The following is a 56495-nucleotide window of genomic DNA, read 5'->3' as shown; positions in this document are numbered from 1 at the left end:
TCGCTGGGTTTCCGACCAACGCCCCTGCTCCGACGCAAACAGCGCTGCGGCATAACGCTGATCTAGCGAGGCATCACTTGCAAGAAAGGGCCTCATCAACACCTGCGCTTCATCTGGGCGCGATTGCCCCGCCAGCAAACGAGCTAGATCAAGGCGCGCCCATGGGTTGTTAGGCGCCAACTCGAGAGCTTCTCGAAGTGCCGTTTCCGCGCCAAAATCATCTTGCTGGCGCGCTTGAAGGCGCAGCGCTTCTACTTGGGCCGTGGCTAACCCACTCATCTGAGCGCGCCTGCTGTCCGGCAACGCCTGAGCTATTTGTTGTGCAGCCGCCCAGTCACCTTTGTCAGAAAGCACTTGAACGAGTCCTACTCGCGCGTCAACATCGCTTTGACGCGTTTCCAGCATGGCGCGATAAGCCTGTTCTGCGGCATCTAAACGCTTTTGACGACGCAAAATATCGGCTTCCAGCAAGCGTGCGGCGCGTCCAGCATCGCCGCTCTGCTGAGTAAGTGGCCGCACTTGCCCAAGTGCTTGGTCAAGATTGTTGGCTGCCGCTAAACGACGCGCCTCACCTAAGCGAGCATAAAAGGCCGCACTTTGATACGCGGCGGCCCACTGCTCTCGCCGCTCTGGCGCCTGATCCATAGCTTGTGACAGTAGGCCTCTGGCTTCAGCAAACTGCTGCCTACGCAGCAATATGAGCCCTAATCCACCTTTCGCCTCAGCATCTTGTGGATTTTCTTCCAACGCCTGCCGAAATGACTCTTCGGCACTTCCCAGTTGCCCCGCCTGTAAGGCTGTGAAACCTACGGCGCGTGTATTCTGAGCAGTTGAATCTTCAAAATGCTGGGGCACGTCGTTATCGTCTGGATTAACCTGCGCATAAACCTGATAAAGCGTTTCATCAGCCGGCGTGGCTTCTAACCACAGCAGCGCTTGCCGCCAGCCGCTTCTTGCAGCAACGGCTTCAGAGCCGCCTTGTCGCGCTAACTGAGCCAGTTGGCTAATACCCTCACGGCGAGTACCTTCGCGATAGGTTAATACTTCGCTCAATGCACGCTTTAAAGGAGCATCAGTAGGATAGTCGTCACTAAACTGGCGCAGGCCATCACGCGCTTCTCGCCATTGGGCATCAGTGCCACCAGCCAGTGTTTGATAGTACTCAACGGCGAGACCGCGGGGAGGCGTATCGCCACCAAATAAAGAGCGATATGCCGATGCCGACTCTTCATAGCGATTCGCGCGTGCTAGCTGACGGGCGCGATTCAACTGCGTTGTGTCTAATTGATTGCCCTGCTGCAATTGGTCTAACTCAATCAAATACTGGCTATTAGGTGACGCCTGCTCCAATCGCTGCGTCCACTGCGCTACTTGATCGGGCTGGTCATCTATCACCGCTTGGCGCGCTAGCCTGTAAAGCACTTCGGGGTCATCAGGCCGCCCGGCAAGATAGCGCTCAAGCGCTTGGCGCACTAAGTCAGGACGCTGATTTTCCTGCCAAAAATCAGCTTGGCGCAATAAAGCTTCTAAGGCCGACTGCGAGTTTTCCTGTCCCCATGCTGCCGTCATCGGCGCACAGCTAACTAAGGCACTCAGCAAAAGCCGATTTTTTAATTTCATCAACGTTGGTACGGGCGTACGCATGGTTATTCTCCGCCTGAGTGCGTTTTGCTACCAGCATTTGCTCGACGCAGTGCTCGGCGTTTGAGAGTGCTATAAAGAAGTCCGGACAGTAAAAGCAGAACAATGCCCATAGCTAATAACATGGGAATAATGTATTGGCCGGTGTACCAGCGGATAAGACGATGCCAGACCATTTCACCTCGAGGCGTCCGCGGCCCAACCTGATAAGCACTGACCTCTTGGCTCGGCGACACCATGACTAAATCCCCCACGGCTTGACGACTAACTTGGGGCTGATCAATCACGGCCGGTAGCGTGCGCATGCCTTCATCATGAAAAGCAGTGGCTACGATAATGCTGCGCGTGGGGTTCAGCGGTGACCGAACGCCCAGTAAGATCTGTTCAGGGGACTGACTGCCAATCCTATTGCGAGCGCGCTCGGTATCTCGCCCCCACTGGGCTTGTGCCCAAAGATTTAATCTATTCATTAAGTTCAAAGGCGTAACGCGTAAAGCCCCCTGCTCGATACTGAAAGGCCCAAGATAACGATTAAGCTCACTGCGTTCCAATTGATCAGCACGCGCAACGACCAGCATATCTCGGTCTGACAAGTTGTCGTTAAGCGTTAGCCCCTTGCGCACATTCAGCGCAATACTGGGGTATCCGGTAGAGGCCCCCATGCGCCCAATCAGCCCAAGCGCGGTGCCAATTTCGATAGCATCGGGTTCCGCGGCAAGCAGCAGCGTCGTGTGCGATAAATCGGCCCACTGCGTAAAGGGAAAGCCTGCACTCAGCCAGTACGAGAGCTCTGGTAACGCTGCAAAATACTGTGCATCGCTCATATCCAAATAAGAATCAGGGTACAGGCGCGTTTCAATGCGATCAGGAAGACCCAGCTCACATCCATTTTCCGGCATATTCACTGCCATATTAAAATAAAAGCTGAGCTGGTTATTACCGTATAACTTTTCCTGGGGAATGCGTAACGTAGCGCGCTCTTTACGAATATCATTTCCCAGAAAGCGCCAAGCTTCCCAGGCTAAAGAACGCTTCTCAACGGGTAAGGAGGCTAGATAAGTGCCGTTAAGAGCAATCTCCAGTCGTGACTCATCTTCGTTTAGCCACTCGCCACGAGGGAACTCATAGCCCACTTCTAAGGTTACATGATCACCCGGCCATAAATGCATGTTTGGGGGCAGGCGAAAACTATAATTTTGCGGCGACGGGCGAATACCCTCACCGACCATTTCATTCTCACCAGCCATTTTGTCAAGATAGATCGGCTCATTAAGCGCCTGCCAGTTAGGTGCATCATAGGCCTCTCTAAGGGCTAGCTGGGGCGCACTTACCGTTTCACTGTCGCCGCTTAAACGCTCTTGATAATGGGCTAGATATGCAGCGGCGCTTTTTACGTCTTGCTCTGTTGCTCCCGTGACGATCAATAAGCGATACATAGCATTATTAGGATTAGCCAGTTGCAGTAAGGTAGGGCCATCAATTCTCGGCAGCTCTACTCCTAAAGGCATCTGCTCGGGAGTCCCTACGACGACCGCATGCTGATCAGGTATTTGAGTATGATGAACGGGGAAGTCAGCGCCTCTAAAATCCGCTTTAATCGCAAAATACGAGGCTAATATTGCGCTTGCACTCAGCAGCGTTTCTGAAGGCATAGAGGGCATAATGAAAGGCAATACTAGCCTTTCCATGTCGGCCGCATCAGCGAAGGGGGCAGGTAAATTAGCGAGCCCATTAAGCGGCGGCAACGACTGAACATTCACATTGAGCGTCGAGCTTGGTAAAACCTCGACCCAAATATCTTCGCTGAGCAAGTTATTACACTGCTCTAGCGTTTGTCCGGCCACACTTAGCAGTAGTGTGTTATAGGTAATGATTAGCTCTGGCGGAATAGCCACCTCTGCAACAAGATGCTCTGCGGTAAATCGGTCAAGCTCTAGCGTCTCAATAACAATGCCATTGAGAGTAACGTCCAGCCGACTAAGCCCCTCAAGAAGAGCATCTGAATAGCGTATATCTAAGTGCAGCACAGCGCCGGTAGACACTTCATCACTACGCAAAGAAAACTCGATACCCGCCTGAGCTCCGTTGCCCTGAATACGAAGAGGCTCAGGCTCGACCTCGTCTATACGCTGCAAAAGTGGATAAATTCGTTCCCGAGTCTCCAAGGGCATATTGAAAGCTAAACCGCCCCGTGCATTCACTTCAACATCAGGCAACGTCGCGGCCTCTTTAGGCAATGCCTCTAGCATTAACGGCCTAGCGTTGCTTGGCAAAGCCTGAACATCTAATGACTGGCTCCATGCTCGCTGGGTAGACATGATGCCTACCATAATCAACGCGACGAGAACCATTCGCCATACCCAGGTGGATACAGGAGTGGATACCGCTGTAGCAGCTGTTGCCATAGGTGGTGAGCTACCAGAACGCGCGTCTGCCTGGCGTGCTTTGCCAGCACTGTCGCCCCCACCGGCAAATAAACGCCGCTCCTTCCAGTTTCGGAAAAACAGACCTGTGACGGCACGAATAACAGTCCACATAGAACGCAACGGCTGATCGTGTGGGAGCTTGCGTTTCTGTAGCCAGGCATCAGCACGACCCATGACAAGCTGCACTAACTGGCGGCGCTGAACCACATTCAACGTGCCAAACCGCAGGCGTATATGCTGTGCATCACGGCTTACTATGTGCACAGGAAACAGTATCGGATTGCCATCGAATTCCATTTCGATAAAATCAATGCGCGCATCTTTTGAAAAGCCAGCTACTGCAGCTAGCTGCATGCCACCCATAGACAAATTTTGCGTCGTAGACGACAACGTATAGCCGCCAGAGAGATGTAAGACCACAGGCCGACTTAGCTTGATTCGTACGTATTCACGCACCTGCTTTTGTTCGCTGCCAACAGCGATAGCCGCCATCAGGAAAATTGCGCTAAATGAGGCCCATGCTACGTTAAACAGCAATACGCTTGCTTGCTCACCTTCAGGATTCCACCAAACTAAGCGTACGACACCCCATACTAGGCCCGCAGCCAGTAATGCCAGTAAAAACAGATGAGGTCGCGTCACATTAAAATCAAAAAAGCTTTGCTCGAGTCGCCCTCCTTTTTCCGTGACATCAAACTTGCCTCGATTGGGATTAAACAGTGTCACAAGGGAAGGCTTGAGCAAATGAAAGGTTAAAACCGTTTCATATATTTCATTCCAGAACGTGTAGCGATACTGCCCTACCAGCTTCGCATTGGTATAAACGGCTGCAAATAAGTGAGGAAGTACATAGACAGCAACGGCCTGAGGCGATGCTTGAATAATATTGAGCCCAAACAGCATGTAAGCCAACGGGGCTGTTAAAAAAATAAAGCGCACTAACGGAAACTGAAAGTGCAACATCGCGCTTAAATAGCAGAGCCGCTGGGGAATGCTCAACCCTCGGCCTAATAGGGGGTTATCACGCCGTAATATTTGCGTCATACCCCGTGCCCAACGCGCACGCTGAACAATATGCAACGCTAGTCGTTCCGTCGCTAACCCAGCGGCAAGGGGTATGCCTAAGTAAGCGGTAGACCATCCTTTTCTTTGTAGTTTTAATGCGGTATGCGCATCCTCTGTGACTGTTTCAACCGCAAACCCACCTATTTCCTCTAGTGCACTGCGCCGAATAACTGCACACGAGCCACAAAAAAAGGCTGCATTCCAATAATCATTGCCCTTTTGAATAGGACCATAAAAAAGCTCACCTTCGTGTGGCACTTCCCGGCCACTGACTAAATTCCGTTCAAAGGGATCAGGCGAATAAAAATGATGGGGCGTCTGTATAAGTGCTTGCTTCTGATCAACAAGAAAAGAGCCCACCGTCGCCTGTAAAAAAGCCCGCGTGGCAATATGGTCACAGTCAAAAATACAAATAAGCTCGCCGGACGTTTTCTGGAGCGCATTATTTAAATTACCCGCTTTCGCGTGTTTATTATCTGTGCGAGTAATATATCCAACGCCCGCCTGAGATGCGAAAGCGCCAAACTCAGCTCGCTTACCATCATCTAAAAGATAAACATTTACTTTATCAGCTGGATAGTCAATATTTTGCGCTGCCAAAACAGTATCACGAACTACGTCTAAGCTTTCGTTATACGTCGGAATATATACGTCTACCGTTGGCCACTTAGTGATGTCTTTAGGCAGTGGGACAACTTTACGATCAAGCAACCACGCCGACTGAAAGAAGCTCAGCACCAAGACAACCCAGCAGTAACCTTCTGCCGCCAATAGCCCAAAGCTCAAGATCGGCTCTATAAAACCATCCGTAATGAGCGTTTCCGTTACCCGCCAATAGAGATAGCGAGTTGCCGTCATGACGGTTACTAATGCCATTGCTAAACGTATGCGCGGAGAATCGACCTGCCCCATGATTAATAAAAAAACAGCGGTAACGCCCCCAAAGGCCAGTTGGTTATTCAACGTCATCGGCGTTGTAACAACAATTAACATGACAGGGGTACAAAGAAGTAGTAATAGAGCGATCCAGGCTTTATACATAAGGGTTTTCATTATTCACCCTCTTTGCGTACTTGAGATAGCTCGGCATCTTGCATTAAACGAATGAGATTATGGGCGATAGCCTCAATATCATTAACAACCGCAGAGGTATACGCATGTTGCAGCACAGAAACCTGCAGTGCGTGTGCTTCGGACACTGCTGCGTCACGGTGAACCGCCCCTAGCAGTGACGCCTTCAAACGCTCTTTTAAAAGCGCGTATACGTCGCGACTTAGGTCATTACGAAGGTCTAGCTGATTGGCGACATAGTACAAATGCCTGCCAATGGTATCAGGATAAAAGCCACCACTTTCAATAGAGGGTAGAACGGCCAAAGAGGCGCTATCGGCCATCAGCATAGTGATGCACAGTGGCTTTAACTGGCAAACAGCCTCTAGTGCTACGGAGTGCCCTGGCGGCAAGTCAACTAACAGCACATCGTTTGGGGAGTTATAAAAGCCGCTAAGCGCTTGATATAGGGCTCTTGGATCATTGGCAAGAAACGTTTCGAAGTGATGGCGCTGCTCTCTAGTTGTACAGCCATAGGCAAGCACGTCAATGCCGCTTGCCGTTGTTCGGGCCATTTCACCCCAATAGGGAGTAGACGCGGCTTCAACGACATAGCCTTGAGCATCATTAAAAGCAATACCGAAGTGAAGCTTCAATGCATCTTGGCTATCAAAGTCAATGACAGTGACATTTAAACCTTGGCGTTGCAAAGTGTAAGCAAGATTAGCAGTCAACGTTGTTTTACCAACTCCCCCTTTAGGAGAGGCAATACAAATAAGCGTCATTTATTGATTTGCCTTATCAACGCTTTTAGCGATGTTCCCTGACGGTGATTACTTTGAGCATCATCATTACTATCTGTATAAGACTGAAATAAATGGCCAAAAGAACGCTGCGTTGCTGGCTTGTCAACCGGGTGCTGGTGAGAAGCATCAACACCTGATGTCGGTTGTTTATTTTCTAGGCGATACGGCACCGCCTGCTGCACCAGCGGCTGTTCACGCTCCTGGGCATAAACCGGAGGCACAGCAATAGGCCTAGACCTCTCAACGCTTTTTGGCGAGGCGCCCGGCGCTTGCTTGGCAATCCCATCAAGCAATTTCCAACGCTGCTGATCGTGTGAATAAGCCTCGTCAGACCTAAATTGCTGGTACTCAAAATCCGCCCCGAACTGCTCGCTCAACACACCAATGTCTATGCTCTTCTCCATGCCTTTGTTATAACCTCTCTCTAGCCGTAGCTATCGGCTCAGCTGAAGATTAATGTATCGTTATGGTCACATTCCATTATTTAAGAAAATGTACTCATACTTCAGAACTAGTATTTTGTTTGACTTGTATACTAGTTCACATTTCACTTCAAGAATTAAAATAATAAAAAAAGACAAAAAGAAATATTTTACTACCCAGACTACCCCCCCTCTGGCTGCTTCTGCTGGGTTTGCATCCCTAACCCTAAAAGTATTAACACCAGTCCCATTAGGGTTGATGGCAAAATAGGCTCTCCAACCACCAAAAAAAGCAGCATCAGTGATACCGGGGGCGAGAGAAAAATAAGATTAGAAACCTTTGCAGTGCGCGACACCTTGTGGACAGCCATCTGCCATAAAATGAATGCTATGCCCATTTCAAACAGCCCGACGTAAACGCCTGCCCCTAACGCCCCCCAGCCATGCCACTGAAAGCCAGGGCCTAGTAATAACAGGATGGTTAGCACCGGCAAACCCACCGTAAAATTTTGCCATTGGCCCACTAATGCCGGGCGTGAGTCGCGCGCATTAAGCAGCCAATAAAGCGCCCACAGCAATGTTGAAGCGAGAGCCAGAACAACCCCTAACGGGTCAGCAAAAGAGACATTGAACACCGCGCCACGCGTTGCAATCACCCACACCCCGGCATACGCAATCAATCCAGCGATGATATCCATGCGCGTTAAGCGTTGTCCCAGCAAGGGCACGGCTAAGAATGCCATCGCCAACGCCCAGGTGTAATTGAGCGCCATCGCCTCCTGCCCTGGAAGTCGGTCATACGCAGCAAAGAGCACCAAATAGTAGGCAACGGGGTTCATTAACCCCGCCCACGCGGCAGTCTTCCAACCGGTGCGCAGCGCCGTAGCAAGATTGCCCTGCTTTATAACGAGCGCCCCCATTAATGCCCAGGACACAAGCACTGCGAGCCACATCAATTCTAATGGACTCATCCAAGCAAGCGCCACTTTAAAGGCCGTCGCTACGGTCGACCACAGCGCAACGGCTCCTAGCCCATACAGGATGGCTTGGCGATCCTGATTCATCGGTCGATATGCCCTAAATCACGCCCAGGCTCTAGCTGGTCACGCACACTTTGTTTGAGGCGCTTGATATCCGGAAAACCACCGTCGCGTTTGCGCTCCCATAGCAGCACATCCTCATACCAAATCTCAAAAGTGCCGCCATGAGATGGCATCAGTGCCACTTCATCTAAACCTTCACCGAAGGTCGAAAGCAGCTCCTGAGCATACCAAGCACTGCGCAGCAGCCATTGGCACTGCGTGCAATAGCGAATTTGAACACGTGACATTGTAAATTTTCCCGTCAGGTTAATAGGGCCTCTTTAAACACCATTCTGTCATGTCGAGTTAGCTTGAAACAGGAAACAACCACCCGCTCGTCTTAATGGCGTTACTTTCTACACATCGCTACCCTTTCGTTTGATGCATGTCGTTTAGTGGCCAGCGGCTAAGGTCGGCGTAAAAAACACCTCGCGTCCGATCCTAAGAGTGCGTTGACGATTGCAATGCATCGCAACGCTCGCCATGATGGAGCTCGATAGCCGTTACGGACTGACACCTTGGCTATCGAGCCTCTAAAAGTGAGTAAAAATCCCGCTCGGACCACGCATAGAGCGAACGGCATGTTCTCCGGAAAGGACAGGAGCTGCAACAGGAACCCTTTGATGAAACGATCTCCCTTGATCAGCCCAGAGCTGCTCGAACGCATTATTGATGCATCTGAAGATGGCATTGTGGTTGCCGAACAGGAAGGGGATGAAAACATCCTCATCTACGTCAATAAGGGCTTTGAGCGTTTGACGGGCTACAGCGCTGACGAAATTTTATATCGCGACTGTCGTTTTTTACAAAACGAAGACCGCGACCAAGATGCGCTTGTCGCCATTAGAAAAGCGCTAAAAGCAGGCCGGCCGTCTCGTGAAGTGCTACGCAACTATCGAAAAGACGGCACCATGTTTTGGAATGAACTTTCCATTACACCCGTCTACGACGAAGCGGATAAGTTGATGTATTACATTGGTGTACAGAAGGATGTCACGGAACGTACCGAGGCACAGCTTGCCCTGGCAGAATTACAAAAACAGTAAGAAACCTGCTAAAAATTCACTTTTTAACGCAAAAAAAACCAACAAGGCTTGAACTTCAGCCCAACTGGCGTTATATAGCGACAAGGCGCTTAAACGGCGCTAGGCGCTTCACTTCGTAGACTAACCGAGTTTACCAATGAAGCCGTTGTGATGCCGGTACGCCGGCTGGGTTGGAGGGCATATCATGAGCCGTGACCCCTTAAGTCGTGAAACCTTTACTATCGATAGCGTCGACTCAGATGAGTTCGAAAGCTTAGATGCTGTTAATGATGACCATTACAGCAAAAGCAAACCAAGTAAGGCCGACAGTTTGCGCTCTCGACGCCAAGTTGAAGCGTGGTTAGAAGAGCGCCGATTGCAGCGCGTTATTGAAGATGACTGGGATGAAGAAGAGTAGCCATTCGTTCCTCCCCGCTTGCCAGCACTGCCATCAACCAGCTTAGCCTTCTCGCTCTATGGGTAGGCTTAGCTAGCAGAACACTTCTCGTAGCCTAGCCTTTCCCGGCGCAGACCTCTATCATCAGTGCATAGCTAGCCGCATGCGGCTATTGCTTTTTCTTTCATCAACCTAACGGATCTCCATGGCGCAATACGTTTTCACCATGAATAGGGTTGGCAAAGTAGTGCCGCCCAAAAAGCAAATTCTTAAGAATATTTCGTTATCGTTTTTCCCAGGTGCCAAAATTGGTGTGCTGGGCCTCAACGGTTCGGGTAAATCCACACTGCTGCGTATCATGGCCGGTGTCGATAAAGAGTTTGAAGGTGAAGCTCGTCCGATGCCCGGTATCAATGTTGGCTACCTCCCTCAGGAGCCACAGTTAGATGACGAGAAAAACGTTCGTGACACCGTTGAGGAAGCGCTCGGTGCCATCAAAGAAGCGCAGGAAAAGCTCGATGCGGTTTACTCTGCCTACGCAGAGCCAGACGCAGACTTTGATGCGCTCGCTAGCGAACAGGCACGTCTTGAGAATATTATTGAAGCGGCCGATGCGCACAACTTAGAACGTAAGCTTGAAGTTGCCGCTGAAGCCCTTCGTCTGCCCCCTTGGGATGCCAAGGTAGGCAATCTATCAGGCGGTGAACGTCGCCGCGTAGCGCTATGCCGCCTACTGCTTTCCAGTCCCGACATGCTGCTGCTCGACGAGCCCACCAACCACCTTGACGCTGAATCCGTGGCTTGGCTTGAACGCTTCCTGCATGACTATAACGGCACCGTGGTCGCGATTACTCACGACCGCTACTTCCTGGATAACGTTGCAGGCTGGATACTCGAACTTGACCGTGGGCAAGGTATCCCGTTCGAGGGCAACTACTCGCAGTGGTTAGAGCAGAAAGATGAGCGCCTGGGCCAAGAAGCTAAACAAGAGGCTTCGCGCCAGAAAGCCATCAAGCAAGAGCTTGAATGGGTGCGCAGCAACGCCAAAGGCCGACAAGCTAAAAGCAAAGCACGCCTTAACCGCTTCGAAGAAATGCAGTCCGGCGACTTTCAAAAGCGTAATGAAACTAACGAAATTTATATTCCGCCGGGGCCGCGCCTGGGCGATAACGTTATTGAGTTTCGCAATGTCGCCAAACGCTTTGAGGACAAGTTACTTTATCAAGACCTCTCCTTCACCATTCCACATGGTGCGATTGTAGGTATTGTTGGTGGTAACGGTGCGGGTAAATCGACCTTATTTAAACTGATAACGGGTAAAGAACAGCCTGATGTCGGTGACGTAGTCATTGGTGAGACGGTCGATATTGCTTACGTTGAGCAGCTACGTGATGCTCTTGATGACAAACAGACCGTGTGGGAAGCTGTTTCTGGTGGACAGGACATCCTCAACATCAACGGCTATGAAGTGTCATCACGCGCGTACGTTGGTCGCTTTAACTTTAAAGGCAACGACCAGCAGAAGCGCTTAGCAGAACTGTCTGGCGGTGAGCGTGGCCGCCTGCAGCTCGCGCAAACGTTGCAGCAAGGGGCAAACGTTCTGCTGCTTGATGAGCCCTCTAACGACCTGGATATCGAAACGCTGCGGGCATTGGAAGAAGCACTGTTAGCATTCCCAGGCTGTGCCATGGTGATTTCACACGATCGCTGGTTCCTTGATCGTATCGCCACCCACGTGATGGCATTTGAAGGTGATTCTGAGGTGGTCTTATTCGAAGGCAACTATGCAGAATACGAAGCAGACCATAGAAAGCGTGTTGGCAATGACACACCTAAACGCATGAAATATAAGCGCATTGATGCCTGACGCAAAATAAGATGATGGCTATAAAAAGGCTCCGCTCTGCGGCGCCTTTTTATTTTCAGCGAATGTGAACCGCAGATATCAGCAGCCGATCAATCCCGTATATTAAAAGTGATAGACACCCCTAGTCACCATTTTAGCGCCTAAATGCATTAGCCACTTAATTGGCGCTGGAAAGCGCAACCCTCCGGCCTCTAAGGCGATATGCGCATGATGCGCTTCATCAATCGCCATTTGACGCAGTATAGTGCGCGAACAGGCATCGCCTGCGGGCAACGATTGCTGATGCAGGTCAAGAGACTTACCCGCCTGCTCTTCAGCCGCGGCCAAAAAGCCCAGGCTTACGCGGTCACTTACCGCACCGGTCGCTGCACCTATTCCAAACCCGGCGATATAAAAAAGTGGATTTAAATAGCTGGTTCGGCTGTGTAACTGCTCAAGGCGCTCGTCACACCAAGCGAGATGATCGATTTTCTCGAGCGCCGACTGCTCCATTTGCTTGCGTGCATGGGGCAGCTGCGCGGTGATGCCCTGCCCTTGATACAGTCCTTGAAAACACACCCCACCGGTGTGATGAATACGCATTAAGCCAGCGGCATGACGGCGCTCGTGATCGTCCAGCCTTTCTCCGGTGACATCCTTGGCGGGACTGACACGCTGCGGAGATGCCGCATGAGGGGCAAGAGTACGCAAAACGATATCAAACTGGTGAATCAGTCTATCGGCTCGACTCTGTTGACAATCCATGGGAACACTCCGTTGCCTTACTAAGCTTAAAGACTAAAGCGTACTTAATTACCAAATCGTACTTATCTTGCTCAAGCGTAATTACTAGCCGGGGGGCCAAGTGAAGATACGCCCGCCCATTAGATGCATGTGAATATGATAGACCGTCTGCCCGCCCATTTCGTTGCAGTTCATCACCACACGGTACCCATCTTCATCAAAACCCTGCTCACGGGCGAGCTTAGCGGCGGTGAGCTGAAGGCGGCCAACGGTTGCTAGATCGGCTTCTTCAATATCATTCAGCGTCGAGATATGCTTTTTAGGAATAATTAGCTGATGGGTGGGTGCCTGAGGACCAATGTCGTTAAAAGCCAGAACGTGCTCATCTTCGTAAACAATATCGGCCGGAATTTCACGATTGATGATTTTACAAAAGAGGCATTCCATAGATTACTCCATTACTTTTATCAGCAAGGATTAGCGAAAACGCCGCTGTGCCAGCAAATGGCGAACCAAAGGAGCGAGGATTAGCTCCATCGCCAATGACATCAGTGCCCCGGGTACTACCAGCGTATGGGGGCGCGTCATAAAGGAGTCTTTAATCATGGCCAGCAGCCAGGGAAAGTCAACGGTGGAAGGGTCCCTAAAGCGGATGACCACTAACGACTCGGCGTCAGTAGGAATGTCCTGGACCTCAAAGGGGTTAGAGGTATCAACCGTAGGCACGCGCTGAAAATTGATGTGGGTGCGCGAGAATTGCGGCTGAATGTAGCGCACATAGTCATCCATTCTGCCTAAAATCGTATCGATCACCGCCTCTTGTGAATAACCGCGCAGTTTAGTGTCACGATCAATCTTTTGGATCCATTCAAGGTTCATGGTCGGCGCAACGCCGACTAAAAGATCAACATGACGCGCAATATCAAAGTCTTCAGTTACCAGCCCGCCGTGCAAACCTTCATAGAAAAGCAGGTCAGTACCACAAGGCAGCGACTGCCACTCGGTGAAAGTGCCTACGCGGCAGCCGGCTTCAATTTTCTGCTTATCTTCGGCGTGAATATAGTGTCGAAACGTACCGGAGCCATGCTCGCCGTACTCACCGAACAGCCCTTCTAGCCTATCCAGCAAGTTAGCCTCAACGGCAAAATGGGAGAGCTCGTTCTTGCGCTCAGGCTCTTCGCGGAAAATACGGTGCAAGTCATCGCGCGTATAGCGATGAAAAGCATCGCCATCGACGATCGCTGCATGCACATCTTCACGCAAAAACATACGCTCGAAGCTGCGCCTTACGGTCGTTGTGCCTGCCCCAGAGGAGCCGGTCACGGCAATTACCGGGTACTCTCGTGACATTAGCCACTCCTCGCAAGAGAAAGCGCATGTTTCACGTCAGCGGGCACATCCACAGGGGCTCCTGTGTTTAGATCAATCAGCAGCTGGTTGACGCGCGCCGTTGCTACGATTTTCTGAGATTCACTCTGGCGAATGCGCTGATAAATCGTCAACGCTTTGCCTTGAGGCGCCGGCACGGCGGTTTCAATGATCAACGCATCAGGCCAGCGCGCTTCACTGAGATACTGTATCGCCAAGTCAGCCACCAGGCTGGGGTACCCACACATGTCCCATTCGGGCAAATTCAGTGCCGCAAAAGCCTGCACACGAGCCTCGTGAAGCAGCGACACTATCGCATCATGCCCTAAGTGCCGGCCGTAATTCATATCGGTTACACGCACCGTCAAGGGATGGCGGTGAATAACCGCTTCAGCGGGAAAGTCCAGCTTGACACGCTCCATGCCTGCATCCTCGACGGTGTTGGATAGGAATGACGCTGTATAGGCGCAAATGTTTTTAGGCCTCGCGGGAGATTGCTCTAAAGGCAATATCACGACGGTATTCAGCACCGTCCCAGCGAATCGCTTTAACACCTTGATACGCTAACTGCTGTGCCTTTGAAACTGTCGCACCCAACGCCGTTACACACAGCACACGCCCACCGTGAGTAGTAATCTCGCCTTGAGCGTTTTGCGCGGTGCCGGCATGAAATACTTTACAGCCGTCTTGCTCCGCCGCTGCCAAGCCATGAATCACATCGCCCTTACGGTAGTCACCAGGATAACCACCCGCAGCAATTACCACACCGACCGCCGCACGCGGATCCCATTCGCAGCGATGTCCTGCTAATGCTCCCTGTGCGCCGGCTAAGCAGAGCTCAGCGAAATCAGACACTAGCCGCATCATAATCGGCTGGGTTTCAGGATCACCAAAACGACAGTTATATTCAATCACTTTGGGATTGCCTGCGGCGTCAATCATCAGGCCTGCGTACAAGAACCCGGTGTAAGCATTTCCCTCTGCGGCCATGCCGCGCACGGTAGGCCAAATAACCTGCTCCATAATACGCGCGTCAATCTCGTCAGTAACCACGGGTGCCGGAGAGTAAGCCCCCATGCCGCCGGTATTAGGACCGGTGTCGCCGTCATAAGCGCGCTTATGGTCTTGGCTAGTCGCCATGGTAACAACGTTCTCACCGTCCACCATGACAATAAAGCTGGCTTCTTCACCTTCTAAAAACTCTTCAATGACTACGCGTGCGCCAGCATCACCAAACGCATTAGCTTCCAACATGTCACGAATGGCATCGGCTGCTTCTACTTCGCTCATCGCGACAATAACGCCTTTGCCAGCTGCAAGGCCGTCCGCTTTGATGACGATGGGTGCACCCATTTTGCTCAGATAGGCAAGTGCAGGCTCGACTTCAGTAAACGTTTGGTAGTCTGCTGACGGAATATCATGGCGTGCTAAAAAGTCTTTGGTGAAGGACTTCGACCCCTCAAGCTGAGCAGCGGCTTGATTAGGGCCAAAAATCGTCAAGCCAGCCGTTTGAAAGCGATCAACGATCCCTTCTACCAGCGGCGCTTCCGGGCCGACCACCGTCAAGCCAATCTGCTCATCACGGGCAAATGCTACCAGGCTATCAATATCCGTTGCGGCAATCGCGACGTTAGTAACCTTCACTTCCGTCGCCGTACCGGCATTGCCCGGTGCAACGAAGACGTGTTCAACGCGGGTCGACTGAGCCAATTTCCAAGCTAAAGCGTGCTCACGACCACCGCCGCCAATCATCAAAACCTTCATGTTCATCCTTCTCAAACGGGAGAGCGTTATTGGCGGCATTATGCCACAGCGCGGCCCCAAGTGGGGTCAGGAGGTTTTGTCCTGTTTCTTTTTATTGCTTCCGCCAGTATCGTCACCAGGCTTAACGCTGCTCTCTGACGCTTGGTGATCGCCAGCGTTAGCTTCATCGCTTTGCGCAGATTGATTCAGGGTCTTTTGCCAAAAACGCATATTCTCTTCGCCTAACTCGCGCATGAAGTCCAGCGGCGTGTTACGCATGGCCTGCTTCCATTGGCTTTGCAGACGCTTTTGCTGTTCCAGCATCAACTGCGTACCCTGCTCAAGATAACGTGACAGTGGCAGTGGCGACGTCATGTCATAAACGCGGATCAGTTGCGCCAACAAATCGTTGGAGAACACTTGTGACTCTCCGTCTGCCTGCTCTTGCTCAATGATGATCGATAGCAAAATAGTGCGGGTCAGGTCTTCACCGCTTTTAGCATCTTCAACGCGAAAAGGCGCTTCGTCGATGATTAAGCGACGCAGGTCTTCTAACGTTACGTAGCGGCTTTGCTGTGTATCATACAGCCTGCGGTTAGCATACTTGCGAATCACGCGCACGGCGCATCTCCTTAAAAGCGATAGGGACTTTAAAAGCGATAGGGGCTTTTTCCCGTTGCTGGTATTGTGCCTGCACCACGCGCCCATGCAAGCGGCTTTGATCGATTTGGTAGACGCAACACGCCTATTCTGTGACCAATAGACTCTCATTATGAATTTGATTTTACTCAGCCCCGATGACCTTACCGGCGATAACCGCGCCTGCATCAGCGACCCGCGTAGACTGGGCCATCTGCATAACGTTCATCGCTCCACGCCAGGAGACCTGCTTACCGTCGGAATCCAAGGGGGAGCGATGGGTAAAGCGCGGCTCACTGAACTCACCGCTGAACGTGCTTATTTCACGCTGGAAACGATGGATGAGCCACCGCCAGCGCCACTACCGGTGCATTTGGTATTAGCACTGCCAAGGCCACGTATGCTAGCACGCACTCTGGAGCACGTGACTGCGCTAGGTGTGAAAGACATCACCCTGCTGCATACCAAGCGGGTAGAAAAAAGCTACTGGCAGTCTCCCGAGTTACGCACGGAAAAAATACACCAGCATCTAGTACTAGGTTTAGAGCAAGCCCGTGACACGCAGCTACCTAACGTTACGCTTAGCAAGGGGTTTAGGCCTTTCTTAGAAGAACAGCTTCCCAGCCTACTCAAGCAATACCGAGGACTGCTGGCACACCCTGGTATGCCACACGCTTGCCCGAGAGATGTTAAATACCCAACACTCTTACTGGTAGGCCCAGAAGGCGGTTTTATTGCTTGGGAAGTAGAGCAACTGCTAGCGGCAGGCTGTGAGGGAATGCACCTTGGACCGCGAATTTTACGCGTAGAAACAGCCGTGACGGCGCTGCTGTCACGGCTATTCTAAGCGTTTATACGTTAAGACTGATCATCTTCCGGGTCGTGAGGCACGACCTGGGAATTCTCATCGCACCCAGGTTCTTGCAAGAAGCTATTACGCACATCAAGCAACCCAAGGTGGCTGATCGTGCTGCGGCCAAGCAGCATCGGATAAATCATCTCTTCACGGTCGCGTAAACTGAACTGCTCTTCGTAGATGGTATCGCCCATGCACACTTCCATCAGAATAACGGGGCGGTCATCGCTGCCACCCGCGCCGCGCACGGTTTGTTCACGATACAGCGGGCGCTCAATTTCATCACTGAATACTTCACCACTGTCCTGATCTTCCAGCTTGAGACGAAAACGCACCCACTCCTCATCCTCTTGCTCGAACAACTCAATGTCACGAGCGTCAAGCGATGATGTTAATGCACCGCTGTCGAGCTTTGCCTTAACCGTAATATCCCAGGGCTGAAGCGTCGCATTTTCTACCCAGCCAAACACTTGATCGTCGTCTGCCATCGCGGTGGAAGTAGATAGCAAGGCACCAATAACAGCACTGCCTAATAACGTTTTTCCTAGCACTCGCATAGCATCATCCTTGGTAAGTTAAAACCTTCAATAAAACGTTGCCTACTCAGCACGGCTTCGCAATTGCTCTAAGAGGGTCTGAGTTGCAAAGCCGTCTGGTATTAACCCTTGATCACGCTGGAAGTTCCGTAATCCTTGCCGCGTATTGGGACCCATGACACCGTCAGCGCCTCCCGCTGAGTAGCCGGTACGGTTTAACTCGCGCTGGAGTTCCTTCACATCATCGCGGGTCAGCGGCGTTTCCCCTCGCGGCCATTCATGCTGGGTGCCCTCTCGCCCGGCAATAGCATCACCCAGTGTGGCCACGGCGAGAGCATAACTGGTGGCATTGTTATAACGTAAAATGGCGCGAAAATTAGCCCCTACTAGAAAAGCGGGGCCTTGAGCACCGGCAGGTACCACTACAGACGCGCTATCGAAATTTGGCAGCTCGCCCTGCTGCGCTCGAACGCCTTGATCACGCCACTCGGCACTACTGCGTCGGTCGGTCTGAGTATAATCAAATCCTTCGGGTAGGCGTATCTCCACGCCCCAAGGCTGACCCGTTTGCCAGCCAGCTCGCGCTAAGTAATTTGCCGTCGATGCCATTACATCGGGAATACTTCCCCAGATATCACGCCGACCATCACCATCGCCATCGACGGCATAAGCTTCAAAGCTGCTGGGAATAAATTGGGTATGGCCCATCGCGCCGGCCCATGATCCCTTCATTTGATCTGCGGCTATATCACCCTCGTCAATGATACGCAGCGCAGCGAGCAATTCACCTCTAGCAAAATCACGGCGGCGGCCATCGAAAGCGAGCGTAGCAAGAGACTCTAACGTTGAGAAATCACCGAAATTGCTGCCGTAGTTACTCTCGATTCCCCAAATAGCGACAATAATTTCGGCAGGTACGCCAAAGCGCTGCTGCATTTCCAGCGCGGTATCGCGGTGGGCCGCTAACTTTTCTCGCCCGGTATTAACACGCGTAGATGAAACCGCGGTATCAAGGTATTCCCAAATAGGCCTGACAAATTCGGGTTGGTAGCCATCGAGCTCAATGACGCGATCAAGGTGACGTATGCCATCGAATGCTTCGCTCAATGTCGCTTCGCTAATGCCTTCGCCGGCGGCATAGCGACGAAACTCATCCAACCATTGCTGAAAATTAGCGTAGTTAACCTGTGTAGCAGCACGCGCATCGACTTCAGTCATCAGCTGCTGATTTGCGAGTGCTGCGCCTCCAACGAAGGGGGTGCTCAACGCTATCGCCAGCGAAGCACACAGTAAGGGGCGGTAACGCCGCCCTGCAGGCAAATTAATAGACATCGTTTATATCCTTAGGCAGTCCTTGGCATGTCTAGAATGATGGCCTAGAAAAGTAGTAGATACTAGACGCTGAGGCTGATTAGAGGGCGCAATTATCTTTCAAGCGATGTCATCCAGTGGGCGACATAGCGCCCATGCGGGTCATAATGATTGACCTGCTGCTGCACATCAAAGTAGCGACGATGACACGCGCCTCTTCCCACGCCGGCGATATAACGCCAGTTTCCCCAATTGCTGGCAACGTCATAATCAATCAAGCAATGCTCGAACCATAAAGCGCCTAAACGCCAGTCTACCTGCAGGTCGTTGACCAAGAAGCTGGCGACATTTTGCCTGGCGCGATTGGATATCCAGCCAGTGCGATGAAGTTCCAGCATGGCCGCATCCACAAACGGCACGCCAGTCACAGCATTACGCCAAGCATCAAACGCCGCACTCGGCTTGGCCGCTAGAACCTTACCAAACATTTGCACACCTTCAGCCTGGGCGACACGTATAAAATACTCACGCCAAAGCAGTTCAAACGTGATCCAGTAGCTCGATTCATTGCTGCCGTGTTCGGCTTCCCACGCTTTCACTGCATCATTAACTTGGCATACCGTGACACAGCCGCGCGCAAGCCACGGCGAAATGCGTGTTGAAAAATTCGCGCCTAAAAGACCGTTGCGGGTTTGCTTATAGACTTCTGCGCCCTTTTGATGCCACAGATAGTCATGAAGACGCGCATGCGCCGCCGACTCCCCTCCCACGTAGGTATAGCCTTGACGTGTATCCGGCTGCCACACAGCGCTATGCTCAGAGACAGCCTTTAACGGCGGAAAGCCACGCGGCGCCTCAGGCCAAGGCGGCAGTGTTACCGGTGCAGGTCGGCTCGCGGAAAGTGAGCAGTTTTTTTCTACGCAGCGCCTAAAGGCCGAAAAACTTTGCGGTAGCCTATCCGCGTCGAAAGGCAGCGCCTGCCGATTAATCAGCTGCCCGCTCTCAATACAGCTCAGCGTTGTTTGGTCGGAAAGCCCACTGGCCACCGCTTTAATCTGCTGTATTTCTTCAACCCCTGGGTGGTCAGAAACGCGGACATGGCGCGCACTAAGCGACCAGGCCAGCTCAATCACCACATCGCTTGGATTACCGATGCGGACAAGCAAATCACTGCCGCGCTTTAAAAGCTCGCCGCGCAACGCCATTAAGCATTGCCATAGGAAGCGTAAACGCGCTGGGCCTATCCGCGGCACAGAATCGTCTTTTATGAGAGGAGCACACCACCGCTGGTCCAACACATAAAGGCACAGTAAATGACTGGGGGGAGCATTAAAGTGCAACAGAGGGTTGTCGGCCACGCGCAGGTCGTCTTGCAGCCAGACAATATCAACGGTGGGGTTCATGCCCTTGCCTCCCAGCAGCGCATTGCTGTTTTGCAGTACGTCGACACCGCTCGCTGCAATAGCGCACCTCATCCCAACAACGTGTCCATTTCTTTCGCCAAACAAAGGGGCGCTGGCATAAAGCACACGTTTTCTGGGGCAGGTGTTGTTTGCGTTGCATACTCACAGGCGCACTTCTTAATAAGCACATGACTAATCATGAACACATGATCCTACACGGTATAACTGTTGTACATTAATTATTATCAATAGGAGATGATAAACGTCAGCACTGCGGAACATCAAACGCAAAAAAGCCACCCGTAGGTGACTTAGCGGCAGGATAAAAACTGCAAACGATCGCTCTAGTCTGGGTCGGTATCTCGTGGCTGGCGTTTGGCATTTTCTTGGGTCTCCAAGCCACTTTTTAATTCGTGGGTCAAAGGATCATAGTTAGGCCGTAATTCATCCTTTATTGTGCCGCTCCAAAGCTTGGACCCAACGAAATAACCGGCACGACCAATCACATGGGCGGCCACCGGTGCTGTCATTAAAATAAATAATATGATGGCAAAAGAGCGCGCGACGATTCCCACTTCAGCAAAGTGCATTGCCGCCGCCAGCATTATTAAAATCACGCCTAGTGCGGCGGCTTTGGTGGTCGCATGCATACGTGTTAGCAGGTCGGGTAAACGCAGCAAACCTACAGAGGCAAGCAGCATAAACAGCGCACCGCCAAGAATCAGCGTGCCTTTTATAAAATCAATCATCGCGCGGGCCTCCTCGTTCTAAAAAACGCGCAAAGCCAATAGCCGCCAAAAAGCCCATAAGTGCGACCACAATTGCGGCGTCGAGGAAACTAGCAACCTCTGTTTTGATCGCATAAACCCCCACCAACCCTACCAAGGTGGTCGAAAAAAGCTCTAACGCTACAACGCGATCGGGCAAACTGGGGCCGCGTACAACACGCACGAAGGTGAGTATGAGCGCTATGCTCATAATCACTTGGCTAATTAAAATAACGGTATCCATCAGCGAAATAGCTCCAGGGCCCGGTGCTCCATCTCTTTTAAATTACGCCGCAGCTCTTCTTCATCGTCTAAAAACATCGCATGGATATACAGCACCTTACGATCATCAGACACATCTAAGCTAAGTGTGCCGGGTGTCAGCGAAATCAAGTTAGCCACCATGGTGATTTCCATTTCCGTACGAGCCGAAAGTGGCAGCGCAATAACGCCAGGTTTCATATGCCAAGGCGGCGTCAAAATATCAAAAGCCACGCGCAGGTTGGCTTGAATCAGTTCTTTCAGGAAAAAACCGATAAAGCCCACAAGCCGCGGCACCCGCGCCGGGTAACCTTTCAATGAGTCAAGCTGAGGCTCAATCAAAACAAGCGTGATATAGCCAAATATCAAGCCGATAAGAAGATTCAAACCGGTGAAGTCACCGCTCAACAAGACCCATGCCAGACCTAATAGTAAGTTCCAAATAGCTCCTGTCATGGCGCATCCTCTCCTGTTGCCGCTTCTTCAGCGTCCGCTGCTGATGAATTCAGCAACGTGTCTTCTACACTGGCCGAAGCGCCCAGAACGGCTTCGATATACCCCGATGGTTCAAGCAACTGATCACCAATGCCCGTCATCACCCACATAATCGGCTCAGCAAATACCCCGATCAACAGAGAAGACATCGCCAGCACCATCACCGGTAAATACATCATCCACAGGCTTGGCTTTAACAATCGACCATCATCTCCTGTCGGAGTAACAGTTTCAGGCACGTGATTATCTTCCGGCAGCGACTTCCAGAACACCTCATTCCAAATTTTCACCATGGAGTAGAGCGTCATTAAACCTACCGCCAGCGCGATCCCAGTTACGACATAGGCTTCAGCTTCGAGGCCTGCGCGCACAATGACAAATTTAGCAAAGAAACCAGACAGCGGCGGGATGCCCGCTAGAGAGAAAGCCGAAATAAAGAAGGCAACGGCTAGCCAGGGGCGCTCCCGATACAAGCCTCCCATCTTTTTGAGTTGATACGTACCCTGCAGACGATGGGTGATCCCGCTAATCAAGAAGAGGTTAGTTTTCACCACCATATTATGCACGATGGCAAACACGCCACCGGCTATCGCCAAGGGCGTATAAAGCGCTAACCCTAAGATCATATAGCCAATCTGGCTGACAATATGAAACGATAGAATACGCCTAAACTCATATTGGGCCGCCGCGCCCAGCACGCCAGTCACCATCGTAAAGACCGCCCCCCAGAGCATAATGTCCTGCAAATAGCCCATGGTCTGGTCAAACATCAGCGTAAAAACGCGGAACAGCGCATAAACGCCGACCTTGGTGAGCAGCCCGGCAAACAGAGCTGAAACGGCGACAGGCGGCGTGTGATAAGAAGCAGGTAGCCAAAAGAACAATGGAAAGGCGGCTGCCTTAATGCCGAAGGCCACCATAAACATAACGGCCAACACTTCAACCATGCCCGTGTGCTCAGCCTCCCCCATACGCAGCGCAATATCGGCCATATTAAGCGTCCCCACCATCCCGTAGAGAAGCCCAACGGCGGTCAAAAAAATGACCGATGCCAGCAGATTCAAGGTGACATATTTAATCGCCCCCTCCATCTGCGCACGCTCACCGCCTAGAATCAGCAGCGCAAACGACGCCACCAGCATTACCTCAAACCACACATAAAGGTTAAAGATATCACCGGTTAAAAATGCCCCCATAACGCCGGCTAAGAGCAGGTGCATTAAAGGGTAGTAGCCAAATTTTTCATGCCCCCGGCCGGTCGTGGCCAGCGAATAGATCCCCATTGCCAAACCAATGACGGCGGTCATCAGCACCATGACGGCACTCAGCATATCGGCGATGAGCGTGATGCCAAACGGCGCGGGCCAGCTGCCCATCTGCATCGTGACGTAGCCGTCTGAGAGCGTTGATACGAACAGCCACAGACTAACAATCAGCAGCGCCGCATTACCGGCCACTGCCAAAAAGCGCTGCATGGGGCGGGAACGCCAAAACAACAAAGAGATTGCCCCTGAAAGCAGCGGCAAGAGGACGGGAAGAGCAACTTCAGGCCTCACGTATCGGTATCCTTCATCTTATCGAGATCATCAGCCTTAACCACTTCATAGGCACGTCGAATCAACACCACCGCAAAGGCAAGCACGCCAAAGGCAATTACGATAGCTGTCAGCACTACCGCTTGGGGTAAGGGATCAGCGACGGCGCCTACCGGCTGCATCATGCCTTCAGGAATCAGTGGCGGCGCGCCCCGCGTCAATCCCGCCGTTGTAAAGATCAGCAAATTGGCCGCGTTTGAAAGCAGCATTAAACCAATCACCAGCTTCACGATAGAGCGACGCAGCATCATGAAAATAGCCGTTGCGTAAAGCAGCCCTATGGCTACCGCCATTAGTGGTTCCATGCTGAGCCTCCTGTTAACTCAAGGTTCATCCTTGTCGACCTCCATCAGCGTCATCACCATACCGGTGACTGAGCCCAGCACCGCGAAATACACACCGATATCAAAAATCAGCGGCGTGGAGGCTTTAAAGTCGATGATTGGAATAGTCCACCACTGGGCGGTTAAAAACGGTTGCCCCATAAACCAGGCAGGCACGACGGAAATCATTCCCAGCAATAAACCAATGCCAATAAGGTCTTTGGGGTCAACCATACGCAGCACTTGCTTGGTCGCGCTAACGCCAAAGGCAAACAGGTAAAGCGTAAATGCCCCCGCCGCCACCAGGCCTGCGATAAAACCGCCGCCCGGCTCATCGTGTCCTCTAAGCAACAAGAAAACGGAAAACATCAGCTGCAGCGGCATTAAAAAACGCGCTGCCGTATTGAGGATAATGGTGCCTGACTTAACCATTGTTAGGCTCCTTAGCCGCTACTTTGCTGTTTTCACTCGGTTTATTCTCATTACCTTCGCTATGACGCAGCTTCAGCATGGCAATAACGCCAACGGCTGCGAGCGCCAAGACAAACATCTCACCTAGCGTATCTAGCGCCCGGTAATCGACCAAAATGACATTGACGATATTGCGGCCAAAGGCCAAAGGGGCGCTGTTCTCAATCATGTATGTCGAGATAGGTTCAAACTGCTGAATACTCCACGAAGTCATAATCAGCAGGCAAATCAAAATACCCATCATGGCGGCGACAGCGCCATCACGGATACGCTCAAGGCTGGTAGAAAGACTCGAAAAGCGCGGCAGCCGGAACAATACCAGTACCAGCAAAATCACCGTCAAGGTTTCCACCAGCAGCTGGGTAATGGCGAGATCAGGCGCACTGAAAAGAATAAAGATTAACGCGATAGAGAAGCCCATCACGCCTACCGACACCACCGCCCCAAGCCGGGATCGAGAAATGGTCGCGAACAACGCTCCCATTACCATACAGCCTGCGACAACGGCCTCGTGAAAGCGCACGTCTAGGTCAAAGGCAAGCTCAGGCGAATGGCGCAGCAATATGGAGTTACTAATCAAAACGATCAGCGTAATCAGCATAATAAGAATGTAATTACGCATATAGCCGTTTTGCAGTATGCGCGTTTGCCACTCGGAGAAATGTACGATGCCATTCATCGCGCTCTCATAGCCGGCCTCAGGGCCATGGCGCATAACCGGCGCCAGTATGGATAACTTGGCACGTACGCTGTCCCAGCGTTTAAACAGCAAAAAGCCTAAGCCAAGGCTGACAATCGACATTATTAATGCCACGTTCACGCCATACCAAAGCGACAAAGAAACGTCGCTCGGTTGCCCAGAAATGGAGCTCGCGGCAGCGCTCAGCAGTGCATCGGCGCCTAACGTCGCAGGCCATAAACCAAGCAAAAGTGACCCTGTTGCTAAAAGCGCCGGCCCCGCTAGCATGCTGAGCGGCGCCTCATGAGGATCTAGCGGTGTTTGATGACGTTTGCCGTAAAAAGGACGTAACGCAATAATAAAGGCTACCGCGATCGTTAATATCGCGGCAATAAAGGCAAATATCACCAGCAGCATGTTGAAGCTGTCGGCGCCGAGTGCCGACTCAAACTTCAGCTCCTTGCCGATAAAGCCTATTAACGGCGGTACCCCAGCTAACGAGAGCGCAGCAATCAGCGCAATCGTTGCCGTTACCGGCATCACTGAACGTAGCCCCCCCATGTGCGTCACATCCTTGGTACCGGTTTCGTGATCCAAAATACCGGCGACCATAAATAGCGCCCCTTTATACAAAGAGTGCGCCAAAAGGAAAGTAACGAAAGCGGTCATCGCATAGTCACCGCCAATACCTAACAGCATTGTCAGTGTGCCCAGCGCCATAATCGTTGAGTAGGCTAATAGTTTTTTAATATTCGTATGCTGAATAGCTAAGAACGAACCGGTCAACATCGTGGTCGCGCCGACTACGGAAAGAATCCCTACCCACAACGCCGTGCCGCCCAGCTCTGGATATAGCCGCGCGAGCAGATAAATACCCGCTTTCACCATGGTGGCTGAGTGCAAGTAAGCCGAAACCGGCGTTGGCGCAGCCATCGCGTTAGGCAGCCAAAAATGAAACGGAAACTGAGCTGACTTAGTGAACGCGCCAAGCAGCAAGCAGATCAGCATGGGGGTATAAAGCGCATGCTCACGTAAATCTGTATCGCTACCAAGAATCTCTGACAGCGACCAGCTGTCGCTAGCAATGCCCAGCAGTATCAGACCAGCCATTAACGCCAAGCCGCCGGCGACGGTCACAAATAATCCCTGACGCGCTGACTTGCGTGCCTCAATATCCGCATGATTAAAACCAATCAGCAAATACGAGGTAATACTGGTTAACTCCCAAAAGATGAACAGCGTTAATAAGCCGTCGGCCAATACCAGCCCTAGCATGGAAACCATGAAGGCTATTAACGCGATATGAAACCGCGCGAGATCAGGATGATCTTTCAAATAGCCGCCGGCATAAATTAAAACGAAAGCACCAATGACGGTAATCAACAGCCCGAAGAGTAGCGACAGGCCATCTAACAAAAACGTAAGGCTGATACCCAATGACGGCACCCACTGCCACTCGAGTAGCAAGCTGCCATTGCCAATCACATAGGGAGCCTGAAGGGCTAACCACGCCGCCAGCCCTGCTGGGAATACTGCCAGCACAAGGCTTGCGCGCTGGCCGAACCATCGATGCAGCAACGGCGACGATGCAGCCAGCAAAAAACCCATTAATATGGCAAGTTGCATCTAGCATTATCTCCTAAATAACGAAACGCCCCACCGTTAGATCGGGCGCGAGGGCTATGGGCACCATGCCTTTGGACTGGAACGCCAGCGTTGAATAATAGTGATTTCAAAGTGAGACAGCTTATAACAGACAGTTTTGCCTGACCAGTCAAACGCTTAAATGCAAATAGCCGCAGCGAAGTAACCCCCGCTACGGCTATTATTGCGCTTTAGAAAAAATCAGTGGGGAGGCAACCATCCGGCTAATTCGTTATTAATCACGGCAAGCAGTGCCTCTATATGATCGTCGCGATCATTCAAGCACGGTATGTAGCTAAACGTTTCACCACCTGCCTTCATAAAGCTATCGCGAATCTCTTCTTCTATCTCTTCAAGGGTCTCAATGCAGTCTGATGAGAAAGCGGGTGAGATAATCGCGATGTGCTTGTGCCCCTGTTGAGCCAACTCAGCCACGTGCTTAACGGTAGCCGGCCCCAGCCACTTCTCGGGGCCAAACTTCGATTGAAAGGCGGTATCCACTTCTTCTTTGCTAAAGCCGAGTGTTTCGCGCAGCAGCCGCGTTGTTTTCTGACACTGGCAGTGATAAGGATCCCCTTGCATCAGGTAGCGTTCAGGAACTCCGTGATAGCTAGCCACCAGCTTGGTTGGACGCGTCGGCAACTCGGCGTACGCCTCTTGCACAGAGTTAGCCAGAGCCCGAAGATAGGTAGGATGGTCAAAATACGCGGGCACCGTACGGATATAAGGCTGCCACTTCATCTTCATCAGCGTACGAAACGCTTGGTCGTTAGCCGATGCTGTCGTTGGTGAGCCGTATTGAGGATAAAGCGGGAAAAATACGATTTTTTCGCAGCCCTTCTCTTTTAAGCGCGTCAGCACACTTTGGGTTGAAGGATTTCCATAACGCATACAGAAATCAACTTCAACATCATCACCATAAAGCGCCTTTAAGCGCGCCGTCATTTTCTCGGTCTGCGCGCGAGTTATGGTCAGTAGCGGACTTTCATTTTTGTCGTTATTCCAGATACTGCGATACGCTTTACCCGACGAGAATGGGCGTTTAGTCAACACAAGCAGTTGCAGCAGCGGCTGCCATTTCCAGCGGGCATAGTCGACCACGCGCTGATCAGAGAGAAACTCATTTAAGTAACGACGCACGGACCAATAGTCAGTGGCATCCGGCGTACCTAGATTTGCGAGCACAACACCCACTTTGGCACGCGGCACCGGCGGGTGATCACTGGACGCGTGCGCTAAACGCCCTGCCCCAGGCTGATCCTTGACGACGCTTTCGGTCATTACATTTACTCCCGAAAATACCTAAACAATTGAAAAAAGGTCATTAAAAAAATAAAAAGACACAAAATATGGCGACTTAATTGCCAAGCGGCTCACGCAAATTCTATCACTTATCGGCATACTGTCGGCATAAAGTTATACTACAATTACTACTTGTATAACTATTTTGAAAATAGCTACCGATAGGCGAATCATTATGAACCGTTTTACGCCATTAAAGGCCCGCCCTCCGGTCACTCTATTTCACGATGGGCACTGCCCCTTCTGCCGCCAAGAAATTGCCTGGCTAGCCAAACATCACCACATAGACCACATCGCATTAGTGGATATTCAGGATGAGTATTTTAACGCGCAAACGCACGGATGCGAATTCACCGCCATGATGGGGCAGCTGCATTTACACGATAGTCAGGGAAAGTGGTATATCGGAATGGATGCCAGCCGTGCCCTGTATGCAGTATTGGGCTACCGGCGGCTAGTGTGGATATCGTGCTTGCCGGGGATACGCGGCCTAATGAACGCGGGTTACCGGTTTTTTGCCCGTCGCCGAATACGAATCGGGCAGTGGTGGGAAAAACGTCAATCTAAAGCTTAGCAAGGTGGCGTAAACGCGTTAAAAGACGAGCGGCATACGCGAAGTAAGTGGCTCACTGTAGTGCGTGTCGCGACCAATGACTTCATCGTGAGGCACGTGCTGGACTAAATAAGCACGATGAATCTCGGCACGCTTAAGCTCCATATAAACATCATCTAACGAACGGAACAGCATCGGCTTATTGCGCTGCATTAACATATGGCGCTCGCCTTCAACATCCTCTAACTCAATTTGATAAAAACGACTACCCGAATGGATAATCACGCGTATTTCGAAGTTGTCGTGGCTGGCGACAAACTGTTTAAGATCTTTCAACTCCATGGTTCACTCCTGTTATTGATACATACTAAATAGGGCACAGCATGGCTGTGCCCTATGACATTTCAGTTGCCCTATTATTACATTGTCATGACAGCTTTCAGTTTCATGAAAGCTTTCAGTTTCATGACAGCTTTCAGTTTCATGACATTCAACAACTAAGACGACGCTAGTGCAAGAGAGTTCCAGACCAAAGCGTCAACAAATGCGATTAATTACTGATATTCAGAGGGGTCGATCGCTTTACCCAGTGAATTGCGATCAATCCAATTGCCGCCTTTCGTTTCTTTATAGCGGAAAACTACTTTATCTCCCACGGTGACGGGAACCTCTCCGTCTTCGGTTTGATAGCTGTATTTCTCGCCCTCCACTACCAGGTGGTAACGATAAAGGTCCGGCATACCCAGCCACTCTTTGAAAGGCCCTTCCCGCTCTAGTGACTGTAGCTCACCGCGACCTTCAAGCTTAGGAAGACGCTGCCGATTACCGCGCCGAAATCCACCTGCCATTTGCTACTCCCATTTTTGCATTGCACATCAAGTTAATCGCCAAACGAATCGCCGTAGCTATCCGGGGCTAAATCTTCAAAGCGCGTATATTTACCGATAAACGCCATATGCACCGTACCGATAGGTCCGTTACGCTGCTTACCAATAATTAACTCGGCAATCCCCTGGTTGTCGGGATTGTCAGGGTTATAAACTTCATCGCGATAAACAAAAGCGATAACATCAGCATCCTGCTCGATAGCGCCCGACTCACGTAGATCCGACATAATAGGACGCTTGTTAGGACGCTGCTCCAACGAGCGGTTCAGCTGTGAAAGCGCGACGACCGGGCAATTAAATTCTTTCGCTAAGCCTTTCAAAGAGCGCGAAATTTCAGAAATCTCACCGGTGCGGTTTTCACTGAAGCCGGGGATCTGCATGAGCTGAAGATAATCGATCATGACCAGCGCAATGTTGCCATGCTCACGAACTACTCGACGCATCCTGGAACGCATTTCATTGGGCGACAATGCGGCCGTATCATCGATAAACAGCTGCTTATCTTTGAGCAGATTCACCGCAGAGGTTAAGCGTGGCCAGTCTTCGTCTTCTAATTGACCGGTACGAACACGGGTTTGGTCAATCCGACCAAGCGAAGACAGCATCCTCAGCATCAACGATTCCGCGGGCATCTCCATCGAGAACACCATCACCGGCTTGTCGCTGGCGATGACCGCATGCTCGACCAGGTTCATGGCAAACGTGGTTTTACCCATTGATGGCCGGCCGGCAATAACCACCATATCCGACGGCTGCAGACCCGTGGTCATATCATCCAGGTCACGAAAACCCGTCGAAAGACCGGTCATCTCACCTTTCAGGTTAAACAACTCATCAATACGGTCGACGGCTTTGGTTAACAGCTCACTCATGCCAATAGGGCCGCCCGTTTTAGGGCGTTCCTCAGCAATCTGGAATACTAACCGCTCAGCTTCATTGAGCAGCTCATCCGCCGGACGCCCTTGAGGCGTAAAGGCGCTGTCAGCAATTTGATTAGCCGCGCGGATCAGCTTACGCAGCGTGGCACGTTCACGCACAATATCGGCATAGGCACGAATGTTGCTGGCAGACGGCGTGTTACGCGCAAGCTCGGCCAGAAATGCCAGGCCACCCACGGTATCCAAGTGATCGCGTGCTTCCAGGGCCTCAGAGATCGTCACCACGTCCAACGGCTGTGCGGATTCGGCTAAATGAATCATCACATTGAACACCAATCGGTGTTCATAGCGATAAAAATCATCGGCCACCAGACGCTCAGAGACGTTATCCCACGCCTGATTATCCAGCATGAGCCCGCCTAATACCGACTGCTCTGCCTCAAGCGAATGCGGCGGCAGTTTTAGCGCGGCCGTTTCTTTATCAGCAGAAGGCGTGTCCTGCATGGCAAGCTCCTTTAAATACGACAACGTACCCAGTAAAGATGCTTATCTTAGCCGAGCCCATACCGCGCGACGACCCACATCATCAAGATGTTGCCTTAAAGTACCCGGCGCTAATGAACTGGATAATTTAGGCAACGTCCAGAAATAACAAAAGGCGCGGGAAAACCCGCGCCTTTTGAGGCGTACGTGTCAGCGCAAAGAATTACTCTGCGACGACAACCACGCGTACAACGGCATCCACTTCAGCGTGCAAGTGTAGCGCGATGTCGTATTCGCCAGTTTGGCGAATCGGGCCATTCGGCATACGTACTTCGCTCTTGGCAACATCGATGCCAGCAGAGGAAATCGCGTCGGCCAGGTCACGTGGACCAATCGAACCAAACAGTTTGCCTTCGTCGCCTGCTTTGGAAACCAAAGACAGTTCGATGTCGTTCAACTGCTCAGCACGCGCTTCAGCTTCAGCTTTACGCTCAGCGGCTTGTGCTTCGAGCTCAGCGCGCTGCACTTCAAACGCTTCGATATTGTCTTTGGTGGCCGGTACGGCTAAACCGTAAGGCACCAAATAGTTACGACCATAACCAGGCTTAACAGTGACCTTGTCACCCAGGCCGCCCAGCTTACCAATGTTGTCGAGCAGAATGACTTCCATCTCGTAAACCTCTTGTCAGTTGCTGCGGGCAAGGCGTGCGCGAACGTTCGCGAATGTATCAATCAGCCCCAACAGCAGCACAATGAGAATCGTGGGCCAGGTCGTGATTAGCAGCACATAAAATGCGACTAGCCACAGCCCGTTCATCCCCTTTAATCCAATAAACCCGTGCACTAACGCAACGCCAGCTACCAATAGCGGAATCCAGCCAAGCATGGCCAGCGCGTGGACGCCTAACAGCGAGCCTGCCACCCCAATCACGGCCAAAATGGCCAATTCTTTAGGGCTCAAGCGCAGTGCGTGAAACTCTTCGCGAAAGCCGCCTGGGTTGTACAACCCAGCTTGCCAGCTTCGTGCAAGCGCTAAACACACTATTGCTGCCAACAGCACCACGAGCCCGGTAACTCCCCCCACTACCAGCGCGGCAATGGTTTGAGTATCGTAGCCTTGGTTGGCAAATTCCGTGAGCATGCGATCCACTTCTTGCGAACCTTCTCGCAATTGCTCAAGCATTAGCTCTGTACCACCTGGCGGTGAAAAAATGCCAAGTTGAACCATGACCACAGCGACCAATGTCCCCACAATCAATGTTTCTCCCCAACGCATCCTTTCGCGCAGGATGACGGCCATCAGCGTTACCAACAATATGCTAGCAAGCGGAATCACATCTCCCTGGGCCCACCACCAGCCAGCCGGTAGCGCTGCTGCGATGATCACCGGTAGTGCAGGCGCAAAGCCTTTACGTAAGGTCATCAGCGCGGCAATGGCTGCTCCTAACCAGAACAGCCAAGGCACTAGCGTTGCCAGGGCCGCCACGCCTGCAGCGTAGGGCGTGCCCCGCATCAGCCATCGGGCTAGTGCCAGCATCACGTTAAACGCTTACTGGTGGCTATCGGAGTAGGGCAGCAGTGCCAGATAGCGCGAGCGCTTGATAGCGGTCGCCAGCTGACGCTGATAGCGTGCTTTGGTACCGGTAATACGGCTTGGAACGATCTTGCCGGTTTCGGTGACGTAAGCCTTCAGCGTGTCCAGATCTTTATAATCGATCTGTTTGATGCCTTCAGCAGTAAAACGGCAAAACTTACGGCGACGGAAAAAACGTGCCATGGACTAGCTCCTTAAAACGTGCAGTGAAAAAAATCAGGCAGTTTCTTCTTCTTCAGCGCGCGGTTTTTCTTCGCGACGCGGACGTTTTTCTTCTGCCGGTTTCATCATCGGGGAAGCTTCAGTAACAGCTTCCTTGCAGCGTACAACCAGGCTGCGAATGATGGCGTCGTTAAAGCGGAAGATATTCTCGATTTCTTCGAGAGTCTCGCCAGCACATTCGACGTTCATCAGCACGTAGTGGGCTTTGTGGATCTTGTTGATCGGGTAAGCCAAGTGACGACGGCCCCAATCTTCTAGACGGTGCACAGTGCCGCTATTTTCAGTAACGATGCTGGTGTAGCGCTCGACCATAGCCGGCACCTGCTCGCTTTGATCCGGGTGGACCATAAACACGATTTCGTAATGACGCATGGAATCTCCTTGCGGTTTGACAGCTTCCTTAGTGTGCCACTGCTAAAGCAGATAGCGACGACTGGGAAGCAAGGAGTTAACTGAAGTGTTCAGTGGCCGCATAAGCAATCACTGAAGCATCAAACAGATCGTTTATTTCAATTACCACTGTTCACAGCTAACGCCCGCTTGCATACAAACGGGCGCGTGTATCTTAGTGGCGCGGGGGTTAACTTGCAAGCTGCCGCTGACGAACAGCTTCAAACAGACAAATTCCGGCCGCGACCGACACATTCAGACTAGACACCTCACCCGCCATCGGCAGCTTAGCAAGATTGTCACATGCTTCACGGGTTAACCGACGCATGCCCTTGCCTTCAGCGCCCATCACCAGAGCGGTCGGGCCAGTCATATCGATTGCAAATACGCTGGCCTCCGCCTCACCCGCCGTACCGGTTATCCAAACGCCCGCATCTTTGAGCTTGGCGAGGGTGCGCGCCAAATTGGTGACTTGGTACACCGGAACAACTTCGGCAGCGCCACAGGCCACTTTACGCACGGTGGCATTCAGCGGCGCCGCTTTGTCTTTCGCGACAATCACCCCGTGAGCACCGGCGGCATCGGCACTGCGTAGGCAGGCACCAAAATTATGCACGTCGGTCACACCGTCTAAAATCAGCAAAAGCGGCGGCGTTGACGACGGCCAGGCACGCAGCTTTAACCATAACGACTCTTCGCCCTCAGGCGTTAGCGGTGGGCAAAAAGCGACGACGCCCTGATGAGCCGCGCCTTGAGTCAACTGATCCAGCATATCTCGCGGCTGCTCCTTCACGCGAGCACCGCGCGCCTGAGCTTGAGCAACGACTTCTTTTAAGCGGCTACCTGCGCCCTGCTGCACCCAAAGTTCACGCGGTGATTCACCTCGATCCAGAAGGCTTTGCAGAGCGTGCACGCCATACACTTGATCTAACCCATCGGGAGTCTTAGGCCCCCGTCGAGACGATGCCGGTTTCATGCTCAACCCTTATTCGGTGATGGCTTGCGCGGACCAGTGCGCGTGCGCCGAGGGCCGCGACGCACAGCAGGCCGATCGCCGTTAGATGCTTTGGCACCAGCAGCCTTAGCTCCTCCAGCCGTAGAGCCAGCGCCCTCTTCTCCGCCGCGACTTTTGCGGGGCTGACGGCGCGGGCGAGGCTTCTCATCACCTAGGCCAAAGTCGATTTTACGGTCGTCCATATCGACGCGGGCCACTTGGACAGTAAGGCCATCGCCTAACCGGTAAGTAGTGCCCGTCCGTTCGCCCTTGAGGCGGTGTTTTTCAGCTTCGTAATGATAGTAGTCGGAAGGCAGCGAGGTTACGTGAACCAAGCCTTCTACATAAAAGGCATCTAAGCGTACAAACAGACCAAACTGAGTAACCGATGCAATGGTGCCCTCAAACATCTCACCAAGCTTGTCGGACATAAACTCACACTTCAGCCAGCTCTCAACATCACGCGTGGCCTCATCGGCGCGCCGCTCAGTCATCGAGCAGTGCTCGCCCAGCTCAAGCATTTGCTCAAACGTATACGGGCACCATTTGCTCGGCGGATCAACCGGTGCACCCTCAACGCGTAACACCGTGTTGGTCTGGCGCGGCCCGCGGATAACCGACCGTATAGCGCGATGCACCAACAGGTCAGGATAACGGCGAATGGGCGAGGTGAAGTGTGCATAGGCTTGATAAGCCAAGCCAAAATGGCCTTCATTTTGCGGCGAATAGACCGCTTGATTCATCGAGCGCAGCATAACGGTCTGGATGATATCGAAATCGGGACGATCGGCAATAGCTTCACGCAGCGCCTGATAGTCTTGTGGCGTCGGCATATCACCACCGCCAACAGACAGGCCAAGTTCGTTCAGGAACAGGCGCAGCTTATCAAGGCGTTCAGGTGTAGGGCGCTCGTGGATGCGGTAAAGCGCGGGCAAATCGTGCTTATCTAAGAAGCGCGCGGTAGCAACGTTGGCTGCCAACATGCATTCTTCAATCAGCTTATGGGCATTATTACGGCTACGCGGAACGATTTTTTCGATCTTCCGCTCATCGTTAAAAATGATCGCCGTTTCGGTGGTATCAAAGTCGATAGCGCCGCGCTCTGCACGCGCTTCACGCAGCAAGTAGTAAAGCTCTTCTAGGCTTTTCAGCGGCTTCACTAATTCGCTGTACTCTGAGCGAAGCGCTTCGCCCTCTTCGCTTTTCTCATCAAGAATCGCCGCCACTTTGTTATAAGTAAGGCGCGCATGAGAGTTCATTACCGCCTCATAAAAGCGATAACGACTAATCGCCCCCGTCTGAGAGATATTCATCTCACAGACCAGCACTAAACGATCCACATTCGGATTCAGTGAACAAAGGCCGTTTGAAAGCAACTCCGGCAGCATAGGAACGACTTGACCAGGGAAGTAGACCGAGGTACCCCGCGTGCGGCCTTCATCATCCAGCGCCGTACCAGGACGTACATAATGGGAAACATCGGCGATCGCCACCAACAGTTTCCAGCCACCCGATTTTGTTTTCCACGCGCACACGGCATCATCGAAGTCTTTGGCAGACTCATCATCAATGGTGACCAGCGGCACATCACGCAAATCAACGCGGTGCTGCTTATCGTCTTCCAGCACTTCGGCTGAAATGCCGCCAATTTGATCCATGACCTCAGGGGAAAACTCAGCAGGAATGTCATAGCTGCGAATCGCTATATCAATTTCCATGCCCGGGTCCATGCGTTCACCCAGCACTTCAACCACCTCACCTACCGGCTGTACGCGGGTAGCGGGCTGCTGAACGATTTTGGCAGAGATCACCTGTCCATCCTGTGCCCCACCGCAGGCGCTATGAGGAATAATTACTTCCTGCGTGATGCGCGGATTTTCCGGAATCAGGATGCCAAATTCAGGTGTATTACTGCGATAAACGCCTACAATCGTTTGCGTGTTGCGGGCGATAACGTCGGCGATGGTCGCTTCATCGCGACCACGACGGTCGCGACCACTAATGCGAGCCAGCACGTGATCGCCGTGAAAAACACGCCGCATTTGACGCGGCGGCAGCACCAAATCAGGCTTTTTGCCGTCATCGCGCAGCAGAAAGCCAAAGCCATCGCGATGGCCCAGCACTTTGCCTTTAACTAAGTCGAGCTTATCAATCAGCGCGTAGGCGCCTCGACGATCGCGCAGCACCTGGCCATCGCGCTCCATGGCGGCCAAACGGCGCCTGACGGCTTCGATAAGATCTTCGTCTTCAAGACCCAGCATGCGGCTCATATTTTCGTGGCTAATCGGCTTGCCGTAGCTTTCTAATGCGGCTAGAAGATATTCCCGGCTTGGTGCTGGGTTGCCGTATTTGTGCGCCTCGCGCTCGGCGTGCGGATCATCACTTAACGTCCAATACTTCATGCGATCAACATCCTTAATGACGTCATTTGCGAGAGGCGTAAAAAAAGCGCAGACGCTATGCGTTGCGGGCGGGCTATTTCAGCGCTTGAGAGGCTAAAATGAATAGGGTTTTGTTTAGTCATAGCCGCAGTATAGCGCCGCGCGTTCAATCACCCAACCGTCTTAGGCGTTGTTTATACAATTTGCTTTATAAAAAGCGCCTGCGAGGCCTTGCATTTAACCATCACCCCGGTATTATACGCGCCACTTGCCCAGATGGCGGAATTGGTAGACGCGCTAGCTTCAGGTGCTAGTGTCCGTATGGACGTGGAGGTTCAAGTCCTCTTCTGGGCACCATACTGTTTCTATACCCATTCATTGGTATAAATAGTGCGGTGTTAAGCAAGTCGGTACTCGTCACTAGGCAGTATTGCTGTTGTAAATGTTTTGTGTTCGCCCAGGTGGCGGAATTGGTAGACGCGCTAGCTTCAGGTGCTAGTGTCTGTATGGACGTGGAGGTTCAAGTCCTCTCCTGGGCACCATACGAACACAAACAGTAGTTCGTTAATCTAAGCTGTAAATGATGCGCCCAGGTGGCGGAATTGGTAGACGCGCTAGCTTCAGGTGCTAGTGTCCGTATGGACGTGGAGGTTCAAGTCCTCTCCTGGGCACCATGACAACATGGTCTCGTACGCATCCCCCCCTAACTACGCATCATCCCCTCCTATATAGATTCCCTTTTTTAAAACTTACTGAAAACGCCCAGGACGACGCGATACTTCTTCAAGCGCCCACCCTTGCGTACGCAGCTCTCCCTCCAAAACAGCTTCTACGTCAGCGCTCAAGTCTGGAAAGAAGTTAAGGCCAGTAAGCGCTTCAATTTCATCAATTGTCACTAAGTAATCATCGAGCGGTTCATTACCTCGGACGTCTTGCGGCATGATAAATGCCAGCGCTAATGGCGCATCACTATGCGGCGCGACGATAATTTTGTAGAACGCCTCTGGTACTTCTACAAAGCCCACACGATTAAACACGTTATCCATAAAATTTGCGGGAAAAACAGGCCCCGTAATAACCTGCAAATGATCAAAACGCGGGGCAAAATGATCCATGACCGCTTCTTCTAAACGCTGCCATAGCTGACGATTAAGCTGTGGCCGTTGAGGCGTCATGTTACTCATTAAGAAGGTATCGACCTGAGCGCTGCGGCCATGCACAGCAGCAATGGCATAGTTAGGCGCCATATGCCCTCGGTCATAGCCACTGCCCGCATAGTCGCCTGTGCCGATCGGCCAGAGCGTGCGCCAATCCGCCTGAAAATTAGGTCGCGAACCGATTCGCGTCTCGTCGCCAACCGCTTCAACCTGATAGCTCACCCACAGCGGATTAACCCGCACATCAGACCAGCCCACTAAATAGCCGTCGTTACGCAGCACTCGATGCATCGTTGTAGGGCTAAACGCCTCCCATGTCGGCACGCCCATCCAGGTATAGGCATCTTTATGTTGGCGTTCCTGAAACTCCCACAGCCCTGTACCCGCAACAATAAACAGCACAACGATGCCCAGGCGTCGACCGTTACTACGCCAGCGCGAAAACGATTTTCCCAACAGACTTACTCCCTAGCCAGCGCCTAAAAGCGCCTATCGTTTTATGCAAATTTTAAGGGTGAATTTCGAGAACCTACCAGCCTAGGGAAAACATGGTTTCTAGATCGTGGCGCGAATGCACCTGCATGGCGTTGAGTGTTTCTGTATCACTGATACCTTCAACGGCGTTTAAGCGCTCGGTAACAAGCTCGGCTAAACTTTCAAAATCACGGGTACGAGCAATCGCTACCAAGTCGTAACGGCCACAGGTGGAATACACCTCACTAATACCCTCAACATCGGCCAGCCGCTCAGCGACAGCTTTAACTTGCCCTTTATCGGTATTGATTAAAATGACTGCGTTTTGCATGGTGCGCCCTCTCAACAGAAAAAATCACGACTCACAATGGAATGTCGGCGTCGAGCAGAGTATACCAGTGACATGAAGGCTGGCGTAGCACCTGCCGCCGGCGTGGCTTATTGCTAGCCCATCTCATCTCTATGCGCACGGCCTTATTTGCACAGACCTATTAGCACAGACCTATTAGCACAGACCTATTAGCACAGATCTATTAGCACAGACTTTGTCATCCGCTAGCATCTAGCCGATAATGACCCGCAAGCTGACTGAGAGCCACTTGAAGGCTCTGAATGATGCGTTTTAAGTAAATTAACAGAACGAAAAGACCCAAGAGGTGGATAACCACCCGACAATCGTGGTCAAACGTCAAACCGTGACGATAAGGAGAAATCATGGCTAACCAGAATCGTCGTGACTTCATGCGCAACAGTCTGCTGGGGCTTGCCGCCCTTCCACTAGGTGTGGGCATTCTGTCTAAAACCGCTTTTGCTCAAGGCCTTCCGCGTCTTGATCCTTCAGCGCCTAACGCGCAGGCACTTAATTATGTAGAAGTTGCCAGTGATGCGAGTGATCACCCGGCTTTTGAAGAGGGTGAACTCTGCGACAACTGCATGTTCTATAGCGCTAATAATGAAGGCTGCCAGCTCTTTCCAGAGAATAGCGTTGAACCTGCCGGATGGTGCCAGTCCTGGACCGCTCAAGGCTAGGCATCTGGCCCCGATGAGACGTCTATAACACACTGCCCTGCTCATCATGGGGGCAGAGACTGCTAAAGAGCCAGCGCTAAAAAACCTTTCAAAAACTCGCTTTAGGCAGTGCTGTTTTCATCCTCTATCGGCCAGTGATAGCGCCGCGTTACGCGGCCTTCCTCAAGCGAAACCAGATGAACGGGAAACCCCCATAGCTGCTGCAAATGGCGCATGACGGGGTAAACGCTACGCCCCAACGGGCGACGGTTGTCCTGCACATGATGAAGCGTCAATGAGCGATCTCCCCGAATCGCCGCTTCGGCGACTTGTATATTAGGTTCGCGAACAGACAGCGCATACTGGGTAGCCAGCGCGTCACGCACGCGTCGGTAGCCCTGTTCGTTGTGAATAGCCGCCACTTCAAGCGTCTCAGCCTGATCATCATCCACGACAAGAAACAGCTTATGATCGCGCATCACCTTCGGTGATAAAAACTGCTGAATAAACGATTCGTCTTTGAAGTTACGCATCGCAAATTCTAGCGTCTCCCGCCAGGGTGTCCCGGCAATGTCTGGAAACCATGCTTGATCCTCCTCGCAGGGCGCTTCACAGATCCGCTTAATATCCATAAAAATCGCAAAGCCTAACGCGTAGGGATTAATGCCGCTGTAGTGCGGGCTATCAAAGGGCGGTTGATAAATAACGGCCGCGTGGGACTGCAAAAATTCAAACATCAGCCCTTCATCGACATCGCCATCGTCGTAAAGCCGATTCATTAGCGTGTAGTGCCAAAAACACGCCCAGCCCTCATTCATCACCTGCGTTTGCCGCTGAGGATAAAAGTACTGTGCTAATTTGCGTACAATCCGCACGATTTCACGCTGCCATGGCGAAAGCAGCGGCGCGTTTTTTTCAATAAAATAGAGCAGGTTCTCTTGGGGTTCCGAAGGATAATGACCGCCACTATGTAGGCCTAAAGGATCGTCATCGCTATTCAGGCTGGCCAGTAGCGGCGAGCCACCCTCCGGCAATCCCGGAATGGTGCGCCAGAGCATGTTCACCTGGGTTTGTAGGTAGGCCTCTCGCTCATCTTGACGCTTAGCTTCCTCTTGAGCAGAGATAGGCGAAGGCCGCTTGTAGCGATCCACACCGTAGCTTTGGAGCGCATGGCAGGCATCCAGCAACTGCTCGACGGCTTGCACACCGTGACGCTCTTCACACTGATTGATGTAGCGTCGAGCGAACACCAAGTAATCGACAATCGATGAGGCGTCGGTCCAGGTTCGAAATAGGTAATTGCCTTTAAAAAAAGAGTTATGCCCGTAGCAGGCATGCGCCATCACCAGCACCTGCATCATCAGCGTATTTTCTTCCATCAAATAGGCAATGCAGGGGTCAGAGTTAATCACCAGCTCATAGGCCAAGCCCATTTGGCCGCGTTTATAGGCTTGATCAACCGCTAAAAACTGCTTACCAAACGACCAGTGATGGTAGCCAACCGGCATCCCTACGCTTGCGTAGGCATCCATCATTTGTTCAGTGGTGATCACTTCTATCTGATTAGGGTAAGTATCCAGCCGATACTCGTCGGCGAGCCTGGCCAGCTGTGCATCGAAGCGCTCCAGCACAGCGAAGTTCCAATCTGAGCCGGTGGCAATCGGCCTGCGTTTGCGAGTCGCACTCATAGCCCACTCCTCTACACGCGGTCCCTAGCCTCGATATAAGGTCTTAGGACTGGCTTAAGCGACGCTTAAACAGCTCGCGAAAGACTGGATAAATATCGCCCGCTTCCACAATTTTCCGCATCGCAAACCGATCGGGAAACTCATTGACCACGCTCTCGTACTCATGCCATAGCGATTGATGATCGTGGGGGGTAATTTCAACATAGGCATAGTATTGCAACTGAGGCATTAGCTGCTTAATCAGCAAATCGCGACAGATATTCGAATCATCATCCCAATTATCGCCATCGGAGGCCTGCGCTACATATAGATTCCACTGGCTAGTGGGATAACGCTTCTCGATGATTTTATTGACGAGGTTTAGCGCGCTGGAAACAATCGTGCCGCCAGTTTCACGTGAGTAGAAAAACTCCTCTTCGCTTACTTCCCTGGCGGCCGTGTGATGGCGTACAAACACCAGCTCAACCTTCTCATAGTGTTTCTCCAAAAACAGGTAGAGCAGTAGGAAAAAGCGCTTGGCAATATCCTTGTGGTTTTGGGTCATCGAGCCGGAAACGTCCATGACGCAAAACATCACCGCTTGGTTAGAGGGCTGCGGCTGTGCGCTGAGCTGGTGATAGCGCAGGTCATAAGTGTCAATAAAAGGCACGCTGGCAATACGCTTTTCCAAGCGCTCGATCTCGGCTTTTAGCTCAGTGATACGGGCAGGATTGCGCAGTACTGAGTCTTTACGCTCTTCGGCATTCAGTGCCTCAACCGCGTCCTTAAGCGCTCGTTTATTGGGCGCCCGCATCGCAATACGCCTGGCATACGCTTCACGCATCGAGCGGGTAATGCTGATACGTGAAGGAACCCCATCGCGCGAAAGCCCCGCCCGCACCATTTTGACTTCTTCCAATGACTTAAGCGGCTTGCGCTGCAGGTGGGGCAATTCCAGACCATCGAAAACAAACTCTAAAAACTCCTCACGACTAAGGGTGAAAGCAAACTCATCAACGCCCTCGCCCTGGTTCGACGCCCCCCCTTCACCATTTCCGTTGCCATCCCCCTTACCCTTTGGTCGGCTAATCTTATCGCCGGCGATATATTCCTTATTACCGGGCGAAACGATATGCCGCGCACCGCCTGGGCCATGCTGGAAGACCGGCTCAGATATATCCTTCGCCGGAATAGAAATTTTCTCCCCGCGCTCCATGTCGGTAATTGAGCGGCGGTTAACGGCCTCCTCAACCGATCGCTTGATATGCTTACGGTAGCGCTCTAAAAAGCGCTGCCGGTTAACCGCGCTTTTATGTTTAGCGTTTGGTCTTCGATCAATAAAGTAGGTCATACGACCTCCTTAAGCGTACAACGTAAGCGCGGCTCTTAAGCGCAGCCCCTTACTGAGACTTGCGTACACGCAAATACCATTCGGATAACAGTCGAACCTGTTTCTCGGTGTAGCCGCGCTCGACCATCCTTGCCACAAAATCTTCGTGCTTTTTCTGATCTGACCGGGAAGCCTTGGCATTAAAAGAGATCACCGGCAGCAGCTCTTCCGTATTGGCGAACATTTTATGTTCAATAACGCCTTTCAATTTTTCGTAAGACTGCCAGCTCGGATTCATGCCGTTATTTTGCGCCCGAGCCCGCAGCACAAAGTTAACCACCTCATGACGGAAGTCCTTCGGGTTCGAAATCCCTGCAGGTTTCTCAATTTTCTCTAGCTCTTCATTCAACGATTGGCGATTGAGTTGCTCGCCGGTTTCATGGTCACGATATTCCTGATCCTGAATCCAGAAATCGGCATAGGTGACATAGCGATCAAAGATGTTCTGGCCATATTCACTATAGGATTCGAGGTAGGCAGTCTGAATTTCTTTACCAATGAACTCCACATAGCGAGGCGCCATAAATTCTTTGATAAAGCCTAAATAGCGCTCAAATGCCTCCGACGGCAGCTGTTCGCGCTCTAGCGCCTGTTCCAGTACGTAGAGTAGGTGCACCGGATTAGCTGCCACTTCGACACTGTCAAAGTTGAACACTTTAGACAGAATTTTGAACGCAAAGCGGGTAGAAAGCCCCTGCATGCCCTCGTCCACACCGGCCGCGTCGCGGTACTCCTGAATCGATTTAGCACGCGGGTCGGTGTCTTTCAGGTTTTCACCATCATAGACGCGCATCTTGGAATAGATATTGGAGTTTTCCGGTGATTTAAGCCGCGAAAGCACAGAGAACTGCGCCAGCATGCGAAGCGTGTCCGGCGCACAAGGGGCGGCGTTAAGCGAAGAATCTTCAAGCAGCTTTTGATAGATTTTGATTTCTTCCGAAACCCGCAAGCAGTACGGCACCTTAACGATATAGACCCGATCGAGGAACGCCTCATTGTTGCGGTTATTACGAAAAGCCTGCCACTCAGATTCGTTAGAGTGGGCTAAGATGACGCCATCAAACGGGATCGCCCCCATACCTTCGGTAGGGTTGTAATTGCCTTCCTGCGTTGCGGTGAGCAAGGGATGAAGCACCTTGATAGGCGCTTTAAACATCTCAACAAACTCCATCAGCCCCTGATTAGCGCGGCACAGGCCGCCGGAAAAGCTATAGGCATCAGGGTCATCCTGGGAATAAAGCTCTAACTGACGAATATCAACCTTACCTACCAGTGACGAGATATCCTGATTGTTCTCATCACCGGGCTCGGTTTTAGAAATAGCGATCTGATGAAGACGCGAAGGATATAAACGCACGACTCTAAACTGAGAGATATCGCCGCCATATTCTTTTAGGCGCTTTGCAGCCCAAGGTGACATAACGCTGCGTAAATAACGCTGTGGAATCCCATACTCTTTCTCTAATAGCTCGCCATCTTCTTCCGGGGAAAACAGCCCCAGCGGCGACTCGTAAACCGGTGAGCCTTTAATGGCATAAAACGGAATGCGCTCCATGAGCAGCTTAAGGCGCTCCGCTAGCGAGGACTTACCACCGCCCACCGGGCCGAGTAAATAGAGAATCTGTTTACGCTCTTCAAGCCCCTGAGCCGCATGCCTAAAGTACGCCACAATTTGCTCGATGGCGTCTTCCATACCGTGAAACTCGGCAAAGGCAGGATAACGGCGGATAACTTTATTGGAAAAAATACGCGATAGCCGCGCGTCCTTAGCAGTATCCACTACGCCAGGCTCGCCAATCGCTTCCAGCATGCGCTCGGCAGCACTGGCATACACCGCTGGCTCACGGCGACACAGCGCCAAATACTCTTCCAGGCTCATGTCTTCTTGCTGGACGCGGGAAAAACGGTCTTGAACGTGGTCAAAGATGCTCATGGCACTCTCCTGTGGCCCATCCCCGGACAGTCACCGCCAAGCCATGTGTTTCGCAACGGCGTGCCAAACGAGGTGTCGCTTTTTTAGCGTAGTCAGTATTAGCAAAAAGTGATGACTAAAACCTTCAACGCTAGAGGGTCGAAAAGATTAAAAGCAGCCGAGACGTAGCGGCCAACGTCTAAACGCGACGCTGGAACCCTGAGCTTGTAACATGTTCGAATATAGGTAACCTTTAATCACTTGACGGCAACCGCTTTGAGCCGCCCTTTTTGAAGGCCCGTTCAATCCTAGGAGATAAGAATTCATGCAAATTCGTCGCGCGCTGATGACCGCTTTATTACCACTGTTCGCCGCTACCGCCACGTCAACGGCCCTGGCCCAGCAGAACGCCCAGAACGTCGACACACAGCGCTTTCAGGACTGGGAAGTGAACTGCCCCACCGAAGCCAGTCAGCAGCAGGGCTGCACTATGAGCCAAATCATCAACAACCCAAACAGCAATGAACCCCTGATGCGGGCGATGGTCGGCCACTCGGCTCAGATAGATGGCCCGGTGATGGCCTTTGTATTGCCGCTAGGGGTGAACCTAGCGGCAGGCATGCAGCTGCAGATGGATAACAACGAGCCGGTCGGCTTCCCCTACCAGTTCTGCCAAGAACAGGGCTGTCGCGCCGATCTGCCGCTGGAACCGAGCATGTTGCAGCAACTGCGCGGCGGCTCAACCGCGACCGTAAGCGCCATCGATCCAGACGGCCAGCGCCTTGACATGGACATGTCACTGATGGGCTTTACCAGCGCCATTCAGCAGATCACGCCCTAATCGGTTCGGCGCCCAGCGGCTAAAACCATACAATGCGAGCTAAGCGATTACCTCGTTCACGTCGGCTAAAAGCTGATCAAGCAGTTCGACGGTGGTGTTCCAAGCACAGACAAAGCGGGCGCCGCCTGCGCCAATAAAGGTATAGAAGGTCCATCCCTTGGCTTTCAACGCTTCAATCGCCGGGGGTGGCAACTCAACGAACACGCTGTTAGCCTCGGTCGGAAACATCAGCGATACGCCTGGCAGCGCCTGCAGCCCTTCCGACAAATAGCGCGCCATGGCATTCGCATGCTGGGCATTGGTTAACCAGGCGCCGCTTTCTAGCAGCCCTAGCCACGGCGCCGATACGAAGCGCATCTTAGAAGCCAATTGGCCAGCCTGCTTACAACGGTAAGAGAAATCTTCGGCAAGCTCACGATTAAAAAACAAAATGGCTTCGCCAAATGCCAAGCCATTTTTAGTCCCCGAGAAACACAGCGCGTCTACGCCGACCTGCCACGTTAGCTCTGCTGGCGAGGCATTGAGGCTTGCACAGGCATTGGCAAAGCGTGCCCCATCCATATGCAGGCGCAGGTCGTGTTTATCGGCAATGGCACGAATGGCCATGAGTTCTTCGCGGGAGTACAGCGTTCCCACCTCGGTTGCCTGGGTCAGCGATACGACTTTTGGCTTTGGATAGTGAATATCGCTTCGCTTAGTGACCAGCGCCTCGATACCTTCAGGCGTTAGCTTGCCGTTAGCACCTGGCGAGGTCAGCAGCTTCGCACCGTTGGAGAAAAATTCAGGGCCGCCGCACTCATCCGTTTCGATATGGGCCAGCTCATGACAAATAACGCTGTGATAGCTGCGCCCCATTGCCGAAAGCGCCAGCGAGTTGGCGGCCGTGCCGTTGAAAACAAAGAAAACGTCACAGTCATAGTCAAACATCTCGCGGAAACGGTCTGCGGCACGGGCCGTCCAAAGATCGTTACCATAGGCCAGATCGTCACTACGGTTGGCTTCAAGCAAATATTCCATCGCCTCTGGGCAAATACCTGAGGTGTTATCACTGGCTAAAAAACGCGGGCTACACTCCGAGGTCATGACGCTTGTCCTTATATCTGGCGATCTTACGGCGCAGGCTGGGTGCCACCAGCGCCTTTAATGCCTAGTTACGCTTAATAAATAGGCCAAGAAATCCCTTATTAACGGATCATTTAGTCTATCGCCATTTATAGGCTAACGTCACCCGCGCTTTTTAAGCACTTTCTTATAAATACGCCCTCATACTTGTATTGCTATAACAGCGCCGCTAAGCGAGTGCCCTGTTCAATAGCGCGTTTGGCGTCCAGCTCGCTGGCTTCATCAGCACCGCCGATAATATGTACCGCCACTCCTGCCAGCTCTAGGGGAGTCAATAAATCACGCACGGACTCCTGACCGGCGCACACCACCACGCTATCCACCGCAAGCAGTTGATCAACGCCGTCTCGCCGGATATGCAAACCAGCATCGTCGATATTGAGATACTCACAGCCGGTTAGTATCTTCACGCCACGCTGTTTAAGCGAAGCGCGATGCACCCAGCCCGTTGTTTTACCCAAGTACTTACCCGGTTTAGACGTTTTACGCTGCAACATCACAATGTCGCGGGGAACCTCTGGCGGCGTGGGAGCCTTTAATCCACCTCGCTCGCCGACGGCTAAATCAACGCCCCACTCGTCGCACCAGGCATCGATATCCAGCGCAGCGTGCCCCTGATGTGCTAACAGCTCAGCGACATCAAAACCAATGCCTCCTGCGCCAATCACCGCCACTCTACGCCCTACCCGACCAGGAGACTCAATTGCCTCAGCGTAGCTAAGCACCGAGGCATGGTCGTAACCTGGCAAGCTTAGCTCGCGAGGCTGAACCCCCGTAGCCAGCACCACCTCGTCAAAGCCCGCTAGCGCTTGCGCCGTGGCCGTGGTGTTCAAGCGCACCTCTACTGCATATTTAGTAAGCATGCCTTGGTAATAGCGCAGCGTTTCGTTGAACTCCTCTTTACCAGGAATTTTACGCGCATAGTTAAACTGACCGCCTAATTCACTACGCCGCTCAAACAGCACCACGCGATGCCCGCGACTGGCCGCCGTCACCGCAGTGGCAAGCCCTGCAGGCCCACCACCCACAACGGCGATGTGCTTGGGCGCCTGTGCCGGCGCAATGATTAGCTCCGTTTCATGGCAGGCACGAGGATTAACCAAGCAGGATGTCAGCTTTCCTGCAAAGGTATGGTCCAAACAGGCTTGGTTACAGGCAATGCAGGTATTAATCTGCTCGGCCTGGCCTGCCTGCGCCTTACTCACCCAGGCCGCATCCGCCAGAAAGGGCCGCGCCATAGACACCATGTCGGCATGGCCTTGCGCCAGCACCTGCTCGGCAACGTCCGGCATGTTGATCCGGTTGGTGGTAATGAGCGGAATCGTTAGCGCCGACTTAATGCGCCGGGTGACCTCGGTAAAGGCCGCCCGCGGAACGCTCGTCACAATGGTTGGCACCCTTGCTTCATGCCAGCCGATACCGGTATTGATCACATCGGCCCCGGCAGCTTCAATCGCCTGCCCCAGCGTGACGACTTCTTCCCAGGTACTGCCGTCTTCAACCAAATCAATCATCGAGAGACGGAAGATAATCACAAAGCGTTTCCCCACCGCAGCACGTACGCGACGGACAATTTCAACGGCAAAGCGCATCCGGTTCGCAAACGGCCCGCCCCATTCATCGTCACGCTGATTGGTCCGCTGGCAGATAAATTGATTAATCAGATAGCCTTCCGAGCCCATCACTTCAACGCCATCGTAGCCCGCCCGTTGTGCAAGCTGGGCGCAACGAACGTAATCGGCTATCTGCTGTTCGACCTCGTCGCTGCTCAGCGCCCGGGGCATAAAAGGATTAATCGGTGCCTGAATAGCCGAAGGAGCGACTAAATCCGGCGAATAGGCATAGCGCCCGGCGTGAAGAATTTGCATGCATAAATGGCTGCCCTCTGCGTGCACCGCATCCACTACCTGACGATGTTCCGACAGCTGCGCGTCATGGGTCAGCGCGTGTGCACCCTGAAATACCGCGCCTTCAGCGTTGGGAGCAATCCCTCCCGTCACAATGAGGCTAACCCCTTCCCGCGCCCGCTCCGCATAAAACGCCGCTAAGCGTGAAAAGCCGTCAGGCGCTTCTTCCAAATTGGTATGCATTGAGCCCATTAATACGCGATTGGGCAACGTTAAATGGCCAATGGTTAGCGGGCGAAAAAGATGCGGATAGGCGGGTTCACGGGTCATCAGGTTTCTCCAGATATTATTAGACGACATTATTCAAACAAGCGTATGACATCCTGATCATCACGTATAGTCCCGCTAACGTCTGCCAATCGCTTGCCCAGCGTATGAATTCACGGCACATTACCCGGCTAACGATAAGGAAACGTTGCTATGCCCTTGATTTACTTTTTACCGCCGCTCGCTACCGTGCTCATCTGGTCGGGCAACATGACCATTAATCAGCTTAGCGTAGGTGCCATTGCACCGAGCAGCATCGCTTTTTTACGCTGGTTATTAGCACTGGCGGTAATGACGCCCTTTGTACTACCAACAGTGCTGCGACACCGCGCGGAGATTAGCCGCCAATGGCCTAAGCTTGCACTGCTAGGGCTGCTCGGTATGGGGCTATGGCAAGGGCTTGCCTATGTCGCGGCAGAAACGACTACCGCGACTAATATGGGCATTCTAGCTGCAATGGTGCCGCTGTTAACGGTGCTGCTAAGTGCACTAATTCTTCGCGAGCCACCCACCCTTGGGGGCATCATCGGCGGCGTGCTGGCATTTGTCGGCGTTACGGTACTGCTGGGGCGTGGCAACCCGCTGTCACTGCTGCATTTACAGGTCGCGCTAGGAGATGCGCTAATGGTCGTGGCGGCCACCTGCTACGCACTGTATGGCGTTATGCTCAAACGCTGGTCGATGAACTTACCGCCCTGGGTAATGCTCTATGCGCAGGTTTGTTTTGCCGTTTTGTTCTTGCTACCACCGTACTTGATGGGTCCAATGACGCCCATCGATGGGCAAAACATTGGGCTAATACTCTATGCGGGTATTCCTGCTTCCGTAATTACCACCTTTTTATGGATGCGTGCGGTGCGTCAAATCGGCGCCAATCAATCAAGTATTTTCATCAATTTGATGCCGCTATTTAGCGCTCTGATTGCGATGGTTTTTTTAGGCGAGCAGGTGGCCAGTTTCCATCTGACGGGAGGGCTGCTGATTCTGGCGGGCGTGATCATGGCGCAAACGCTGACCCGTCCGTTCACACGTGATTTAACCTCCGATAAGTCGAGCCGCGCTCGATAATGCTAGAATGGTCGTTTATTTCTGACGCTGGGAAGCCCTAATATGTCCCTGGAAGAGCTGCATCTTAATCTGCGCAACCTAATGAGCGATGACTACGATCAGCTCAAGACCTTGATGGACGCGGTCTATCACGATATTGGCGGTGCTTGGCCAAAGCGCACGATCGATAAGCTCATTCAGGAGTTTCCTGATGGCCAAATCGCCATTGAAGATGATGGTATTCTGGTCGGTGTAGCCCTAACGGTTCAGGTCGATTACGACGAGTTTTCGAACCCGCACAAGTATGACGATCTTATTGGTCATCGCGAAATTATCCTCAACGACGAGGATGGCGATGCTATGTACGGGCTAGACGTGCTGATTCATCCCGACTACCGGGGTTATCGCCTAGGACGACGTCTTTACGAAGCACGTAAAGAGCTGTGCCGTTCGATGAACCTGCGGTCAATTCTTGCCGGTGGACGTATCCCAGGCTACCACCAGCATGCCGATGAACTTACGCCCGCTCAATATATTGATAAAGTCTCACGCAAAGAGATTTATGACCCGATTTTGTCTTTCCAACAGGCAAATGATTTCCAGGTAAAGCGCTTGCTGCGTAAATACCTACCGGAAGATGAGCAGTCTCGCGGCTACGCTACCTTGCTGGAGTGGAATAATATCTTATTTGAGCCCGCCGACAGCGTGCTCGACAACAAGCCGACTCAAGTGCGTGTAGGTGCCGTGCAGTGGCAGATGCGTGAGTTCTCCTCGGTAGAAGCCGCCCTTCAGCAGATCGAATACTTTGTTGATGCCCTCTCCGACTATCAGAGTGATTTTGCGGTCTTTCCCGAGCTGTTCTATGCACCGCTGATGGGTCTTCAAGACCGCGATGCCCAGAAGGATCAAATGGGCGCTATTCGCTTTTTGGCCGGTTTCACCGAGCGATTTAAGCTCGAGCTATCGCGTATGGCGGTCTCGTACAACATCAACATTGTTGGCGGCTCGATGATAGAAGTCGGTGACGATGACAGGCTCTATAACATCGCTTACCTGTTCCACCGTGATGGTAGCGTTGAGCGTCAGGCCAAACTGCATATTACCCCTCAAGAGCGCCGCGACTGGGTGATAGAGGGTGGTGATGAGCTTCAGGTGTTTGATACGGACGCAGGCCGCGTAGGCATCTTGATTTGCTATGACGTGGAGTTCCCAGAGTTGGGTCGCCTGCTGGCCGATCAAGACATGGACATCCTGTTCGTGCCCTTCTGGACCGACACTAAAAACGGCTACCTGCGCGTGCGTCACTGTGCCCAGGCAAGGGCGATTGAAAACGAGTGCTACGTGGTGCTCTGCGGCAGCGTTGGCAACCTGCCTTCGATTGAAAACCTTGACATTCAATACGCTCAGTCAGCGGTTTTCTCGCCTTCCGATTTCGCCTTCCCGCACGATGCGGTGCTGGCGGAAACGACGCCCAATACAGAGATGATCTTCTTCTCTGATTTGGATCTCACACGCCTCACGGTCGTGCGCGCTGAAGGCTCAGTGACGAATTTGAAAGACCGTCGTAAAGATTTGTTCGATCTACGCTGGCGTGACTGGTCGTGGAAATCCGGCGGTAAGTCAGAAGAGTGAATGAGAAGAGTGAATGACCGCACCACGCCTTGATCGCTAAGCCGAATACAACAACGCCGCCCCATTGGGCGGCGTTGTTGTTAGCAAGCAGCATGGCTTTACTCAATCGGGCCAAACGAGATGGGCAGGCACCCGCCCCTTAGCATCAAATAATACACCTTCATCGCGTAGTTTCTGATGCTGACGCTCAGCCCCACCATGATCAGCAAGCTTTAACGACGCCGCAATCACGCGATGCCAAGGCAACTGATGGCCATCCGGCAGATGCCGCATCGCCGAGCCCACCATGCGCGGGGTCGCGCCTTCCGTCATTTTAGCAATGCGGCCATAGGTGGTGACACGGCCCGGCGGAATCTGATCAACGATCGTATAAATCTGTTCGAGTAGTTCAGGCCGAGCCATGACGACAACCTCCTTTTTACTTTTTCGGCCAAGCCTTTGGATCAACTTTATTGACCAGCTTAGGGAAATGGCTTGGGTCAAATACCGGCTCTTTACCCGCTTTCAGCTGCACTTCGTAGTCACGTAAAAGTGAGAAAGCTACCGGCGATAGCATCAAAATGGCCACCAAGTTAATAATCGCCATCATCCCCATTGAGAGGTCAGCGAAGTTCCAGATGGCGCCAAGGCTGGCCATCGAACCCACCATAATCATCGCCAGTACCGCAAAGCGATAAATCATAATGGCTATAGGGGCACGGCGTCCGGCTAAATACTCAATATTAGACTCACCGTAAGAGTAGTTGGCAATAACCGACGTAAACGCAAACAGCAGAATCGCCACCGCGACAAACATACCGCCCCAGTCGCCTACGTGGCTAGATAGCGCCATTTGGGTTAGCTGAATGCCATTATTCTCATCACCTGACATTAGCTCTGGCCCGGCCATAATGATGATAGCCGCCGTTGCCGTGCAGATGACGAGGGTATCTAAAAACACCCCCAGCATTTGGATAAACCCCTGCGCGGCAGGGTGGTCGGGACGCGTAGAGGCCGTTGCCGCCGCGTTGGGTGCAGAGCCCATACCCGCCTCGTTAGAGAAGAGTCCGCGCTGAATACCGTTCATTATCGCCTGAGAAACGGCGTAACCAACGGCACCGCCGGCTGCTTGCTCAAGACCAAAAGCACTGCGCAAAATCGTCATGATCGCGGCGGGAAATTCACTGATATTCAACCCCACCACGACCAGCGCTAGCACCAGATAAAGCAACGCCATCAGCGGTACAACCAATTCAGCTACTTTGGCGATCGACTTTAAACCACCAAAAATGATCGGTGCGACCACCGCCATCAAGACTAACCCCATGGCCCAGGTGGGAATGGCAAATGCCTGTTCCATCGCCTGGGCGATGGAGTTGGCCTGAACACTGTTAAACGCCAATCCAAACGCAATAATCAAACAAATCGAAAACAGCATCGCCAACCAGCGTAAGCCAAGCCCTTTTTCAATATAGCGGGCCGGGCCACCGCGAAAGGTATTATCACCATGGTCGGTTTTATACGCCTGAGCCAGCGTTGACTCTACAAAGCTGGTTGCCATGCCGACCATCGCGGTCATCCACATCCAGAAAATGGCGCCGGGGCCACCAAAATAGATCGCGACGGCCACGCCAGCAAGGTTACCCGTACCGACTCGCGCCGCTAAGCTGGTTGAAAGTGCTTGAAACGAAGAGATACCGCCGTTTGATTCGCGGGAGCTGCGCAGCAGCTTAAACATATGGCCAAAATAACGAACTTGAACACCGCGGGTCATAACGGTGAAGTAGATGCCAGCACCAATCAATAAGTAAACCAGTACGCTGCCCCACAGCAGTCCATTGCCACGATCCACTAGCGCTGCAAGAGAAAATTCCATATATCAGACGCCTTTTTTAGCATTGAAAATGCATCATTCTTCACGGTTGCACCAAAATGGCAAGCGCATTGGAAAAATGATGCCGACCACCAGCGCACCAATCCAGTTTTAACAGCAGCTTAACGTGACTCAACCAGCCACGCCCAAACCAAGGCAGCATCCTCATCTACGTGACGACGATTAGGGCGCACTAACCAAAAGCGCTCATCACTCACTACGCTAAGCGCAAAGGGAGCGACCAGGTCCGTGCGTCGTTCCATTAAACGTCGATGGGTAAGCGCGACACCTCCACCCTGGCTAGCTAATACCAGCGTCATCACCTGGTTATCGCAGGTTATTGACCAACACCGTGCTTCCATATCCGCTACGTTTGCGGCCTGAAGCCAACCTGACCAGCCAATGCCAAACCCTGCTGCATGAAGCAATGTATGCCCAGCCAAATCGCTTGGTGACGCCAGTGTTTTAGCCAGCGCAGGCGAACAAACCGGCTGCAGTTGATCCTCACCTAGCGACTGCATATCAACACCGGCCCATTCCCCTTTGCCGTAACGAATTTCAATGTCAGCGCCTTCGGGGCCGAAGTCATCCGGCCAGATCGCACTTACCAAGCGAACGGCCACCTGCGGATAGGCACGGTGGAAAGCAATTAAGCGCGGAGCCAGCCAGGACTGCTGAATCACCGGTGTCGTGCGTATCGTGACCGGCTGCTCAGTGGTGCTGCCAAAGACTTCTAGCGTGCCTTCACTAATGCGCATGAAAGCATCATGAATACTCGGCATCCATGCCTGCCCGGCGGGCGTTAACGTCAAACTACGGGCATGGCGCACAAACAATTTTTGACCTACGCGATCCTCCAACAGCCTAACACGCTGGCTGATGGCAGCCTGAGTGACGCCTAGCTCGTTACCTGCGGCGGTAAAACTCAATGTACGTGCCGCAGACTCAAAGGCCTGCAGCCATAACAACGGCGGTAATTGACCCATGAAAAAGCAACCTATAAGTAAAACGATGTCTTAGGGGTCAGATTAATCGTTTGTCACTGACGCGGCTACTCCTTCATCCTAAATAACAGTAATGCACCGCCCCCTAGACATTTCCGTCAAGGGAGTCATCTGGAGTTTTAATGAACAGCGCAATACAAACGATACCTTCGACAATAACGAGCAATGTTCACGCCCCAGACATGGGCGAATTAACCCCCTACCAAGCCGGGCCTGCACTCACCCAGGCGGCACTCGTCCAATATGGCGTCTCACTTGAGTGGCAAGATGGCCAGCAAACCACTCTGCCCTTACTCTGGTTGCGCGATCACTGCGCCTGCCATGCCTGCCGTCATCCGCAGACACGCGAAAGGCTCTATCTGCCACTTGAAGCGATTTCTAAGCCGCCAAGCGTTGCGCTACGGGATGGCCACCTGCACCTGAACTGGCCGGATGGGCATGCCAGCGCGTTTCATTGCGGCTGGCTATATCAACGCCGCCCAGAAGCAAGCCTGAGTTCAGCGGTACCCAGCAGCATCGCGTGGAATGATAACTTTGCGCCTGAGCGTATCAGTCACAGCGATTTTTTAACGCCTCAAGGTGAGAAAGCCTGGCTCACCGCCATGCTACGCGATGGGCTGGCACTAATGACGGATGGCCCCTTGGTAGAAGAGGAAGTGAGCCGTTTAGCTGAGCGCATTGGGCCGCTGCGTGCCACCAACTTTGGCGCTCGCTTCGATGTGCGCTCAAAACCCAACCCCAACAACGCGGCTTATACTGCGGTCGGGTTACCCCTGCATATCGATTTGCCCAACTGGCGCCAACCGCCGGATATTCAGTTGCTCTACTGCCTGCAAAACGACGCCAACGGTGGCGAATCACTGTTTGCGGATGGTGCCCGCGTCGTCGAAGCCCTACGCCAGAAAGACCCGGCGGCGTTAGCCATTCTCAGCGGGACACCGATTGATTTCCGCTTCCAGGATGAAACCCACGATATTTCTATGCGGGCGCCAGTGATCACACTGGATTGCGCCGGCAACCTTGTTGAGATGCGCCTAAATAACTGGATTCGCGACGCCCTTCATCTACCCGTGGAGCAGATGGAAGCTTGGTACAGCGCTTACGCTCTACTGTGGAAGCTGTTTCACAGCGAAGCACATCAGTTAGAGTTCACGCTTCGCCCGGGGCAGATGGTGGCGTTTGATAATCGCCGTGTGCTTCATGGTCGTCGTGAGTTCGACCCCAACAGCGGCGCACGCCATTTGCAGGGCACCTACCTCGACCGCGATATGCTGGCTTCACGCCTTCGCGTGCTCGCCCGCAATAGCGATCGTTCAACCGTTACCTGCGACTAATTTACGGCGGTTACAACATCTTAGACGTGGATTTTGTCACGCACACCGCAAATGGATAGTGCGACAGAAGCGCGTCTACAACAGCGTGCGGCAGAGCTCGATTTCCCGACCGATGAGCTCATCGAGGTTACTCAGGGCGATTCGTGCCCGGACCGCTAATCGTTTCTTCTGGCAGTGCCGACACTCGCCCGACCATTTCCCGTTGCGCAAAATCAATAAAGGCGCGCAGCCTGGCGGGCACGTGGCGGCGCTGCTCAAACACCGCGTAAAAGTCTGCTCGTACGCCTTGCCAGCTAGGCAGTAACGCCATTAAGTCGCCGCTGGCAAGGTGCTCATTAACATCCCACCACGAACGCAACATGACACCGTGTCCATCCAGCGCTAACCGGGTGATCACCTCCGCATCATTGCTTGCCAACCGGCCGCTGACTTTGACCGACTGTACCTTGGCAGGCTGACCGCATTGCTCAAAGCGCCACACTGGAAAATCGCTGTCGTTCTCACGGATCACTAAGCAAGCATGCTGCTGTAGGTCTGCGGGCGTTTGAAGCGTTGGTGCCTGGGCGATATACGCAGGTGATGCGCAGAGCACGCGCCGATTCGTTAAAATTCGCCGGGCGACTAAGCGCGACTCTGGAGGCTCGCCAATGCGAATGCCAATATCAAAACCGTGATCGCTCAAATTAAGCGGAAAGTTGGTGAGCTCGAGCCACCCTTCTACGTCTGGATGCTGGGCACAGAAACGTGACAGCAAAGGAGCAATGTGGCGACGGCCAAAGCCAAAGGTGGCGTTAATGCGTAGCCTGCCGCTAAGCGCCTGGTTGATACTCTCGCCCAATGAATTTTCCAGTTCATCAAGCTCGTCTAAAATCAGTGCCCCACGTGCAAAATAGCGTTCGCCCTCGGCCGTCAGCGTTAATCGCCTTGTGGTACGGGCAGCCAACTCAATGCCTAAACGTCCTTCCAATATTTTTAATCGCTTGCTCACCGCTGACAGCGAAAGGCCAAGCTCGCGCGCCGTCGCCGTTAAACTCCCGGCACGGGCTAAATGCTGAAAAAAAGCCAAATCATCCAACTGAGCCATCTAACACCTCGGCTATTCTCTACTTTCAAGCAACAATAACTTGAATAATAGCCTGATTATCTCTTAACAAATAGCCGCTACACTCAGTTCTGATAGTGCTTTATGTTTCAGTATTCATACCTCTGAACTGATATTGAATAACAAACAATGTAAGGAGTTACCATGGCTCATACGATTGCGGTCATTGCTGGCGACGGCATTGGCACCGAAGTAATGCCTGAGGGCATTCGCGCGCTTGAAGCTGCTGCCAAGCGTTTCAATATTGATCTTGAATTTAGCGTCTTTGAATTTGGTAGCTGCGACTACTATTTAGAACACGGCAAGATGCTGCCGGATGACTGGTTCGAGCAGCTAAAAGATTTCGATGCGCTCTTCTATGGTGCCGTTGGCTGGCCTGAAAAAGTGCCTGACCACATATCACTGTGGGGTTCATTGCTCCAATTCCGCCGCCAGTTCGATCAATACATTAACCTGCGTCCTTGCAAACTGATGCCCGGCATTAAGAGCCCGCTAACAGG

General features: G+C 52.4%; 56 protein-coding genes and 3 tRNA genes (2 of these 59 only partly in view). 15 read left to right on the top strand and 44 right to left on the bottom strand.

The window, feature by feature from the left end:
- From ACT3RP_RS07025 to ACT3RP_RS07000, 6 genes are all read right to left on the bottom strand, one after another.
- Nucleotides 1-1644: the beginning of a cellulose biosynthesis protein BcsC gene (locus tag ACT3RP_RS07025; RefSeq protein WP_483393525.1), read on the bottom strand. It extends 2508 nt beyond the left edge of the window; the window shows 1644 of its 4152 coding nt (coding positions 1-1644); it begins with the start codon at nt 1642-1644; the stop codon falls past the left edge of the window.
- A 2-nt stretch (nt 1645-1646) separates the two neighbouring features.
- On the bottom strand, nt 1647-6185 hold the full coding sequence (bcsA, locus tag ACT3RP_RS07020; protein WP_483393524.1) for a UDP-forming cellulose synthase catalytic subunit: 4539 nt from the start codon (nt 6183-6185) through the stop codon (nt 1647-1649).
- Nucleotides 6185-6967, bottom strand: a complete 783-nt coding sequence (gene bcsQ / locus ACT3RP_RS07015) for a cellulose biosynthesis protein BcsQ (protein ID WP_483393523.1) — start codon at nt 6965-6967, stop codon at nt 6185-6187. The genes bcsA and bcsQ overlap by 1 nt, the downstream gene beginning before the upstream one ends.
- Nucleotides 6964-7368, bottom strand: a complete 405-nt coding sequence (locus ACT3RP_RS07010) for a hypothetical protein (RefSeq protein ID WP_483393522.1) — start codon at nt 7366-7368, stop codon at nt 6964-6966. The genes bcsQ and ACT3RP_RS07010 overlap by 4 nt, the downstream gene beginning before the upstream one ends.
- A 224-nt stretch (nt 7369-7592) precedes the next feature.
- Nucleotides 7593-8474 (bottom strand): DMT family transporter, encoded by an 882-nt coding sequence (locus ACT3RP_RS07005; protein ID WP_192536323.1) that lies wholly within the window; start codon nt 8472-8474, stop codon nt 7593-7595.
- Entirely contained in the window at nt 8471-8740 is a 270-nt protein-coding gene (locus ACT3RP_RS07000; RefSeq protein WP_096279016.1) for an Rdx family protein, read from the bottom strand. Before ACT3RP_RS07000 ends, ACT3RP_RS07005 begins: the two co-directional genes overlap by 4 nt.
- Before the next feature lie 375 nt (nt 8741-9115).
- Between ACT3RP_RS07000 and ACT3RP_RS06995 the strand changes: the two genes are divergently transcribed.
- The 3 genes from ACT3RP_RS06995 to ettA all read left to right on the top strand — a co-directional run bounded on the left by ACT3RP_RS06995 (nt 9116) and on the right by ettA (nt 11781).
- Entirely contained in the window at nt 9116-9538 is a 423-nt protein-coding gene (locus ACT3RP_RS06995) for a PAS domain S-box protein (protein WP_192536322.1), read from the top strand.
- A gap of 184 nt (nt 9539-9722) precedes the next feature.
- Nucleotides 9723-9935: a PA3496 family putative envelope integrity protein gene (locus ACT3RP_RS06990; RefSeq protein WP_192536321.1), complete on the top strand. Its 213-nt coding sequence runs from the start codon at nt 9723-9725 to the stop codon at nt 9933-9935.
- Between the two features lie 184 nt (nt 9936-10119).
- Nucleotides 10120-11781, top strand: coding sequence for an energy-dependent translational throttle protein EttA (gene ettA / locus ACT3RP_RS06985; protein ID WP_441668515.1), 1662 nt, complete (start codon nt 10120-10122; stop codon nt 11779-11781).
- 102 nt (nt 11782-11883) lie between these two features.
- Here ettA and coq7 read toward each other — a convergent pair whose 3' ends face one another.
- The 6 genes from coq7 to phaR all read right to left on the bottom strand — a co-directional run bounded on the left by coq7 (nt 11884) and on the right by phaR (nt 16236).
- Nucleotides 11884-12525 carry a 2-polyprenyl-3-methyl-6-methoxy-1,4-benzoquinone monooxygenase gene (gene coq7 / locus ACT3RP_RS06980; protein ID WP_483393521.1) on the bottom strand — a complete coding sequence of 214 codons (642 nt, stop codon included), beginning with the start codon at nt 12523-12525 and terminating at the stop codon, nt 11884-11886.
- 84 nt (nt 12526-12609) lie between these two features.
- Nucleotides 12610-12951: a histidine triad nucleotide-binding protein gene (locus tag ACT3RP_RS06975; RefSeq protein ID WP_096279006.1), complete on the bottom strand. Its 342-nt coding sequence runs from the start codon at nt 12949-12951 to the stop codon at nt 12610-12612.
- Nucleotides 12952-12981: 30 nt separating this feature from the next.
- On the bottom strand, nt 12982-13854 hold the full coding sequence (locus tag ACT3RP_RS06970) for a phosphoribulokinase (RefSeq protein ID WP_441668519.1): 873 nt from the start codon (nt 13852-13854) through the stop codon (nt 12982-12984).
- Nucleotides 13854-14294 carry an acyl-CoA thioesterase gene (locus ACT3RP_RS06965; protein ID WP_192536253.1) on the bottom strand — a complete coding sequence of 147 codons (441 nt, stop codon included), beginning with the start codon at nt 14292-14294 and terminating at the stop codon, nt 13854-13856. The genes ACT3RP_RS06970 and ACT3RP_RS06965 overlap by 1 nt, the downstream gene beginning before the upstream one ends.
- A gap of 55 nt (nt 14295-14349) precedes the next feature.
- Nucleotides 14350-15636, bottom strand: a complete 1287-nt coding sequence (gene purD / locus ACT3RP_RS06960; RefSeq protein ID WP_192536252.1) for a phosphoribosylamine--glycine ligase — start codon at nt 15634-15636, stop codon at nt 14350-14352.
- A gap of 66 nt (nt 15637-15702) precedes the next feature.
- Nucleotides 15703-16236 carry a polyhydroxyalkanoate synthesis repressor PhaR gene (gene phaR / locus ACT3RP_RS06955; RefSeq protein WP_483393520.1) on the bottom strand — a complete coding sequence of 178 codons (534 nt, stop codon included), beginning with the start codon at nt 16234-16236 and terminating at the stop codon, nt 15703-15705.
- Between the two features lie 151 nt (nt 16237-16387).
- On the opposite strand from phaR, the gene ACT3RP_RS06950 reads away from it, so the two are divergent.
- Nucleotides 16388-17101 (top strand): 16S rRNA (uracil(1498)-N(3))-methyltransferase, encoded by a 714-nt coding sequence (locus ACT3RP_RS06950; RefSeq protein WP_192536251.1) that lies wholly within the window; start codon nt 16388-16390, stop codon nt 17099-17101.
- An 11-nt stretch (nt 17102-17112) separates the two neighbouring features.
- Here the strand turns inward: ACT3RP_RS06950 and rloA3 are convergent, their stop codons facing one another.
- From rloA3 to hemH, 12 genes are all read right to left on the bottom strand, one after another.
- Nucleotides 17113-17667 carry a retropepsin-like aspartic peptidase RloA3 gene (gene rloA3, locus ACT3RP_RS06945; protein ID WP_192536250.1) on the bottom strand — a complete coding sequence of 185 codons (555 nt, stop codon included), beginning with the start codon at nt 17665-17667 and terminating at the stop codon, nt 17113-17115.
- A 42-nt stretch (nt 17668-17709) separates the two neighbouring features.
- Nucleotides 17710-18978 carry a lytic murein transglycosylase gene (locus ACT3RP_RS06940; protein ID WP_441684768.1) on the bottom strand — a complete coding sequence of 423 codons (1269 nt, stop codon included), beginning with the start codon at nt 18976-18978 and terminating at the stop codon, nt 17710-17712.
- Nucleotides 18979-19070: 92 nt separating this feature from the next.
- Nucleotides 19071-20360, bottom strand: coding sequence for a DASH family cryptochrome (locus tag ACT3RP_RS06935; protein ID WP_483393519.1), 1290 nt, complete (start codon nt 20358-20360; stop codon nt 19071-19073).
- A complete protein-coding gene (locus tag ACT3RP_RS06930; RefSeq protein ID WP_483393562.1) occupies nt 20344-20520 on the bottom strand; it encodes a DUF2256 domain-containing protein in 177 nt (58 codons plus the stop codon). Before ACT3RP_RS06930 ends, ACT3RP_RS06935 begins: the two co-directional genes overlap by 17 nt.
- Before the next feature lie 184 nt (nt 20521-20704).
- Nucleotides 20705-21109 (bottom strand): monovalent cation/H(+) antiporter subunit G, encoded by a 405-nt coding sequence (mnhG, locus tag ACT3RP_RS06925; protein WP_096278988.1) that lies wholly within the window; start codon nt 21107-21109, stop codon nt 20705-20707.
- Entirely contained in the window at nt 21102-21371 is a 270-nt protein-coding gene (locus ACT3RP_RS06920; RefSeq protein WP_096278986.1) for an MrpF/PhaF family protein, read from the bottom strand. Before ACT3RP_RS06920 ends, mnhG begins: the two co-directional genes overlap by 8 nt.
- Nucleotides 21371-21844 (bottom strand): Na+/H+ antiporter subunit E, encoded by a 474-nt coding sequence (locus ACT3RP_RS06915; protein ID WP_096278984.1) that lies wholly within the window; start codon nt 21842-21844, stop codon nt 21371-21373. The genes ACT3RP_RS06920 and ACT3RP_RS06915 overlap by 1 nt, the downstream gene beginning before the upstream one ends.
- The gene (locus ACT3RP_RS06910; RefSeq protein ID WP_444625339.1) at nt 21841-23439 is read right to left on the bottom strand and encodes a Na+/H+ antiporter subunit D; all 1599 of its coding nucleotides are present in this window, start codon (nt 23437-23439) and stop codon (nt 21841-21843) included. The genes ACT3RP_RS06915 and ACT3RP_RS06910 overlap by 4 nt, the downstream gene beginning before the upstream one ends.
- Entirely contained in the window at nt 23436-23783 is a 348-nt protein-coding gene (locus tag ACT3RP_RS06905) for a Na+/H+ antiporter subunit C (RefSeq protein ID WP_096278980.1), read from the bottom strand. Before ACT3RP_RS06905 ends, ACT3RP_RS06910 begins: the two co-directional genes overlap by 4 nt.
- Before the next feature lie 18 nt (nt 23784-23801).
- Entirely contained in the window at nt 23802-24233 is a 432-nt protein-coding gene (locus tag ACT3RP_RS06900) for a Na+/H+ antiporter subunit B (protein ID WP_441684761.1), read from the bottom strand.
- On the bottom strand, nt 24226-26577 hold the full coding sequence (locus ACT3RP_RS06895; protein ID WP_444625337.1) for a putative monovalent cation/H+ antiporter subunit A: 2352 nt from the start codon (nt 26575-26577) through the stop codon (nt 24226-24228). The genes ACT3RP_RS06900 and ACT3RP_RS06895 overlap by 8 nt, the downstream gene beginning before the upstream one ends.
- A gap of 219 nt (nt 26578-26796) precedes the next feature.
- Nucleotides 26797-27876, bottom strand: a complete 1080-nt coding sequence (gene hemH / locus ACT3RP_RS06890) for a ferrochelatase (RefSeq protein ID WP_483393518.1) — start codon at nt 27874-27876, stop codon at nt 26797-26799.
- Nucleotides 27877-28072: 196 nt separating this feature from the next.
- Between hemH and ACT3RP_RS06885 the strand changes: the two genes are divergently transcribed.
- Complete coding sequence (locus ACT3RP_RS06885) at nt 28073-28471, top strand: thiol-disulfide oxidoreductase DCC family protein (RefSeq protein ID WP_441684755.1); 399 nt, start codon at nt 28073-28075, stop codon at nt 28469-28471.
- A gap of 18 nt (nt 28472-28489) precedes the next feature.
- On the opposite strand, the gene ACT3RP_RS06880 is transcribed toward ACT3RP_RS06885, so the two are convergent.
- From ACT3RP_RS06880 to rnr, 9 genes are all read right to left on the bottom strand, one after another.
- On the bottom strand, nt 28490-28792 hold the full coding sequence (locus ACT3RP_RS06880; RefSeq protein ID WP_096278970.1) for a DUF6482 family protein: 303 nt from the start codon (nt 28790-28792) through the stop codon (nt 28490-28492).
- A 212-nt stretch (nt 28793-29004) separates the two neighbouring features.
- The gene (locus ACT3RP_RS06875; protein ID WP_096278968.1) at nt 29005-29298 is read right to left on the bottom strand and encodes a hypothetical protein; all 294 of its coding nucleotides are present in this window, start codon (nt 29296-29298) and stop codon (nt 29005-29007) included.
- Nucleotides 29299-29330: 32 nt separating this feature from the next.
- Entirely contained in the window at nt 29331-30719 is a 1389-nt protein-coding gene (gene dnaB, locus ACT3RP_RS06870; RefSeq protein ID WP_096278966.1) for a replicative DNA helicase, read from the bottom strand.
- A gap of 202 nt (nt 30720-30921) precedes the next feature.
- Nucleotides 30922-31368, bottom strand: a complete 447-nt coding sequence (gene rplI, locus ACT3RP_RS06865) for a 50S ribosomal protein L9 (protein ID WP_096278964.1) — start codon at nt 31366-31368, stop codon at nt 30922-30924.
- Nucleotides 31369-31383: 15 nt separating this feature from the next.
- Nucleotides 31384-32235, bottom strand: a complete 852-nt coding sequence (locus ACT3RP_RS06860) for a hypothetical protein (RefSeq protein WP_096278962.1) — start codon at nt 32233-32235, stop codon at nt 31384-31386.
- A 12-nt stretch (nt 32236-32247) separates the two neighbouring features.
- Nucleotides 32248-32475, bottom strand: a complete 228-nt coding sequence (gene rpsR / locus ACT3RP_RS06855) for a 30S ribosomal protein S18 (RefSeq protein ID WP_007113337.1) — start codon at nt 32473-32475, stop codon at nt 32248-32250.
- Nucleotides 32476-32508: 33 nt separating this feature from the next.
- Nucleotides 32509-32886 (bottom strand): 30S ribosomal protein S6, encoded by a 378-nt coding sequence (rpsF, locus tag ACT3RP_RS06850; RefSeq protein WP_096278960.1) that lies wholly within the window; start codon nt 32884-32886, stop codon nt 32509-32511.
- A gap of 208 nt (nt 32887-33094) precedes the next feature.
- A complete protein-coding gene (gene rlmB / locus ACT3RP_RS06845) occupies nt 33095-33880 on the bottom strand; it encodes a 23S rRNA (guanosine(2251)-2'-O)-methyltransferase RlmB (RefSeq protein WP_096278958.1) in 786 nt (261 codons plus the stop codon).
- Nucleotides 33881-33882: 2 nt separating this feature from the next.
- Nucleotides 33883-36300, bottom strand: coding sequence for a ribonuclease R (rnr, locus tag ACT3RP_RS06840; protein ID WP_483393517.1), 2418 nt, complete (start codon nt 36298-36300; stop codon nt 33883-33885).
- A gap of 249 nt (nt 36301-36549) precedes the next feature.
- Between rnr and ACT3RP_RS06835 the strand changes: the two genes are divergently transcribed.
- The 3 genes from ACT3RP_RS06835 (at nt 36550) to ACT3RP_RS06825 (ending at nt 36953) form a co-directional block, all read left to right on the top strand.
- Nucleotides 36550-36636 (top strand) — tRNA-Leu (locus tag ACT3RP_RS06835).
- 98 nt (nt 36637-36734) lie between these two features.
- A tRNA-Leu gene (locus ACT3RP_RS06830) sits at nt 36735-36821 on the top strand.
- Nucleotides 36822-36866: 45 nt separating this feature from the next.
- Nucleotides 36867-36953 (top strand) — tRNA-Leu (locus tag ACT3RP_RS06825).
- A gap of 75 nt (nt 36954-37028) precedes the next feature.
- Here ACT3RP_RS06825 and ACT3RP_RS06820 read toward each other — a convergent pair.
- Complete coding sequence (locus tag ACT3RP_RS06820) at nt 37029-37892, bottom strand: DNA/RNA non-specific endonuclease (RefSeq protein ID WP_096278953.1); 864 nt, start codon at nt 37890-37892, stop codon at nt 37029-37031.
- A gap of 73 nt (nt 37893-37965) precedes the next feature.
- Nucleotides 37966-38241, bottom strand: a complete 276-nt coding sequence (locus tag ACT3RP_RS06815; RefSeq protein WP_008958975.1) for an Lrp/AsnC family transcriptional regulator — start codon at nt 38239-38241, stop codon at nt 37966-37968.
- 383 nt (nt 38242-38624) lie between these two features.
- On the opposite strand from ACT3RP_RS06815, the gene ACT3RP_RS06810 reads away from it, so the two are divergent.
- The gene (locus ACT3RP_RS06810) at nt 38625-38939 is read left to right on the top strand and encodes a high-potential iron-sulfur protein (RefSeq protein ID WP_441684752.1); all 315 of its coding nucleotides are present in this window, start codon (nt 38625-38627) and stop codon (nt 38937-38939) included.
- A gap of 101 nt (nt 38940-39040) precedes the next feature.
- Here the strand turns inward: ACT3RP_RS06810 and ACT3RP_RS06805 are convergent, their stop codons facing one another.
- From ACT3RP_RS06805 to ACT3RP_RS06795, 3 genes are read right to left on the bottom strand one after another with little or no spacing between them, the layout of a single operon-like run.
- A complete protein-coding gene (locus ACT3RP_RS06805; RefSeq protein WP_483393516.1) occupies nt 39041-40606 on the bottom strand; it encodes a SpoVR family protein in 1566 nt (521 codons plus the stop codon).
- Nucleotides 40607-40649: 43 nt separating this feature from the next.
- Nucleotides 40650-41936, bottom strand: a complete 1287-nt coding sequence (locus ACT3RP_RS06800; protein ID WP_483393515.1) for a YeaH/YhbH family protein — start codon at nt 41934-41936, stop codon at nt 40650-40652.
- Nucleotides 41937-41985: 49 nt separating this feature from the next.
- A complete protein-coding gene (locus ACT3RP_RS06795) occupies nt 41986-43908 on the bottom strand; it encodes a PrkA family serine protein kinase (protein ID WP_444671514.1) in 1923 nt (640 codons plus the stop codon).
- Nucleotides 43909-44212: 304 nt separating this feature from the next.
- On the opposite strand from ACT3RP_RS06795, the gene ACT3RP_RS06790 reads away from it, so the two are divergent.
- Nucleotides 44213-44728 carry an invasion associated locus B family protein gene (locus tag ACT3RP_RS06790; RefSeq protein ID WP_444625330.1) on the top strand — a complete coding sequence of 172 codons (516 nt, stop codon included), beginning with the start codon at nt 44213-44215 and terminating at the stop codon, nt 44726-44728.
- A gap of 39 nt (nt 44729-44767) precedes the next feature.
- Here ACT3RP_RS06790 and ACT3RP_RS06785 read toward each other — a convergent pair whose 3' ends face one another.
- Entirely contained in the window at nt 44768-45811 is a 1044-nt protein-coding gene (locus tag ACT3RP_RS06785) for a threonine aldolase family protein (protein ID WP_441684742.1), read from the bottom strand.
- Nucleotides 45812-46005: 194 nt separating this feature from the next.
- Complete coding sequence (locus ACT3RP_RS06780; RefSeq protein ID WP_483393514.1) at nt 46006-48027, bottom strand: FAD-dependent oxidoreductase; 2022 nt, start codon at nt 48025-48027, stop codon at nt 46006-46008.
- A 150-nt stretch (nt 48028-48177) separates the two neighbouring features.
- Here ACT3RP_RS06780 and ACT3RP_RS06775 point away from each other — a divergent pair, with 150 nt between their 5' ends.
- On the top strand, nt 48178-49092 hold the full coding sequence (locus tag ACT3RP_RS06775) for a DMT family transporter (RefSeq protein WP_483393513.1): 915 nt from the start codon (nt 48178-48180) through the stop codon (nt 49090-49092).
- Nucleotides 49093-49134: 42 nt separating this feature from the next.
- Entirely contained in the window at nt 49135-50703 is a 1569-nt protein-coding gene (locus ACT3RP_RS06770) for a bifunctional GNAT family N-acetyltransferase/carbon-nitrogen hydrolase family protein (RefSeq protein WP_096278934.1), read from the top strand.
- A gap of 102 nt (nt 50704-50805) precedes the next feature.
- Here ACT3RP_RS06770 and ACT3RP_RS06765 read toward each other — a convergent pair whose 3' ends face one another.
- The 3 genes from ACT3RP_RS06765 to ACT3RP_RS06755 form a co-directional block, all read right to left on the bottom strand.
- Nucleotides 50806-51105, bottom strand: coding sequence for an MGMT family protein (locus ACT3RP_RS06765; RefSeq protein ID WP_444671511.1), 300 nt, complete (start codon nt 51103-51105; stop codon nt 50806-50808).
- A 16-nt stretch (nt 51106-51121) separates the two neighbouring features.
- Nucleotides 51122-52558: an alanine/glycine:cation symporter family protein gene (locus ACT3RP_RS06760; protein WP_483393512.1), complete on the bottom strand. Its 1437-nt coding sequence runs from the start codon at nt 52556-52558 to the stop codon at nt 51122-51124.
- A 119-nt stretch (nt 52559-52677) separates the two neighbouring features.
- Nucleotides 52678-53541, bottom strand: a complete 864-nt coding sequence (locus ACT3RP_RS06755; protein WP_441684731.1) for a LysR substrate-binding domain-containing protein — start codon at nt 53539-53541, stop codon at nt 52678-52680.
- Between the two features lie 140 nt (nt 53542-53681).
- Between ACT3RP_RS06755 and ACT3RP_RS06750 the strand changes: the two genes are divergently transcribed.
- Together ACT3RP_RS06750 and ACT3RP_RS06745 are read left to right on the top strand one after the other, a co-directional pair.
- Nucleotides 53682-54893: a TauD/TfdA family dioxygenase gene (locus tag ACT3RP_RS06750; RefSeq protein WP_483393511.1), complete on the top strand. Its 1212-nt coding sequence runs from the start codon at nt 53682-53684 to the stop codon at nt 54891-54893.
- A gap of 51 nt (nt 54894-54944) precedes the next feature.
- Nucleotides 54945-55052 carry a hypothetical protein gene (locus ACT3RP_RS06745; RefSeq protein WP_483393510.1) on the top strand — a complete coding sequence of 36 codons (108 nt, stop codon included), beginning with the start codon at nt 54945-54947 and terminating at the stop codon, nt 55050-55052.
- Here ACT3RP_RS06745 and ACT3RP_RS06740 read toward each other — a convergent pair.
- On the bottom strand, nt 55021-55977 hold the full coding sequence (locus ACT3RP_RS06740; RefSeq protein ID WP_483393509.1) for a LysR family transcriptional regulator: 957 nt from the start codon (nt 55975-55977) through the stop codon (nt 55021-55023). The genes ACT3RP_RS06745 and ACT3RP_RS06740 overlap by 32 nt on opposite strands.
- 162 nt (nt 55978-56139) lie before the next feature.
- Here ACT3RP_RS06740 and ACT3RP_RS06735 point away from each other — a divergent pair, with 162 nt between their 5' ends.
- A protein-coding gene (locus ACT3RP_RS06735; protein ID WP_483393508.1) for a tartrate dehydrogenase crosses the window boundary here: on the top strand, nt 56140-56495 show its 5' end (the start). 718 nt of this gene lie beyond the right edge of the window; 356 of the gene's 1074 nt are visible here — the first part of the coding sequence; its start codon is at nt 56140-56142; the stop codon falls past the right edge of the window.

The organism is Halomonas sp. AOP5-B2-8, assembly GCF_052376475.1.
GTDB lineage: Bacteria > Pseudomonadota > Gammaproteobacteria > Pseudomonadales > Halomonadaceae > Vreelandella > Vreelandella casei.
Note: the sequence above shows the minus strand (reverse complement) of the source record. Positions and strands in the feature narration are given on the sequence as shown.

What these genes read in the sequence shown, in the direction of transcription:
- bcsA (WP_483393524.1), bottom strand. Translation starts at nt 6,185, where the DNA reads ATGAAAACCCTTATGTATAAAGCCTGGATCGCTCTATTACTACTTCTT.
- bcsQ (WP_483393523.1), bottom strand. Translation starts at nt 6,967, where the DNA reads ATGACGCTTATTTGTATTGCCTCTCCTAAAGGGGGAGTTGGTAAAACA.
- ACT3RP_RS07005 (WP_192536323.1), bottom strand. Translation starts at nt 8,474, where the DNA reads ATGAATCAGGATCGCCAAGCCATCCTGTATGGGCTAGGAGCCGTTGCG.
- ACT3RP_RS07000 (WP_096279016.1), bottom strand. Translation starts at nt 8,740, where the DNA reads ATGTCACGTGTTCAAATTCGCTATTGCACGCAGTGCCAATGGCTGCTG.
- ACT3RP_RS06995 (WP_192536322.1), top strand. Translation starts at nt 9,116, where the DNA reads ATGAAACGATCTCCCTTGATCAGCCCAGAGCTGCTCGAACGCATTATT.
- ACT3RP_RS06990 (WP_192536321.1), top strand. Translation starts at nt 9,723, where the DNA reads ATGAGCCGTGACCCCTTAAGTCGTGAAACCTTTACTATCGATAGCGTC.
- ettA (WP_441668515.1), top strand. Translation starts at nt 10,120, where the DNA reads ATGGCGCAATACGTTTTCACCATGAATAGGGTTGGCAAAGTAGTGCCG.
- coq7 (WP_483393521.1), bottom strand. Translation starts at nt 12,525, where the DNA reads ATGGATTGTCAACAGAGTCGAGCCGATAGACTGATTCACCAGTTTGAT.
- ACT3RP_RS06975 (WP_096279006.1), bottom strand. Translation starts at nt 12,951, where the DNA reads ATGGAATGCCTCTTTTGTAAAATCATCAATCGTGAAATTCCGGCCGAT.
- ACT3RP_RS06970 (WP_441668519.1), bottom strand. Translation starts at nt 13,854, where the DNA reads ATGTCACGAGAGTACCCGGTAATTGCCGTGACCGGCTCCTCTGGGGCA.
- ACT3RP_RS06965 (WP_192536253.1), bottom strand. Translation starts at nt 14,294, where the DNA reads ATGGAGCGTGTCAAGCTGGACTTTCCCGCTGAAGCGGTTATTCACCGC.
- purD (WP_192536252.1), bottom strand. Translation starts at nt 15,636, where the DNA reads ATGAAGGTTTTGATGATTGGCGGCGGTGGTCGTGAGCACGCTTTAGCT.
- ACT3RP_RS06950 (WP_192536251.1), top strand. Translation starts at nt 16,388, where the DNA reads ATGAATTTGATTTTACTCAGCCCCGATGACCTTACCGGCGATAACCGC.
- rloA3 (WP_192536250.1), bottom strand. Translation starts at nt 17,667, where the DNA reads ATGCGAGTGCTAGGAAAAACGTTATTAGGCAGTGCTGTTATTGGTGCC.
- ACT3RP_RS06940 (WP_441684768.1), bottom strand. Translation starts at nt 18,978, where the DNA reads ATGTCTATTAATTTGCCTGCAGGGCGGCGTTACCGCCCCTTACTGTGT.
- ACT3RP_RS06935 (WP_483393519.1), bottom strand. Translation starts at nt 20,360, where the DNA reads ATGAACCCCACCGTTGATATTGTCTGGCTGCAAGACGACCTGCGCGTG.
- ACT3RP_RS06930 (WP_483393562.1), bottom strand. Translation starts at nt 20,520, where the DNA reads ATGCAACGCAAACAACACCTGCCCCAGAAAACGTGTGCTTTATGCCAG.
- mnhG (WP_096278988.1), bottom strand. Translation starts at nt 21,109, where the DNA reads ATGATTGATTTTATAAAAGGCACGCTGATTCTTGGCGGTGCGCTGTTT.
- ACT3RP_RS06920 (WP_096278986.1), bottom strand. Translation starts at nt 21,371, where the DNA reads ATGGATACCGTTATTTTAATTAGCCAAGTGATTATGAGCATAGCGCTC.
- ACT3RP_RS06915 (WP_096278984.1), bottom strand. Translation starts at nt 21,844, where the DNA reads ATGACAGGAGCTATTTGGAACTTACTATTAGGTCTGGCATGGGTCTTG.
- ACT3RP_RS06905 (WP_096278980.1), bottom strand. Translation starts at nt 23,783, where the DNA reads ATGGAACCACTAATGGCGGTAGCCATAGGGCTGCTTTACGCAACGGCT.
- ACT3RP_RS06900 (WP_441684761.1), bottom strand. Translation starts at nt 24,233, where the DNA reads ATGGTTAAGTCAGGCACCATTATCCTCAATACGGCAGCGCGTTTTTTA.
- ACT3RP_RS06895 (WP_444625337.1), bottom strand. Translation starts at nt 26,577, where the DNA reads ATGCAACTTGCCATATTAATGGGTTTTTTGCTGGCTGCATCGTCGCCG.
- hemH (WP_483393518.1), bottom strand. Translation starts at nt 27,876, where the DNA reads ATGACCGAAAGCGTCGTCAAGGATCAGCCTGGGGCAGGGCGTTTAGCG.
- ACT3RP_RS06885 (WP_441684755.1), top strand. Translation starts at nt 28,073, where the DNA reads ATGAACCGTTTTACGCCATTAAAGGCCCGCCCTCCGGTCACTCTATTT.
- ACT3RP_RS06880 (WP_096278970.1), bottom strand. Translation starts at nt 28,792, where the DNA reads ATGGAGTTGAAAGATCTTAAACAGTTTGTCGCCAGCCACGACAACTTC.
- ACT3RP_RS06875 (WP_096278968.1), bottom strand. Translation starts at nt 29,298, where the DNA reads ATGGCAGGTGGATTTCGGCGCGGTAATCGGCAGCGTCTTCCTAAGCTT.
- dnaB (WP_096278966.1), bottom strand. Translation starts at nt 30,719, where the DNA reads ATGCAGGACACGCCTTCTGCTGATAAAGAAACGGCCGCGCTAAAACTG.
- rplI (WP_096278964.1), bottom strand. Translation starts at nt 31,368, where the DNA reads ATGGAAGTCATTCTGCTCGACAACATTGGTAAGCTGGGCGGCCTGGGT.
- ACT3RP_RS06860 (WP_096278962.1), bottom strand. Translation starts at nt 32,235, where the DNA reads ATGCTGGCACTAGCCCGATGGCTGATGCGGGGCACGCCCTACGCTGCA.
- rpsR (WP_007113337.1), bottom strand. Translation starts at nt 32,475, where the DNA reads ATGGCACGTTTTTTCCGTCGCCGTAAGTTTTGCCGTTTTACTGCTGAA.
- rpsF (WP_096278960.1), bottom strand. Translation starts at nt 32,886, where the DNA reads ATGCGTCATTACGAAATCGTGTTTATGGTCCACCCGGATCAAAGCGAG.
- rlmB (WP_096278958.1), bottom strand. Translation starts at nt 33,880, where the DNA reads ATGAAACCGGCATCGTCTCGACGGGGGCCTAAGACTCCCGATGGGTTA.
- rnr (WP_483393517.1), bottom strand. Translation starts at nt 36,300, where the DNA reads ATGAAGTATTGGACGTTAAGTGATGATCCGCACGCCGAGCGCGAGGCG.
- ACT3RP_RS06815 (WP_008958975.1), bottom strand. Translation starts at nt 38,241, where the DNA reads ATGCAAAACGCAGTCATTTTAATCAATACCGATAAAGGGCAAGTTAAA.
- ACT3RP_RS06810 (WP_441684752.1), top strand. Translation starts at nt 38,625, where the DNA reads ATGGCTAACCAGAATCGTCGTGACTTCATGCGCAACAGTCTGCTGGGG.
- ACT3RP_RS06805 (WP_483393516.1), bottom strand. Translation starts at nt 40,606, where the DNA reads ATGAGTGCGACTCGCAAACGCAGGCCGATTGCCACCGGCTCAGATTGG.
- ACT3RP_RS06800 (WP_483393515.1), bottom strand. Translation starts at nt 41,936, where the DNA reads ATGACCTACTTTATTGATCGAAGACCAAACGCTAAACATAAAAGCGCG.
- ACT3RP_RS06795 (WP_444671514.1), bottom strand. Translation starts at nt 43,908, where the DNA reads ATGAGCATCTTTGACCACGTTCAAGACCGTTTTTCCCGCGTCCAGCAA.
- ACT3RP_RS06790 (WP_444625330.1), top strand. Translation starts at nt 44,213, where the DNA reads ATGCAAATTCGTCGCGCGCTGATGACCGCTTTATTACCACTGTTCGCC.
- ACT3RP_RS06785 (WP_441684742.1), bottom strand. Translation starts at nt 45,811, where the DNA reads ATGACCTCGGAGTGTAGCCCGCGTTTTTTAGCCAGTGATAACACCTCA.
- ACT3RP_RS06780 (WP_483393514.1), bottom strand. Translation starts at nt 48,027, where the DNA reads ATGACCCGTGAACCCGCCTATCCGCATCTTTTTCGCCCGCTAACCATT.
- ACT3RP_RS06775 (WP_483393513.1), top strand. Translation starts at nt 48,178, where the DNA reads ATGCCCTTGATTTACTTTTTACCGCCGCTCGCTACCGTGCTCATCTGG.
- ACT3RP_RS06770 (WP_096278934.1), top strand. Translation starts at nt 49,135, where the DNA reads ATGTCCCTGGAAGAGCTGCATCTTAATCTGCGCAACCTAATGAGCGAT.
- ACT3RP_RS06765 (WP_444671511.1), bottom strand. Translation starts at nt 51,105, where the DNA reads ATGGCTCGGCCTGAACTACTCGAACAGATTTATACGATCGTTGATCAG.
- ACT3RP_RS06760 (WP_483393512.1), bottom strand. Translation starts at nt 52,558, where the DNA reads ATGGAATTTTCTCTTGCAGCGCTAGTGGATCGTGGCAATGGACTGCTG.
- ACT3RP_RS06755 (WP_441684731.1), bottom strand. Translation starts at nt 53,541, where the DNA reads ATGGGTCAATTACCGCCGTTGTTATGGCTGCAGGCCTTTGAGTCTGCG.
- ACT3RP_RS06750 (WP_483393511.1), top strand. Translation starts at nt 53,682, where the DNA reads ATGAACAGCGCAATACAAACGATACCTTCGACAATAACGAGCAATGTT.
- ACT3RP_RS06745 (WP_483393510.1), top strand. Translation starts at nt 54,945, where the DNA reads ATGGATAGTGCGACAGAAGCGCGTCTACAACAGCGTGCGGCAGAGCTC.
- ACT3RP_RS06740 (WP_483393509.1), bottom strand. Translation starts at nt 55,977, where the DNA reads ATGGCTCAGTTGGATGATTTGGCTTTTTTTCAGCATTTAGCCCGTGCC.